The organism is Ferribacterium limneticum (genome assembly GCF_020510625.1).
Taxonomy (GTDB): domain Bacteria; phylum Pseudomonadota; class Gammaproteobacteria; order Burkholderiales; family Rhodocyclaceae; genus Azonexus; species Azonexus limneticus_A.
Window position 1 is genome coordinate 4,070,869 of sequence record NZ_CP075191.1, and the last position, 57,158, is coordinate 4,128,026.

Below are 57,158 nucleotides of genomic sequence, written 5' to 3' on the forward strand. Positions count from 1 at the left end.
CATCGGGCGGGCCATGCTGATGTCGCACGCGACGCTTGAGGTCTCGCACCTGACCCTGGCGCCGCGGATGGTCGACAAGGAAATCGAGCGCTTCGACAAGGCGGTCAATGCCGTCAAGGAAGAGCTGATCCTGATGAAGGAGAACACTGAGCACGCCCCGGCCGAGCTCAATGCCTTCATCGACATCCACACCATGTTCCTCGAAGACCCGGAACTGGCCGTCAAACCGCGCGACATCATCCGCGAGCGCCGCTGCAACGCCGAATGGGCGCTGGTCCAGCAGATGGAGCAGCTGGTCGGGCAATTCGAACAGTTCGACGACCCCTACCTGCGCGAGCGGAAATTCGATGTCGTGCAGGTCGTCGAGCGCGTCGTCAAGGAACTGCTTGGTCACCGCAGCCGCAACGCCCTGAAAACGGCCAAGCGCTCCAAGGAAGAGGCGCTGATCGTCGTCGCCCACGACCTGTCGCCGGCCGACACCATCGCCTTCAAGGAACACCGCTTCGCCGCCTTCATTACCGATGTCGGCGGCGCCACCTCGCACACCTCCATCCTCGCCCGTTCCATGGCGATCCCGGCCGTGCTCGGCCTGGAAAACGCCCGCGGCCTGATCCGCGACGGCGAGCAGCTGATCGTCGATGGCCTGCGCGGCGTCGTCATCGTCAATCCCGATCAGCGGGTGCTCGACGAATACCAGCTGCGCAAGGAACAGATCGAGCTTGAGAAAACCAAGCTCAAGCGCCTTAAAACCGCCAAATCGGAAACGATCGATGGCGTTTCAGTGCAGCTGTTTGCCAATATCGAACTGCCGAATGACGTCCCGGTCGCGCTGGAGTCCGGCGCCGAGGGCATCGGCCTGTTCCGTACCGAATTCCTCTTCCTCGACCGCGGCGACATGCCGGACGAGCAGGAGCAGTACGAAGCCTATAAAAAAGTGGTCAAGGGCATGGCCGGGCGACCGGTCACCATCCGTACCTTCGACCTTGGCGCCGACAAGGATCTGCGCCCGGACAACTCGGCCGGCGACCGGGTCAAGACCAACCCGGCCCTGGGCCGGCGGGCCATTCGCCTGTCGCTGGCCGAGCCGCGGATGTTCCAGATCCAGCTGCGGGCCATCCTGCGCGCCTCGAAGCACGGCCCGATCAAGCTGCTGATCCCGATGCTGGCGCACGCCCATGAAATCGACCAGACGCTGGCCGCCCTCGAACAGGCCAAATCCAGCCTGCGCGGCGAAAAAGCCGCCTTCGACGAGAACATCGAAGTCGGCGGCATGATCGAGATTCCCGCCGCCGCACTGGCCATCGGCCTCTTCCTGCGCCGGCTCGATTTCCTGTCGATCGGTACCAACGACCTGATCCAGTACACGCTGGCCATCGACCGTTCCGACGAACAGGTGGCCGGCCTCTACGACCCGCTGCACCCGGCCGTGCTGATGCTGATCGCCCATACGCTGGCTAGCGCCGAGAAAGTCGGCATTCCGGTTTCCGTCTGCGGCGAAATGGCCGGCGACCCGGACCTCACCCGCCTGCTGCTCGGCATGGGCCTGCGCATTTTCTCGATGCATCCGTCGCAGATCCTGAAGGTAAAGAACCGCGTGCTGAAGGCCGAGGTCAACGAACTCGCCCCCAACGTCCGCAAGATGCTGCGCCTCGATGAGCCGACCAAGCTGCGCGAAGCACTGGAGAAGCTGAATAGCTGATTCCCCGCTCGCGGCGGGGGAGCGGCTGAGCGCTTGATTCCGGCCGGATCAAAGGCCGGGCGGCCAGTCAGCGGATGGCGGTCGCCGCCTCCAGTGCCGCCGTGGCCGTCAGCCGCTCGCCGACCAGCCCGGCCCGACGCCTGAGTTCAGCCAGCACCTGGCTCGAAGTGGTGTGCGAGGCAGCCAGTTGCTCACGCCGATCGCGCTCCTCGATCAAGGCCAAAGCCTGCTGGCGCCAGGCGACCAGCTTCGGTTCATGCTCATGGTGCAGGTGGTGTCTGCGATGCAGGGTGAACCAGCGATGGGCTTCCGCCTCATCCGGCGCAACCCCCTGACCGATCTGGTACATCAGGCCAATCTGGAGCTGCGACACCTTGTCGCCCTGCTCAGCCGCCTGCCGGTACCACTGCATGGCCGTTGTGTAGTCCAGCCGTACGCCATCGCCATGCTGATGGATCACCGCCAGGTTGTACGCCGCATCGACATTTCCCTTGGCGGCCAAATCCTTCCAGATCGAGACAGCCCGGCTCGTTTCACCGCCCCTGTGCAGCATGGCCGCCTGACGCAGCTCATCATCGGGGCTTCCCGCCAGCGCAGAAAGACTGCCCAGCGAAAAACACATGGCAAGACAAAATTGGCATATCAGACGGGGCATGGCGACTCTCCAAAAATAAGCTTTCCGCCCTCGATGGCCGTCATGGGACAAATCTGCCTGCAGCTCAAACGATGCGGAATCGGCAAAATCCTATGCCCACACCCCCTACTTTGGAACTAGACAAATTGTCGCGCGGCAATTTGTCGCATTCCGCAAATAGGCCAATCCCCGGAAAATCAGGACCCGCTTAAATACCAATAATTCAGGGAGAGTTTCATGGGGTACCGCATCCGCCCGTTGGCCGCTGCAATGGCTGTCGCGTTTTCGACCATTTCCTGGCAACAGGCCCAAGCGCAAACGACCCTCAACGAGGTCGTGGTAAGTGCTGGAAAAATCCGTGACGCAGCCACGCCGCAGCAAATCGGCGCTGCCGAGATTGCCGCCCAACACGCCATTACCCGCGATACCGCAGCCTTGTTGCGCGACGTTCCCGGTGTCAGCCTCTATGGTGCCGGTGGTGTTTCCAGCCTACCCGTCATCCACGGCCTGGCTGATGACCGCCTGCGCATTACCGTCGACGGCATGGACTTCATCGCCTCCTGCCCCAACCACATGAACCCGCCGCTCTCCTACCTGGATCCGACCAACGTCGCCAAGATCAAAGTCTTCGCAGGCATTGCACCGGTCAGCGTCGGCGGTGACAGTATCGGCGGCGCCATCGTTGCCGAGACGGCTACCCCGCAATTCGCTGCGCCGGGCCAGGGAACGCTGGCCAAGGGTGAGGTCGGCGCCTTCTTCCAAAGCAACAACAAGGCTCAGGGCGGCAACCTTTCAGCCACCCTGGCTACTGAAAACATCAGCGTCAGCTACACCGGCGCCATGACCAAGGCTGAAAATTACACGGCTGGCGGCGATTTCAAGACTTGGACAACGACCGGCCGCATTGGGCATACGCTGGCCCTCGACGAAGTCGGCTCGACGGCTTACGAAAGCCGTACCCACACCCTCGGCTTTGCCGTACGTGGCGGCAATCATCTGGTCGAGGCCAAATTCGGCTATCAGGACGTCCCCTATCAGCTCTACCCCAACCAACGGATGGACATGTTGGACAACGAGCAGAAACGCATCAACCTGCACTACCTTGGCCAGTACGACTGGGGCATGTTCGATATCCGCGCCTACCATGAGACCGTCGATCACTTCATGGATTTCGGGGCAGACAAGCGGTATTGGTACAGCGGCATGTCGGGCGGATCGAACTCACTCAACGGCACCCCCTGCTCACCGATCACGGGTGGCATGGGAGGCTGTGCCGCAGGCATGCCGATGTACTCAAGCAGCAAAACGACGGGCGTCAACCTGAAGGCCGATGTTGACCTGGGCACCAACGACCTGCTGCGCATCGGTGCGCTTTACCAGCATTACACGCTCAACGACTGGTGGCCGGCCTCCGGTGGCGGCATGTACCCGAACACCTTCGACAACATCAAGGATGGCAAACGTGACCGCCTGGGTATTTTTGCCGAATGGGAACGCCGTATTGGCAAGCAATGGACAACCTTGCTCGGCGCACGTTACGAACGGGTTGAAAGTGATGCAGGTGACATTCAAGGCTACAGCAGCAGCTACGCTACCGATGCTAACGCCTTCAACAATCGTGACCACAAGCGTACCGACAACAATGTCGACCTGAGCGCCCTCGCCCGGTATACGGCGAACAACATGTCCGACATCGAGTTCGGCCTGGCCCGCAAGGTGCGTTCGCCCAACCTGTACGAGCGCTACACCTGGTCGACCTCGACCATGGCCGCGTTGATGAACAACTTCGTCGGCGATGGCAATGGCTACGTCGGCAACATGGACCTGAAGCCGGAAAAGGCCTACACCGCCTCCCTCACCTTCGACTGGCATGCTGCAGACCGAAACTGGGAATTGAAAGCGACACCGTTTTACACCCATGTTGACGATTTTATTGATGCCACCCGTCTGACTGCATTCGCAAACACCAACAACCAGTTTGTCGTTCTCAAATACGCCAACCAGTCTGCCCGCCTCTACGGCCTCGACCTCTCCGGTCGCATGCCGCTGGCCAAGACCAGCATGGGTGAATTCGGCCTGCGCGGTTTGATGAACTACACCAAGGGTGAAAACCGTGACACGGGCGGCAACCTGTACAACATCATGCCGCTCAACGGCAAGGTGGCACTGACCCACCAGTACGGCAGCTGGAGCAATGCGCTGGAACTGGTTGGCGTCACTGGCAAGAACGACACCTCCTCGGTCCGTAACGAAGTCCACACCGCCGGCTACAGCCTTACCCATCTGCGCACCAGCTACACGTGGAAAAACGTGCGTGTCGACTTCGGCATCGAAAACCTGTTCGACCGCTTCTACTACCTGCCGCTGGGCGGTGCCTATACCGGCCAAGGCACAACGATGAGCGCTACCGGAACTTATTCGCCGGCCTATGGCATCGTCGTCCCCGGTATGGGCCGTTCGATCTATGCGGGCGTGAACGTCAAGTTCTAAACCGCACCTCGCTCCCCGTACAACCCCGGCCCGGTGCCGGGGTTTTTCCATGCCAAGTGAGGGCAACGCCATGCGCAATCATCCGAATCCCCGCGAGCCGTCGCTTTACGACGCCACCCCTGGTACTCAGCTCTATGCAGTGGGCAGCAAGGGAAAAGCCTGGCGACTCTGCACCGGCTTGGTTCGTTTCGACACCATCGCCAGCGACGGCAATGCCACCTTCGCCAGCCTGGCCATCGCCGGCGACATTCTCGGTTGCGAAACCCTGCTCTTCGGCTGCTATACCTTCCGCGCCACCGCGCTGACCCATTGCCGCCTGACGCCATGGCCGGAGGGTGCCACAGCCATCGACAGCACATCGCTGCTTGCCTCGCTGGCCAATGCCCAGCAGCGCGCTGCCGACCTGGTGGCGCTGCGCGGCGGACAGGCAGCCAACCGCGTTCTCAGCCTGATTCGTCTGCTCTCGGACGGCGCCGGGCGGGTCGTCCTGCCCACCCGCCAGGACATCGCCGATATCACCGACCTGCGCTTCGAAACGATCTCGCGCATCATCAAGGTGCTGGAACGCACCAAGGTACTGACGCCCGTCCGGATCGAGGGGGTTCATGCCACGCGCAGTTTCCAGACCAATCTGGTGCTTGCCGCCTAGACCTAGCCGTCAGAAGCGAAGACCGGTCGCTTTCTCGACCACTTCGGTCGAGACCACGCCAGACAGTTTTTCCTTCCGCCCCGCACCATCGAACAGAAAGGTGCGCGGCAACTCGCCGCCCCAAGCGGGATCAATGGCGTAGGCAATCGCTTCCGGATTGTCATTACCGTAAGCGTAGCGCGGCCCGGCCAGCGCGTAGCGGCTGAGCATCGGCCAGAGTTGAGCGGTTTCCGGCTCAGCCGCCACGGTAATCACGCGCAGCTTTTTGTTGCTTTTGACCAAGCGGGAAAACAACTTCAGATTTGCCTTGCAGTAATTGCAGTCGGATGACCACAAGGTGACGACGGTCGGCTGCTTGTGGCTATCGGCGCTGAGCAGGCGCTGCGCTGCGACACGGTCGAGCGGCACGAAATCGGCGGCAGCCAGCGGCCCCGCCGCGATCAGGAAAACAAGAGGGAGTAAGCGGCGAATCATGGCAGCGGGAAGAGGCGGAAACCTTCTTTTTCAGTTCGCCAGAAGACGAAGAGCTTGTCGTGCCGACGGATGACCCGTGCCTGATCCGAGGCCGCATCGGTTGCCGCCAGGGCAATTTCAGTGAAGCTCTTGCCGCTATCGGATGAAACCTGGGCACGCAATTGCGTCCGCTCGCCGTCGAATTCCTTCCAGGCAATGGCCAGCTTGCCCCCCGCTGCAGCCATGTCGGCATGCGCTGCACGGGCGCCGCCAACCTGCCGCTGGCCTTCGACTCGAACTTCGGCGCCGGGAACCAATTGACCGTAGAAGACGCGGCCGGCGCCATCTTTCTGATTGAACCAGACCGCGTGGCGCATGCCCTGCTCATCGACCACCAAAGAAGGGCCATGATGCGGGCAGCCATCGACCTTCCAGCGATCGAAAGTAGCCCGCTGCACGCTTTCCACCTGGCCATCCGGCTTCAGTCGGGCCAGCGCATGATCGCGCTCGTTCGGTTCGAAGACGTGGCGCCACATGAAGAGCGGCGCACCATCGCGGTCGAGCGCACTGGTCACCCGGCAGCATTCGCAGGAGTGGTCAGCCAGTTTGTATTCGGGCTGGAAACTGCGGCCGCCGTCGGTCGACAACGCGGCGTATATCGCCGCCCCCCGATAAGGTTTTTTGCCGGATTTGGCGGCCTCGAGGTCGCGCTTGTCGATCCAGGCCAGGATCACCTTGTTGTCCGGCGTTGTGAGCAGGGACTCGAAACGGTGGGTGATTTCGGCTGGATCCTTGTGCACCGTGAGCGGGGCGGAAAAACGCTGCCCATCGTCGGCGCGGGCCAGCCGGATGGCGCCGCTGTAGGGCTTGCCGAGCGGGCGGGTCCAGGCCACCAGCAAGCCGCCATCAGCCGCGAAGGCTATTTTCGGACGGTTTTCACCATCGGCAGAAATTTGCTCGGGTTGTGCGTTAACCGCCGTTGGTGCCGACCAGGTCTTGCCGTCGTCATTACTGCGGTAAAGCATGACGTGCTCGCCCTGTTTGGTTGCAACCAGCAGGCTGCCGTCAGGGGCAAAAGCCGCCGAGGCGCCCAGTTCCTGCTTGGCCGCCTTGGCCATGCCGGGCATGGCGTCGGCCGCCGAAGCTCCCGGTGCGACGAGCGCGAGCATCAGTGCACCGCTGACCGCGGCGAGTAGCTTAGTAGTCAACACGAATCTCGCCATGGAAAGTACGTTGCGGGTAGGGGTGGAAAGCGTAGTACTTCTCGTTGGTCAGGTTATCGACCCCGAAGGCGGCAGTCATCCCCTTGGCAAAGCGGTAGGACAACTTGGCATCGAAGGTCGAGAAGGAACTGTTCCCACCATAGGTATCCGGCCATTGATCGGAGTTGTCGGCATTGTTGTATTGCTTGCCGCTGTACTTGTAGCCGAGCGAGCCGCTCACCTGGTCATTAAAGCGATAGACCGCCAGCAGGGAAGCGCGCCAGTCCGGCACCCGAATCACCCATTTGCCAACACTGGCCGGATTGAGTTGGTTCTCCAGCACTTTGGAACGGGCATAGGTCAGGCTGGCCGTCAGATCGAGGCCACGCATCACTTCCGGCGCCACATAGGCGACTTCTGCCCCGCGCACGCGCAGCTTGTCGATATTCTGGTTGCGCGTTACCAAGCTGTAGTCGGTAAAGCTATAGAGGGCATCGCGCACGATTTCCTCGAACAGCGAGAGGCGCAGAACGCCGCCACCGACCGCGCCTTCGGCCGTCAAATCCTTGGCGAAGATTTTTTCCGGTTTCAGGTTGGGGTCGCTGATACGGAAGGCTCCCGTCGTTTCATTCTTCTCGGTCTGATAGAGCTCGGTTACCGTCGGGAAGCGATAGGCCTTGCCCAAAGAGGCACGCAAATTCCAGTCCGCCGTCGCTTGCCAGGCGAGACTGAGTTTCGGCGACGTACCGCTGGCCTCGCGGTCGCTGAAACTGTTGTTGCCCAGAGTCGTCGTGTAAATCAGGCCTTGTGTCGCCTCCCATTGCTCATGGCGCACGCCGGCAGTCAAACTCCACTTGGGCGCCAGTTTCCACTCGTCCTGAATGAACAACGCCTGGGTCTTCGTGCGGCCATGATTACGGTTGGTCAGCGCCGTCTTGCTGCTTTCGTTAACCCAACTGGTCGAGTTGTATTTTTCGTAGTCGTAGTTGTAGGCGTCATGATGCAGGCCAGCCGTCACCGTGTGCCCAGCCTTGCCGCCGCTCGGCTTCCAGATCAGGCGCAGGTCGGCATTGTTCCAACCGGTACCATCAGAAAAGGCAACGCTACCGCCGGTCGCTGTGGGACTGGAGGCGGCACGGGCAATATCGGTTGGGGTTTCGTAGAGTGAAAAAGCGCTTTCCAGTCGCCAATCGTCAGCCAGCCTGCTATCGAAAGTCAGGCCGTAAAGCCGGTTGACCGTCTCGCTATTGCCCGGTGCGAAGGTCGATGCGGCCACCGTATAACGCTGGCCGTTCACCAGAATGGCACTGGTGCCGGTAGCTGAAGTAACCGTTTGCCCGGCCGCATTCTTCAGGTAGCTCTCCGCCCGGGTCGTCGAGTCGTTGCGCCATTCCCCAAACGTGAAGGCCAGCCGGCTTTCCGGCCCGAAGTCGTAAGCCAGGCGAATTTTCCCGACATCCTGCACGGTGTGGTCGATGCTGGTGGCGCCGACGATGACGCGCTGTACGCCGGAAGGATCCTTGTCGACGGTATAACCCGAGTAAGGCACGCTACCTGCGCCGCTAGTCGCCCGCGTGGCGGTGGCAAAGCTCATCGGCTGGGCACGACTGTCGAGGTGATTGGCCATCAGCGAAACCGTCAGGCCGCCAACGCGGAAACCACCGCTGGCTTGCTCCTGATGGCCATAGGCCGTCATGTCGGTACCGTAAAGCTTGTAGGGCTGGGAAAATGCTTGGACTCGCGCGTGCGCCTCGACATTCTCCGGCCGCCGCGTCGTCATCAGGATGGTGGCTCCGGCCGAATTGCCGGGAAGCAGGGCAGAAAACGGCCCGTAGAGCACGTTGACCGTGTCGATTTCTTCGCTGCCGACCAGGTTCCAGCGCGCCGGATAGGCATAGCTGTTGCCGAGCAGATTGGAGAGCAGCAGGCCGTCGGCGTAGACCAGCGAGCGGGCGCTCTGCACCGTGCCGGTGGTGCGTGCGGCGATGATCGCGTTGCGGTCGCCGATATAGCGCTTGCGAATCTGCAGGCTGGGCAGGTATTTGACGATGTCTTCGGTGTTGACGACGTTCATGTTGCGCGCCTGCTCGCCACTTACTTCGGCTTGCGGCGATGGATTCTGGACGACCGTGGCTGGGCGGCTGTGGCGAACTGTCATTTCAGCCAGTTCCTTGGCGTTGTCGTCAGTGGCATCGGCGGCCAGCAAGGTGCCGGAAGAAAGCAGTGAGGCAATCGCCAGAGTCAGCGGTTTGAGGCGTAGGAGATTCATTTTTCTTCGCTCGATCAGGGATTCGGTTGAGTCAGGAAAGCAATCTTCACAATGCTGGCGCGCTGGGCAGCGGCCATCACATCGGCGACTTTTTCGTACGCCACCTTGCGGTCGGCACGCAGGTGCAGTTCCGGCTGGCGGGCACTGGCGGCGGCGAAGCGGGCATCGAGCGTAGCCCGGTCGAGCGCCTCGCCGTTCCAGAAAATCTTGCCGTCGATGTCGATGGCAAGCTGGATCACTTCCGGCTTGTCATCGAGCTTGGTGGCGCTGACTTGCGGCAGGTCGATCGGCACCGCCTGATGAAAGAGCGGGGCGGTGATGATGAAGATGACCAGCAGCACGAGCATCACGTCGACCAGCGGCGTCGTGTTGATTTCGGCCATCGGCTGGGTGACGCCAGCCTCCTCGAAGCTTCCGAAAGCCATGATCAGGCCTGCCGGCCGGCGCGGGCGGCGCCGATGTCGACCAGATTGACGTTGCCGCCAACGCGCACGCCGGTCGTCAGGTAGGCGTGCAGGTCATGGGCGAAGCCGTCGAGTTGCACGGCAACCAGCCGGTTGGCGCGGGTAAAGGCGTTGTAGGCGAGCACGGCGGGAATGGCCACAAACAAGCCGGCCGCCGTCATGATCAGCGCCTCGCCAACCGGGCCGGCGACCTTGTCGAGCACGACCTGCGTCGCCCCGGAAAGCCCGACCAGCGCGTGGTAGATGCCCCAGACGGTGCCGAACAGCCCGATGAAGGGCGCGGTCGAACCGACGGAAGCAAGAAACGTCAGGCCTCTTTCGATCCGGGCCTGGGTATTGACGATGTGCGAGCGCATCGAGCGGGTGACGAATTCGCTGGCATTGACGCCGGCCCCGATGCCGCGGGCGGCGTTCTGCTGGTGCGCCTGCGCGGCGTGAGCGCCGGTCAGGGCCAGGCCGGCGAAGATGCCGGATGGGTCGTCGCGACGCAGGGTTTCCAGCGCCTCGGGCAGGGAGTTGGCGCCCCAGAAACCGGCCAGCGCCTTCTCCTGCGACCGCGAAGCGCGCCAGGTCGACAACATCTTGGAGAGAATGACCGACCAAGAAGCCAGCGACAGGATGGCCAGAATAGCGGCGGTGATGTGGGTGACCAGGTCGCCCTGGCTCCAGAAGTGGGCGAGGCCCATTTGCGAATGCATGCTTTTCCTTTCCTACTCAAGCGCAAAGGTGATCGGCACGACCACCGAAGAATCAACCGGCTCGTCGCCGCGCCGCGCCGGCACGAAGCGCCAGCGGGTCACGGCTTCGACGGCCGCTGCATCGAGCCGCGGGAAGCCGCTCGATTTTGAAATCGCCACATCGAGCGCCGTCCCCTGCGCGCTGACACGGACTTTCAGCAAGACCTTGCCCTCCTCGCTCATGCGTCGGGAAAGCGCCGGGTAAACCGGCTTCGGGTTGTGCAGGTAATCGGCATCGAAACGGGCGGCCACCACGGCCACTGGAGCCGGTGCTGGCGGCGCCACGACCGGCTGGGGTGGCGGTGCCGGCGGCTGCGGCGCGACGGTGAAACTGCTCGTCGCTGCCGGGCTGGCCACGGCAAGAACGGGTTGCGGCTGAATGACCGGCGGCTTGCGAACCGGCACCGGCTTGGGTAGCGGCGGTAGTGGCTTGGCCGGCTCTTTCTTTTCTTCGATCATCGGCAGCAGGCGCGCACTGATGCTCGAAGGCAACTCAATCAACTCATTTCTGACCGAAACGTACAGCATGGCGTAGGCCAGAAGGACATGGAGCAAAACGACGATAGCCGCATTGACGACACGCTCGCCGGCCGATGGCGCTCTTTCCCGGCAATCCAGCGGTGGCAAAACAAGCGCAGTCACGACGCGTTCTTGATCCATGTTAAAAATACATTGAGAAACAGAAACTTAACGAGGGGCGAATTCTAAGCACTCCGCCCCGGGAGGCCGATGTGGCAAATTGTCACAGGCCCCGCGGATATAATGCGCAGATGACTGCCGGTCTCCGCCCCTCCCTGCCCCCCCCATCGGAATGGCGGCATAGCGGTCGTTACTTCCTGATCGCCATCGCCTTACACCTCGCAGCCCTCGGTTACCCGCTGACCCTGGCCCTCGACAGGCCCGAAGCCAGGCCGCTGAGTCCCCTCATGGCCAAGCTGGTGGAAAACGTATCCGCGCCTCAGTTGACGCCGCCGGCAATGCCGCAAAAGCCGACCGAACAACGAACGCCGCGCCGGGAAAAATCGGTGTCGCAACCGCGTCCGCTCCTCGCGATGCCAGCCCAGCAAGCAAGCGCCCCGTCGGCCTTCACGGTGCCTGAACCGCTCGTGGCCTCTCCGGCCACGCCACCCGCGCCACCCAGCAGCGCACCGCAAATCGCTGTCATCACCAGCGCTCGCTTCGATGCCGCCTACCTGCACAATCCACACCCCGAGTACCCGCCGCTTTCCCGCCGTCTTGGCGAAGAAGGCAAGGTGCTGCTCAAGGTGCGGGTAACGCCGGAAGGCCGACCGGCCGCGGTCGACCTCGAAAAAAGCAGCAATTTCGACCGACTGGACGAGGCCGCCCGGCAAGCCGTGGCCCGCTGGCGCTTCATCCCGGCCAAGCGCGGCGACGAGCCAATTGAGGCCTCGGTCATCGTGCCCATCGTGTTCAGGCTGGATAGTTAGGGAGACGCTGAAATATTCGTCATCCCCGCGGCCTCGACACACCCGGGACTCCGCTTCGCGGCGGGCGAAGCGGGGATCCAGTTCGTTGATTTTTCTGGGTTCCCGCCTACGCACCCCGAGGGTACTTCTGCGCCGCAAAGCAAGTCCCCTGGTGGGACGGGGCGCGGGAATGTCATTTCCGAATAAATCAGCAGCTACTTAGGGAATGTTCTTGGCCGTTATCCGGTCATCGGATTATCCGAGCTGAGCGGAATCCGGAATTGACGACGGGGACCGAAGTCCCCGCCGGCTATCTTTGGTAACAAGGCTCTAGCAGCCCCGGCTAACCGTTTTTAGGCGGCAATAGCGAATTGCTCATCATTGGCAATTATGGATTTGCTTCATTAACGTCGATCGCCTGACGAGTTGCCTGCGCACCTTTGCCCGCCCTGTCGAAACCAGTACACCCCCATCCAAAAACACTCAGCGGAATGTCCTTGGGTGGAGGTGAGGGGAATCGAACCCCTGTCCAGAACGCCTCCAGATTGCCGGAATTACAACCATGCTTCCATTATGAGGGCGATGGTCCGTGCTTTCAAGAGGCTTGATATTTCTAGACTTTTACCAAGTAGTGCAACCGCGAAGCTCTGCGAGTCCCTTCGAGTAGCAATGCGCTTCGTTTGGGACTGTTACAGGTGTTTGGGACACCTGCTTGGGATCAAGCCTAGCATTCTTGGGGCTGATGTATAAGACTCACCCCAATAGCAGGAAAAAAATTTCTCGCAGTGGGCATCCATGCGGTCGGTTCTACCTAAGGTTACCCACCTGAATATGGAATATAAATTTCTGAGTTGAAACCGGATTTAGTTGAAGGCGAAGCGATACAGTATGAAGCCTCCGTATCCAATTGCAGCCACTATTATTGACGCTAAGGTTTTTACTGGTGCAATAGAAAGAACTGAAACCGCTGTAGATGCTGGTGGTCTTTCTGCACCCCATGATGACTTAACAATTTGCCCAGAAAGAATGTAAGGTAGCCAATATTGTCGAATATGGTTTAGGGAGAAAAAGTCACTGTGTCCAAGTTTGTGAAAACGGTCTTGGACATTGTAGGTTTTGAATCCGAATGTTCCACTAGAGCCAAATCCCCAAGTTGATACTTTTGCAGCTACAGGCCACAAATCGTCTGTACCTACATCATTAAGCACGGAAGGTGGTATTTTGGGCAACAAATCCCAACGGTATTCATCGTTGATTATCGATCCACATAACAATAGACGATTGATTATTATGTCAGGTTGTTCTGCAAGGATACGTGAAACTATATATGTCCCAAAGCTATGAGCAACTACCGCAATCTTTGCCGTTCTATTCGCGGCAACAATGCCGCGAATTTCTCGTAGAACTCGCTCAATGGGTTTGTTTCGAAAGTAAAACGGAAACCAAAATCTGATTGCATCAAAATATCCATAGCCTACTGGGAATACTTTAATGTTGCTGGTTTGACTAAGCTCTTGTGCAACTCGCTCTTGCCATGCAGCGTTTGTTCTAATCCCATGAATTAGGATAACGATCTGGTTTTGCGACGTGTTACTTTGCCCAAGCGTGAAGGCCAGTACAACTAGCGTTTCAACTTTCTCGCGTTCGAAGGGATCATTAATCAGAGCAAGTTGGGCTTTGAGATATTCCAATTGGCTCTGTGCTGGCAAAGACAGAACTTGATTAAGTAGATTGTCAGTATTTATAAAATCGCTCATTGCATTGATGAGTCTTTTATTTTGTAGTAGAGGCGAATATTTTCAGAACTAACAATCACATCAATATCACGACGCCAGTCATGTATTGACGATGGGATTGCCTGAATACTTTCAAAGTCTCCTATTCCTCCACGAGACTCTGATTCAACACGGAAAATTCTTACCAGAACCCCTGTCTCGACTAGTCTATTTATGATGGCAGAGAATCCCAACATAGATGATGGGATAGCTATATCAAACAGGCGTGTGAGGCTAAATACTAGTTGTTGTGAATTTTTAGAACGAGATTTACTATCCAAGAAGCCTTCAAGCCTTTGGATCGTCCCGGATTCCTCAGGGAACTCAGGTGTTAAGTAATCTAAGTTGATCGAGGACATACTGATAATCGGCGGGGCTGCAGTGTGCCGGCACCGCAAACTCATTCAACTCCCCAGATAGTAATACGTGAATTTCTTTAGACGGGCCGGGTATTACGTTTTTGAACCAAATGTTTGAGCTGTCGCAATAAGCATCGTGGTCGAGAAAGGCTTCTAAACTCTTGACCACGCCGTCATCTGACAGCAAATCACAATTCTCAGTTCCTGTTGCTGCACGTATCGTGTTCCCGTTGTCATTTACCAGAGTGTGATCGCTAAACCGAATTATTCTTGATAAGGTGGCTCGGTCAGTCCATAACTTATTTTTAGCGCGCAAAAGACTAATCGGAGTGAAATGAGACTCGGACAATAGGAAGTCAATCCGCCGCCACATTAATACTAGGTCACTCGCATAACGAGTGCTATTTGAATGTGATCCCAAACGAATTTCTAATAGTCCATTCCGATGTAGGCGGACTACATTTACAGATCGCTCCCGAATCTCTTCATAATTTCTAGAAATTTGATTGCCAAATCGAGTTTCCTCAACAAACCGCTGTGAAACTCTTGTTTCAATAATCTTTATGATCAGTTCTGTATCGATTCCAGCAGTTATCCAACGTACATCCGCTATTGTTGGTTCGCTTGGTTGGTCTAACACTCTTGGCGTGGTTAATAAATCTTGTAGATTTTGACGTGCTAAAGCACTTGTGACGCGTGACCTTTCCATCAGTGTGGCAGCGGTATCTTTGCTGCAATGAAATAGGAATACGTGCTGGCGCCCGCATTCTTCTGCAGACCTTAGCAATTCAATTAACTCTTGTTCAGAAACCGAATGTGACGCAATTGCCGGCAGAAGCCGTTTGTTCCTCATATCATCCCAGCTTGATGCGGAATGCGTGAGCTTTTTAACCTTTAGGAATTCAGTTACAACACCTAGACTTGTCGTTTCTTCTAGAAGTTGGAGAATTGAGCCTAAACGACTGATCTGATTATTCTGCGCTGACAAGATTACGGTCTCCAACGTAGCTGAATTCTGGGCAGCAAGGTACCTTGCTGCCCCGCGAATTATATGCCTCAAACCTATCCTTTACACATGCGCTTGGAATTTATTGACGCTTGCGAGGGTAGCTCGGTGTTCTCTTGCATCTGGATTAGTGTCTTCTCAAGGGTGCGCTTGAAGTATTGTTTTTATGTAGGTCTGATAAGGCATCCCAAATTGCGCAGCCTTGCCCCGTAGCAGATCGAGCAAGTATTTCGGTAGTCGTATCGTAATTTTCTGCGACGGGCTGCTGGCCGGGTCTTCCTTTTTCCGGCGTGATGGCTGCTGACTTGCCTTCTCTGCCACCAGTTTCTGTGCTGCCTTCTGTACGAGGACGAGCATTGCTTCCTCTTCAGGGCTAAGTGCTGGCATTTCCGGCATGGTTGTATCCAGCCAACTTGGGTCGTCCAGATAGTCCGTGCCAAACGGGTTCAGTGTGTCCATACGTTTTTCGCTCACATCAAATTTTAATCACTGGATCAGGTTGAATATCCTGATCCCTTATATGTCTGCCGGGTTTCCGCTCAGATCAGGGAGAGATGAGCGGCTAGGCTGATTGAGATCGTTGATGAGAGATTGAAGCTCGATATGGGAGGTGATACCGCAAAGTACCTTGATGGGGTCTGCGAGATGGTGAGCGATAGGCGAGTAAGAAGTATTTAGAGAGCGATTTTGCGAGGTGCAGATTGATTGGGCTTCCGGCGTAGTCTCTGGAAGTTGATTTCCCCAGCAATGGCGCTGGTTTTCGGGATGTTGAAGGGATGCCATTCCGGGCTGGTTTTCCAGCAAACATTGCGACTCAAGACGGTCCGGATTTCCGCAAGCGAAGGTGTTCTTGTCCCTTGCCTTTCCACGGCCGGTTGGCGCCTGCCAGCGTTTGGTTAGCGTCCGCAGCCGGACCCGTGCAACGTTGTTCAGCGGGCCGGCAGTTGTTCCACGCTTGTTCTTGCGAGTGCCACCGCCTTTACGGTTAATAGCGGCAAGGTTGCCATCAATGTCCATAATATTGCCGAGACATATCTGGCGTTCTGCCATCAGACGCTCAAGCTCAGTTTGCGGATCATCAAACTGGCGAAAGCGGAAGTAGTTGCTCAGGCTGGCAAAATCAAATCCGGCAAGGTCATCAAGCGTCCGCACTGGGCTGGCGTTACCTTGTAACCGTATCTCAATCCGTGCCCGGTGCTCATTTTCTGGAAGGTCTTGCTTGTTGTCTTTACTCTTCAAATAACCATGCTGGAAGCGGTCGCCATTACCGTTACCGATGCCAATCTGAAAGCCATCCGCGAGCGCGTAAATCAGTTCCCGTTGTGACCCGATAGCCCGTGTTTCCCCTTTCCGCCGATAGACGCGAGGATGGTCGGGTGAGACCAGATTGATACCTTTCAGGAAGTGCGCAGTCATTTCGGCAAGTTCGTCGGGAGAGGTACCTTCCTCGGCATAGGCATCAAGCGCAACTTCAATACCAAGCACCGCGATTGCATAGGATGGGTCGAGACGATCCCGGATGGTGGCAAGTGCTGCAGTGATCGCAGCGAAGCGTTCCGGTGCTTGGATACGGATGGCAAAGCGCGTGGTTGTGGTGTTTTTGACCCGTTCATCATATTTTTCGCCGGTCTGCGGATTGATGCCGTGTGCGTGCGAAAACGTGCCCGCTGCCTTGAGATGCTTGCCCTGCGTAGCTTTCAGGGTATGGACTTCTAGTTCCACCCAATCGACGACGGCAAGAAAACGGAAGCGGCTATAGTCCATGTGCATTTTCGATGTTACCGCCTCGTGGTCTCTGCCCGCTGGCGGCTTTGTTTTTGTTAGTCACCCATGACTGACAATTCAAGACGACCGGGAAAAGTGCGAACATTTCCCGGTGATCCTGTTACATGCCTTCGGTAACTATCGTCTGGCCGGTATAGTCATTGACCAGCACAAACGATGCACCCGCTGCATTGGTGCCAATATGGGTCACTGCATGGCCGGTGTCGTAGCTATGCTCAATCATCGCAGCTTCGAGATAGTCGGCGGTCTGCTGCATCGTCAGTGTCTTCATGGGTGCTTCTCCTGGAAAATGAAGGGGCGGAACCGCCGCCCCGGTCGGGTTAGTAATCGTGATCTTTATTCGTCTGCTGCCTGCACAAGCATCAGGGACGGCCATCCCTTCATGCAGTTCTCGATCCACAGGCATGGCTGATCGGCTTCGTCCCGACCGGCATGAACCTTGAACCCCCCAAAATCTTCCGTGCCCCATACCTCGCCGAGACGCATGAACTCAGAAATTTCCTGATCGTCCTGTATGGCTGAATAACGCAACAAGGGGTGATGGTCGGCAATGCTGTGGAGCGAAACACGTTGCGCGTTGATCGTTTCAGCCAGAAGGCCGCTCATGACCGTTTCCCTGATTGACGCGGTGACGTTCTCGTCAGCAGGCGTCTGTTCAATCACGCCAGCGCACCATTGCTGCCACGACTGCCCGGCATTGCCAGCCAGCCACTCAACCGCTTGCCACGTCGGAGCATCCAGCTTAATGCCCGTCCTTCCACCTCCAGCAAGGGGAACCATCTTTTGAACTGTAGGCATCGCGTAACCTTCAAATTTCGACAAGCAGACTATACAACCAATTAGAATCATTTGCAAACTATAAGATTCGTCGCTATACTGTGTCGCATCTAAACGGTCATTTAGCTGCGACACAGCAAGGGAAAAACATGAAGCCAGTCGTCATTTACCGCCGCGTATCAACCAGCGAACAGGGGAGGAGCGGCTTGGGTCTGGAAGGTCAGGCCGCGACGCTGGCCCGCTTCTGCGAGTCCGAAGGTTTCGAGGTTGCTGCCGAGTTTCAGGATGTTGCCAGCGGCAAGCTGCCGGTTGAAGCCCGCCCCGGTCTTGCATGCGCACTGGAGAAGGCACGTAAGCTGCGCTGCCCGGTGATCGTAGCCAAGCTGGATCGCCTGTCCCGTGACGTAGCGTTTATCTCTGGCCTGATGGCACGTGGCGTGCCCTTCATCGTCGCGGAGCTTGGCGTCGATACCGACCCGTTTATCCTGCACCTGTTCGCGGCCCTGAGTGAGAAAGAGCGCCGCATGATCGGAGAACGGACAAAAGCTGCACTACGGGTCAAAAAAGAAGCCGGGGCATTGCTCGGCAACCGGACGAACCTTGCCGATGCACGCGTCAAGGCTGGCGAAGCCAAGACAGCCTCAGCCCGTGCTTTCGCTGATCGTGTTCGCCCTGAGATTGAGAGGATGCAGGCCGGTGGCGAGAGCTTGAATAAGATCGCCGCCCGCCTTAACGCAATGAGCGTTCCGACTTCTCGCAACGGCGCATGGACGGCAAAAGCAGTAAGCCGGGTGCTTACGGCCTAATCTTGCCAGCCTGACACACGCCCATTGTCGGTATATACAAACTCGTCATATTTTCCATAGACATGCTGGATATGCCTTCCCCAGCTTCCCGTAGTTCTGTTTTCGACAATTGGACGCCCCAAAGATGCGTATAAAGCGCACGTGGTCATGCCCATACGAAGCGTCCGACGCTCGATAACTGCATCGTCAAAATGTAGCCGTCTAGATTTCGCTTGTTTCTTCAGAATTAAAAGTAGCTCGCCATCGGCATACCCTTCAGCAACCAAATATCTCGGCATGCCTCCCCTGACGACTTCGCCATAGGTCACGCAAAATTCATCAGCAGTCAGATTTTTTAACGTTCCCAAGTCTTCAGCGCGGCGCTGGGTATTCTTTTTAGCCACGAGTGCTGAGTAGCTAGCTTCAAATTCTGCATATTCTTTCTGCCGAGCCACTTCATCCGCACTTTGATTGTCGCAAAGTTGCCTGGGGTTAGCTTCTTGGCTATTCAAGCCACACTCTGAGGCAGCTTCAACTGGATTTAGCGTAACGAGAATCGCGATTAGAAAGCATGGCAAAAACCCTTCTCTAACTCCCATCACCCCTCCAAATGTCACGATTAGTGCGTGGCCGTTAAGGATACACTGACTCACAGTTCGAGGGGTGACGACAGCATCCCTCAGATCACGATTCGGACAGCGAGTGCGGCAGCTACGGAAGGTAACCGGGCTTTCGCAGGAGGCGTTCGCCGACAAGTGTGGTTTTGCCCGAAGCTACATGAGCCGCGTCGAGCGAGGTGGTGCAAACCCGTCTCTAGATGCTATCCAGATAATTGCTGATGGTCTCGGGGTTCCTGTGGTTTGCCTGTTCGAGCAGCCGGAAGCGTTTTAAGCCCTGTGGATAACCCCGCTAGTGGGGCAGCCTACCCAAAGGGCCAAAAACATCGCGTAGCGCGTTTCCGAAAGACTGGGTGTGATTAACTACCAGCTTCAGTCGCGGCAATACGGGGCGACATGCCCAGTGATATGAGCGAAGTCCAACGTTGCGACAACTTCCCGCATGATGGCAGGCGAGAAATCCTTGCCATACCTCCCGAACGTCACGCTGTCGTCTTCGTGTCCCACCAGTGCGGCAATTTTTTCCTTTGGGACATCCGCTTGCTTCAGCCGGTCAATTACGGTGTGCCGAAAGCTATGAAAAACTTTGCCATCCTCGCTAATACCGCACTTACGACGGTAACTTTGGAACCACCGCGATATCGTCTGGCCGTATCCATCCCGCTTTAGCTTAAGTTCCGGAAATAGGCGCGTTTCATTGGCAGTGCGTAGCTCATCAACGTATCGCAGCAATCCCAAGCGCACGAGTTCTGCATGGATGGGAATGCTTCGCTTACCAGCCTTGGTTTTCAGACGCTTGCCTTCGCCCTGATCGTTGATACTGATGAGAGGAATTCCATCGCTTTCGCAAAAGTCGGCCAGATGCAGTTGTGCGATTTCGTTCTGTCTCGCCCCGGTGAAAAGTGCTATCAGTGCAGCCCAATACTTGTAAGGTTGCTTAATCCGCTCACGGCAGTAATCCTTCCGATGAAACAGCTTGGTAAGGTCACCATCGGAAAATGCTTGGCGCTCTTCACTCGCCCGCTTGGGGTTCTTGATCGTCATCCCCCCTGCCGGGTTCAACGCGGTGTAACCATATTCGACCGCCCATCGAAACAAGGCCGAAATTCGGGTCAGATTCTTATTGACCGTGTTCGGCGCGGCCGGCTTGTCGCCCAGTGCAATGATTTCATCAATGCTTTTTCCTCGATAACGAGGGCTTTTATTGATATTCGGAGGAAGCCGCTGAATCGTCAGTTTGTAGGCTCGGTGTTGTTCATAGCCATAGCCGGTGATTGGCTGATCACCAACAATGTTCAGCCATTGGGCTAGGATCGCCCGATTCTCTGCGTCCGTCTTGGCTGTCCAACAACCTTCCGCGTTTTGGTTGTCACAATACGCTTCAATGACAGCCGACAATGGATCACCAGTCACAGCAGGTGGTGACACAACCCCTGTCGCTGCCGGCACTACACCAGATGCCTTAATAGCCCGCGCTGTGAAATCGGCCAAATATTCCCGCTCCTGATCGAAGCGGGTTGCTTGAGTATTGATTGCCTCACTGTGCTGGGCAGTCAGGGAAATTCTTTGCGCCCGTTTGGAGAGTGTAATTCCATCACGCTCAATTCCTTCCTCACGATCACTCAATGCAATGATCTTGGGCAATAGGGCAGCCATCCGCACGTCAAAGGCATCAAAAGCAGCAAGCACCTCTTGAGCGAGTACCGTATCGTTAGTTGCCTGCGCGTGCTCTGCCAGCAAGTCCAACTCCCCCCGCGCTGCCTGCAACTCAGCGAATTGATCACGGATCGCATCATGCGCACCGTCGTACTCAAGGGTCGAATCGACAAGGGAATCCAGCTCCTTAGCGAACCTGTCTCGTTCCAGTTGGAGGTCTGCCGCGAAACTAAAACCGGGCAGTTCATTGTCATTCGCGCTCATTCGACGAACCTTGTGGAAATACTCTTGCGTAAAGCTTGCCATTCGGAGGGCAATTCGCTTCGCGTGCTTCTTGTTGGTCGTGCCTACCGATAGGCGGTATTCGTAGGCTGGGAATGATAGCCGTAGCGCCCTCGGTATGACGACTCGGAACCCGAAAACGCCGTGTCGGTTGCGGTGAAGATATGCCGGTAACTTGATGGACATTGCCTGCCCTCCCTTTGGGAGACTCGTTTGGGACACCAAACGAATTGGCACTGCCACAAAAAGAAAAACCCGCTAGGCTTTCAGCGGGTTACGTTACTTGGCATTTCGTCGAGGGGAATCGAACCCCTGTCCAGAACGCCTCCAGATTGCCGGAATTACAACCATGCTCTGGATTATGGGGGCGGGGGGTTGGTTTTTCAAGGGCAGACTTTGTCAGTGCTGGCGAATATCAATGGCTGCACCAGCTGCGGCGGTCGCCGGCGCCAAAAACATTGCGCGCCCGTTCGGTCGAGGCCAGCGTCGACCGCACTTGCCCGGAAGTGCCATCAAACAACACGTTGAAGCGGGCCGGCTCATTCCAGTCGTCGCAATATCGCCACTCCCAGACCAGCTCGTCGCGCGCCTTGAAATAGACGGTCCATGCCGGAACCGGCGGTCCGATAGTGCGAAGAACCTGTTCCTGGGTCATGCCAGAAGTAATGCGGGCGAAATGCTTCATCGTCAGTACGTTTTCACGCGAGTGGAAGCGGCCGTTGGCATCGCCATGCACAAAGAAGGTGTGATAGCCCATGGCCCCGAAGGGGTAGGCCAGGGTTTCGCCGCCATCGGCTTCCTTCCAGCGCAGGGCAGGAATACCCATCGAGTACTCCACATCGATCAGACGAGCATCGACCGGAATTTTCCCGGCACCGTCGTAGTTGGCGCAAGCAGCCAGCAGGCCACAGAGCAGAATACCGACCGACAGGCGAGCAGTCATGGCAAGTGCTTACTCTCGGCCAGCAGCAAGCAGACGCTCGCAATAGCGGGCGATCAGGTCCACCTCCAGATTGACCTTGCTGCCCGGCTTGAGCAGGTGCAGCGTGGTGTTTTCCAGCGTGTGCGGGATCAGGTTGATGGTGAAATCGGTGCCGTTGACGTCGTTGGTCGTCAGGCTGGTGCCGTTGACCACGATTGAACCTTTGCGAGCGATGAACTTGGCGATTTCTTTCGGGGCACGGATTTCGAGCAGGCGGTTGTCGCCGACCGGGTCGAAACACAGCACCTCGCCCACGCCATCGACATGGCCGGAAACCAGATGGCCGCCGATCACGTCGTTCAGGCGCAGCGCCTTTTCCAAATTGACCGGGCCGGGGGCATCAAGGCCAACGGTGCATGACAGGGTTTCCGGCGAGACATCGACCATGAATTGATTGCCGTCACGAGCGACCACGGTCAGGCAGACGCCGTTATGAGCAATCGAATCGCCCAGGGCGACGCCATCCATATTCAGCTTGCCGGCATCGACATGCAGACGGAAACCGACTTCGCGCGGTGTGAGGTGGGTGATGCGGCCGACCGCCGCGATGATTCCTGAAAACATGACAGAGCCCGTTAATAAGCAAAACATTGACTTTATCACGGCCGATTGACCGCTCGGCTTGCATCAAACACCGTTTGGCAATACGTTTTCACCTTTGCGCAATCGATTCACCAGAGGGAGACAAAAGATGAAAAAAACACTGCTGGCTGCACTGCTATCCACGCTTGCCGCCACGGCATTCGCCGACATCAACATCGGCGTCACGCTGTCCGCCACCGGCCCGGCCGCTTCGCTCGGCATCCCGGAAAAGAACACCATCGACCTGCTGCCGAAGACCATCGCCGGCCAGAAGGTGAATTACATCGTCCTTGACGATGCCTCCGACACGACGACTGCCGTCAAGAATGCCAGGAAGCTGATCAGCGAAAGCAATGTCGACCTGATCATCGGCTCGACCACGACGCCGAACTCGCTGGCCATGGTCGATGTGGCGGCCGAGGCTGAAACGCCGATGATCGCCATGGCCGCCTCGGCGCGCATCGTCGAACCGATGGATACCAAGCGAAAGTGGGTGTTCAAGACGCCGCAGAACGACGCCCAGATGTCGACCGCCATCGTCGAGCACATGACCAACAACAACGTGAAGACCGTCGCCTATATCGGCTTCTCGGATGCCTACGGCGAAGGCTGGTGGAACGAGTTTTCCAAGCTGGCCGAGGTGCGCAAGATCAAGCTCGTCGGCAACGAGCGTTTCAACCGCACCGATACCTCGGTCACCGGTCAGGTCCTCAAGATCATGTCGGCCAAACCCGATGCCATCCTGATCGGCGGTGCCGGCACGCCAGCCGCCCTGCCGCAGAAATCGCTGAAGGAAAAGGGCTTCAAGGGCATCATTTACCAGACCCACGGCGTCGCCAACAACGACTTCCTGCGCGTCTGCGGCAAGGATTGCGAAGACACCGTACTGCCGACCGGCCCGGTGCTGGTGGGTGCCCAGCTGCCGGCCGACAACCCGGTCAAGAAATCGGCCATGGAGTATGTCGGCAAGTATGAGGCCGTACATGGCAAGGGTAGTGTCAATGCCTTTGGCGGCTATGCCTGGGATGCCGGCATCCTGCTCGCCAATGCCGCCCCCATCGCCCTGAAGAAGGCCCAGCCGGGCAGCAAGGAATTCCGTGCTGCCTTGCGCGATGCGCTGGAAGCCACCAAGAACGTCGCCGGCGCCCATGGCGTGTTCAACATGAGCGCCAACGATCACCTCGGCCTCGACCAGCGTGCCCGTGTCATGGTCACGATCAAGGACGGCGCCTGGAAGCTCGCCAAGTAGTACGAATCCACTGCAATCCGGCCCAAAAAGGCCGGGTTGCACATGCTAGACTTCGTTTTTTTCGTTTCCGGGATGAAAACATGCTCAAGAAACTGACCCTGGCTGTACTTGCCACTGTCTCTACCGCCGCACTGGCCGACATCAATGTCGGTGTCTCGGTCGCCGCCACCGGCCCGGCCGCTTCGCTCGGCATCCCGGAAAAGAACACTTTCGCCCTACTGCCGACCACCATCGGCGGCCAGAAGGTCAATTACATCATCCTCGACGATGCAACCGACCCGACCGCCGCGACCAAGAACATCAAGAAGCTGATCAGTGAAAACAAGGTCGACGTCGTCGTCGGCTCCTCGACCACGCCGAGTTCGCTGGCCATGATGGATGTCGCCGTCGAGAACGAGACGCCGCTGATCTCCATGGCCGGTTCGGCCATCGTCGTCGAGCCGATGGACGCCAAGCGCCAGTGGGTGTTCAAGACCGCTCAGAACGATGCGCACATGGCCACCGCGCTGGTCCAGCACATGACCGACAAGAACGTCCAGACCGTTGCTTTCGTCGGTTTCGCCGACGCCTATGGCGAAGGCTGGTACAAGGAATTTGCCAAGATTGCCGAGGCCCGCAAGCTGAAGATCGTCGCCAGCGAGCGCTATCAGCGCAACGACACTTCGGTGACCGGCCAGATCCTCAAGATCATTTCGGCCAAGCCGGATGCCATCCTGATCGGTGGCGCCGGCACCCCGGCCGCCCTGCCGCAAAAGGCGTTGAAGGAAAAGGGCTACAAGGGCCTGATCTACCAGACCCACGGCGTGGCCAACAACGATTTCCTCCGCGTCGGAGGCAAGGACGTCGAAGGCGCCTTCCTGCCGGTCGGTCCGATGGTCGTCGCGGCCCAGTTGCCGAACGACAATCCGGTCAAGAAGTCGGCCATGGAGTACGTCACCAAGTACGAAGCCGCCAACGGCAAGGGTAGCGTCAGCTCCTTCGGCGGCCACGCCTGGGATGCCGGCGTACTGCTGCAGAACGCCATCCCGGTCGCGCTGAAGAAGGCCAAGCCGGGCACCGTCGAGTTCCGCCGTGCCCTGCGCGAGGCGCTGGAGAACACCAAGAACGTCGCCGGCGCCCATGGCATCTTCAACCTGACGCCGAACGATCACCAGGGTTTCGACCAGCGCGCCCGCGTCATGGTCACCATCGAAAACAACACCTGGAAGTTGCTCAAGTAACTCCGCATCCCGTCATGCCCGCGTAGGCGGGCATCCAGAATCTGCTCTGGACTCCCGCCTACGACCGTAGGAAGTCCCTGTGGGACGCGGGAGTGACTTTTTAATCTTTCAGTATTTCAGGGTCGCATGGACCTCCAGATTCTCCTTCTTCTCGGCCAGGATGGCATCACCAATGGCGCCATCTATGCCCTGCTCGCCCTCGCGCTGGTCCTCGTTTTCACCGTCACCCGCGTCATCTTCATTCCTCAGGGTGAGTTCGTCGCCTTTGGTGCGCTGACACTGGCTTCGCTGCAGGCCGGCCATATGCCTGGGGTGCTACTAATGCTCATTGCTCTCGGCGCCCTCACTCAAATCGTCGAGGTTATTTCTCGTTCCGGGCAAAATTCAACGATACGAAATACGCTCGTTGGGATAGCAATTGTGCTGTTTATCGTGCCCGCAGCTCTAATCCTTTCTTCGTGGGCAGGCGTTCTTCTGCTGATATTTACTGGCCCCGCGCTCATTATTTTTGCTCTCGTCTTCAGCGCATTGTTCACTACCATAGTTGCAACTCTTATCGATAAAACGCTGTTTAGAGCATTAACCCAACACGCAATATTCACAGTGGCCTATCCGTCGTTGCTATGGGTTAGTCTTCTGCTCTTCCCCCCAAGTCAATTGAGTCTATCGGTTCAAGCGCTCATAGCATTAGCTGTGGTGATACCAATTGGCCCGATGATCTACCGCGTCGCCTTCCAGCCGCTGGCCAGCGCACCAGTACTGGTCTTGCTGATCGTTTCGGTGGCCGTGCACCTGGCACTGATCGGCCTCGGCCTGCTCTTCTTCGGCGCCGAAGGCTGGCGCACGCCGGCCTTTACCGACCTCAGCTTCGAACTGGCCGGCGCCCCGCTGCAGGGGCAAACCATCCTCGTCGTCGTCGCCTCGGCCCTGCTGATCATCGGACTGTATTTCTTCTTCGAGCGCACCATCTACGGCAAGGCCCTGCGGGCGACCGCCATGAACCGCACCGGCGCCCGTTTGATGGGCATTCCGCCGGTCCTCGCCGGCAAGCTCTGCTTCACGCTGGCCGCCGCCATCGGCGCCTTCTCCGGCATCCTGATCGCCCCGATCACTACCATTTACTACGACTCCGGCTTCCTGATCGGCCTCAAGGGCTTCGTCGGCGCCATCATCGGCGGCCTGGCCTCTTACCCGCTGGCCGCACTGGGCGCCATCCTGGTCGGTTTGCTCGAATCCTATTCCTCCTTCTACGCCAGCGCCTTCAAGGAAGTCATCGTCTTCACGCTGATCATCCCGGTGCTGTTATGGCGCTCGCTGACGACGCGCCACGTCGAGGATGACGATGAGCATACCGACGAGGTCAATGCCGAACCACACGACGCCCGGCCCAAGCTGCGCTGGCTGCGACACCTGCCATTCGTCGCCTTTATCGGCCTGCTGCTGATCGCGCCGCGCCTGCTGCCCGAGTTTTCGATCACCCTACTCAACTACATCGGCCTCTACGCCATCGTCGCCGTCGGACTCGTCCTGCTGACCGGCGTCGGCGGCCTGACCTCGTTCGGGCAGGCCGCCTTCGTCGGCCTCGGTGCTTACACGACGGGCCTTCTGAGTACCACCTACGGCGTCTCGCCGTGGCTGACACTGCTCATTGGCCTCGCTATCACCGCTGCGGTTGCCCTCTTTCTCGGTTTCATCACCTTGCGCATGGGCGGCCATTACCTGCCGCTGGGTACTATCGCCTGGGGCATCAGCCTCTACTTCCTGTTCGGCAATATCGAGTTTCTCGGCGGCCACACCGGCATCACCGGCATTCCACCGGTGTCGCTGTTCGGCTGGGAGCTGAAGTCCGGCAATCAGTTCTACTACCTGATCTGGCTGGTCGTGCTGCTCGCCATCGTTGCCATCCGCAACCTGCTCGACTCGCGTGAGGGCAGGGCGATTCGCGCGCTGCGCGGGGGCGTCGTGATGGCCGAGGCGATGGGGGTGAATACCCAGCGCACCAAGATCGTCATTTTCCTGATCGCCGCCCTGCTAGCCAGTACCTCGGGCTGGCTCTACGCCCACCTGCAACGCTTCGTCAATCCGACGCCATTTGCTCTGAACCAGGGTATCGAATACCTGTTCATGGTCGTCGTCGGCGGCATGGGCCACGTCTGGGGCGCGGTGCTGGGTGCCGGCCTGATCACTGTCCTCAAGCAGTGGTTGCAGGACTGGTTGCCGCAGATTCTCGGCCAGAGCGGCAATTTCGAGATCATCGTTTTCGCCATCGCCATCATTGTCGTGTTGCAAAAAGCTCGCGCCGGGCTGTGGCCAGTCATCATTAAACTGTTGCCCAGCCGTAACCGGCAGCGCGCCGTCCCGATAGCGGAAACGCTATCCAAACGTCCGGCGAACGCCACCGGCACAGTCTTGCTGGAAGCCAGCGAAGTCACCAAGCGCTTCGGCGGCCTGGTCGCCAACAACAACATGGACCTCAGCGTGCGCGCCGGCGAAGTGATGGCGCTGATCGGCCCGAACGGCGCCGGCAAAAGCACGATGTTCAACTGCATCTCCGGCGTCGACCCGGCCAGTGAGGGGAAGATCGCCTTCCTTGGCGACTCGACCGTTGACCAGGGATCGCGCGATATCGCTCGCCGCGGCATGAGCCGGACCTTCCAGCACGTCCGACTGCTCGGCCAGATGACGGTGCTCGAAAACGTCGCCATCGGTGCCCATCTGCGTGGCAGCAAGGGCGTTCTCGCCGCGGCACTGCGCCTCGACCGGGCCGAGGAAAACCGTCTGCTCGCCGAAGCGGCGCGGCAGATCGAGCGCGTCGGCCTTGCCGAGCACATGTTCGATGCCGCCGGCAGCCTGGCCCTCGGCCAGCAGCGCATTGTCGAAATCGCCCGCGCCCTGGCCTCCGATCCCTGCCTGCTGCTTCTTGACGAACCGGCGGCCGGCCTGCGCTACAAGGAAAAGCAGGCGCTGGCCGAACTGCTGCGCAAGCTGCGCGCCGAAGGCATGGGCATCCTGCTCGTCGAACACGACATGGACTTCGTCATGGGACTGGCGGATCGGGTCGTTGTCATGGAGTTCGGGGAAAAAATTGCCGAAGGTCTGCCCACGGAAGTCCAGCAGAATCCGAAGGTGCTTGAAGCTTATCTGGGAGGGGTCGAATAATGAGCAAGACCCACCTGCACGACCACGAGGTCATTCTCGACGTCAAAAACCTGCGCGTCGCCTACGGCAAGGTCGAGGCGCTGCACGAGGTCAGCCTGACCATCCGCCGCGGCGAGATCGTCACCGTGATCGGACCGAACGGCGCCGGCAAGACCACCTTGCTTTCAGCGCTGATGGGCCTACTGCCGTCGAATGGCGACATCATCTACATGGGGCAGCCGCAAAAGCATGAGCGCTCGGTTGAGCATCTGGTCCGCCACGACATGACGCTGGTCCCGGAAAAACGTGAGCTGTTCGCTGAAATGAGCGTCGAGGACAACCTGCTGCTCGGCGCCTTCGATCGTTACCGCACCGGCCATCGCGATCAGATGGAAACGATGGACGAGGTCTTCGAACTCTTCCCCCGCCTCGAGGAGCGTCGCGCCCAGCTAGCCGGCACGCTCTCGGGCGGCGAACGCCAGATGCTGGCCATGGGCCGCGCCCTGATGGCCAAGCCCAAGCTGCTGATGCTCGACGAACCCAGCCTCGGTCTGGCGCCGCTGATCATCAAGGAAATCTTCCGTACCATCTCGGCCCTGAAAGAGACCGGCGTGGCAATTCTGCTTGTCGAACAGAATGCCCGCGCGGCGCTACAGGTTTCCGATTACGGCTACGTGCTGGAAACCGGCGAGGTTTCACTGGCCGGACCGAGCGCCGAACTGGCCGCCGACCCGCGCGTGATTGAGGCCTATCTCGGTCTCGGTCAAAAACATTAGGGCGTATTCACTGTGAGCGACGGGCTTCGCCGGTTACGGTGAACGCGCACCTAGGGAAACACTGAAGTATTCGTCATCCCCGCGAAGGCGGGGATCCAGTTCTTTGATTTTTATGGATTCCCGCCTTCGCGGGAATGACATCTTTGAATAGATCAGCGCTTTCCTAGCACATACTCAACGCGGCCCGCGCTCGTCGTCACGACGGCGGCGTGGGTCGTTGTTCTGCCCGCCTCCCGCTGGCTGAGCCTGGGCCGGTGGCTGACGAGGCGGCTCGGCCCGCTGCTGCTGCACTGCCTGGGGCATCGGCTGTGGCGCCGGCGCCCTGACCTCGGGCGGAGGTGCCGGGCGCGGCATCTCCCTCGGTATTTCCGGTTGACGCTGCATTTGCTGCGGCATGCTCTCCCGCTGCATCGGACGTTCCATCCGCTGGAAATCGCCACCCTCGCGGCGCTGTTCCGGCAGACGCATGCCTGATTGCGGCTGACGCGGCTCGCTCCGCACTTCCGGCGGCGGCATCTCGCGACGCATCGGGACTGGGGCTGGCGCAGCCTCAAACGAGCGACCACGCGGCTCGACGCCCGGTGCCGTTTCAGCCGGCCGGCGGAAGACTTCACGACGCGGTTCCGCCGCTGGCTCGCGGCTCACTTCAGGTGCGACCTGGCGGACGTCCGGAGAGGGCATGTCGCGGCGCGTCGGCGCCTGCATGGGCGCGCCCTCGGACAAACGTCCGCGCGGCTCGCCATCGACTCGCCCCTCACCCGGTCGGCGGAAAGTTTCCCGGCGCGATTCGGGCACCAGTTCACGGCTGGCTTCCGGCATGACCTGACGGCTCTCCGGAGATGATGCCTCACGCCGCGTCGGCACCGGGGACGGCGCGCTATCGACTGGCCGGCCACGGTTTTCACCTTCCAGGCGAACCTCTGGCGAGCGGCGCAAAATCTCGGGGCGCGATTCACTGCTTCGGCCGTTGCCACCCTCAGGCATCGGCGACCGGAAGGCCGGGCGATCCGCCGTGCGCGGCATCGGCTCACCGCGTGGCGTTCCGCGCTCCGGCGCATTTGGCCGGGGAGCATCGAAGTCGCGACGCGGCTGCCTGTTCTCAAAACTGCGGCGCTCGCCGTCATGCGGCCTGGCCGCCCCCGGAGCAGGCGCCAGCCACGCCGCATTGGGCGCCCGACTGGCCAGCGGGGCACGCCCCAACTCCTGACGCTGCTGCGGACGAACTTCATGAGCCGTGATCGGCCTTCCTTCGCGCACCAGGTTGGCTGGAACAACCGTCACCGCACGCGGCGAAGCATGGTGGGAAAACGCCTGCTGCGGCCCAGGACGCATGGCCCGTTCAATCACATGGGCATCACGGACATGGCTGACGTTGATCTGTCGGACATACTGGTGGCTATGACGATGGCCCGGCACATAGACTTCGCGCGGCGCCAGCGGGAACCAGCCCACCGCCGGGGCGGCACCAAAGCCGAAGCTGACATTCCAGCCGGGGTTGCCGATCCAGGCGACCAGCGCCGGCGCATAGACCGGGCGGGCCACAAGGCGCCCCGGTACCCAGCCCCAGCGCCCATGAATCATCGCCCAGCGACCGTAATGGAAGGGGGCAAACCCCCAGGGCGCCTGGTCGATCCAGGTCCAGCCCCAAGGCGCCACCCAAGCCCAGCGCCCATAGCGGTAGGGAGCCCAGTCATCGGCCACGGCCCGCGGATACCAGACTACGCCGTAGTCAGGTGCCGATTGCCAGTCGCCATAGGCATCCAGATCCTGATAGCCGGTCATATGGGGCGAGACATGGCGACGAGCCGTACTGGCCAGCGTGGCATTTTCACGGTTGGCCACCCATTGGTCGAAGGCATCCTGCCGCCAGTTTCCATCAAGCCGCTCGCGGCCATCACCCCAGCGACTCGCCTGCTGACCGGCTGCCACCGGGGTCACCCGCCGGCCGTCATCAAAAGTCGCCCGGCCAGCCTGCACGGTCAGTTCCGAGTGATCGTCAAGCACATCGACGCGGTAGCGCCCCGGTGTCTGGAAACGGACATTGCCGTCCGGCGTCACGACCATAACATCATCGACCTGATCCCGGTCAAGCACGGTAACCGCCAAACTGCCTTCATTCAGGCGAACATCAACCTGCCTGTCGTCGACGGTCAAAAACTCAGCCTGACTGTCGTCCGCCAGACGATAGGCGGTCGACCCGATCCAGACTTCAGCCCGGCCTCGCCGTCCGGTTTCCAGAACGGCGCCGCTGCTGATCGGCCAGTTGATCGTCGCCGGCCCGCCCTGGTCGTTGCGGTCGACCCGCAAATTGACCTCATTTTCAAGATGCGCCAATCGGCCGACACGGGCCGGCGGGTCGTTCTGCGCCATGGCGGGCAGCACGATCATGCACAGTGTCGCGGCAATAATTCGATGCATGGATTGCAGCATCATGGACTCCCGGGGAATAGGTCAGGCCCGCGCAATCTGGCGGGCTGACAGCCAATCAACGCTTGATGACGCCAAACGGATGATCGGCGATCAAGGCAAATGGTTTCAAAATGTTGCTGCTCAGGTGGCTTCAGGTGTTGTCGGTCGCAATACCGTACTTCTTGGCCACCGTGACATACAGTTCGCGCGCCGAGGCCACCTTGGCACTCTTCCGGTCCTTGCGCTGGGCTCGCTGCAGATAATCCAGCGCCCGGGCCGCCAGATCGGCATCCCAACCCTTCTTGTCCATCAGCGAATAGATCGCCTTGGCGGCATTGACCAGGAACTGCAGGTTGGGCACCTGCTCGGCCGCCTGGATCAGCAGTTGCACGGCGCCTTCCAGATCGCCGCTGCGCGCTGCCATGACGCCCTTGTTGTTCAGGTCGATGATTTCCTTGCCGACCTGATCGAGCAGGGCCTTGCCGGCATCGGGCTGGCCGGTCTTTTCGAAAACACTGGTGATGTGATCGATCAGGTGCGGGTCTTCGTGGTTTTCAGCCGCCACCTGACGCATGATTTTCGCCGCTTCGCCTTCGTTGCCGGTCGCGTAGCAGGCATGGGCCAGATCGATCGCCAGCCGCTGTGAAACATGCTTGCCCTTGTCGGCCGCCTCGGTACCAATCGAACGCTGTAACTCCAGCGCCTTGTCCACCAATTGCTGCGCCTTGTCACCGGAACCTTCGGCATGCAGGCACAGGCTCTCAGTAACCAAGGCGGCCAGTTCGGCCTGCTTGTCGCCACGCCATTCCCGCTTCATTTCGGTGGCAATCTTGCGCGAAGCCGCTACATCGCCACGCTCGATCAGCACCCGCGACAGATTGGCAAAATCATCCACCGTCCGCAGGCTGGAACCCCGGTTACGCTCGATCACCTTGCCATAAGCCTTCTCGGCGGCGAGCAAATCCTTGTTGCGGGCAGCGACATCACCAACCAGGCGCTGCCGCACTGTGTTGTGCGGCGAGGCATCGGCACCGCGCTGCAGCGACTGCTGGGCTTCCTTCAGGCGCCCCTGCGCTTCATGCACCGAAGCCAGGAAATCGTAGGCCGACAGAAATTCCGGTGCCTCCGAAGTCACCTGTTCGGCCAGTTGCTCGGCCTCATCGAGCGCGCCACGATCGCGCAAGGCCATCGCCAACCCCATCTTGGCCCACGGCACGACTCGCCCTTCAAGCACGCGCCGGAACACTTCTTCGGCTTCGCGGGTACGCCCCAACTGATGCAGCAACTCCCCCTTGAAGCGCAAAGCGTCGTACATATAAACCGGCTGCTGCTGGATAACACGATCGCAGGCGGCAATCGCTTCCTGCAGTGCGCCGCTTTCGATCTGCTCATAAACCTTGCGCAGCACATGCTTCTTGTAGACAGCCTTGACCAAGCGGGCCTGCAACTGCTCGGCGGTGAACGGCTTGATCAGGTAATCGTCCGGTGCCAGTTCGGCCAGCGCCACAACATTGGTGTAGCTGCGTTCGCTGGTGATGATCAGATAGACCGTCGACAAGGGAATCAGGTGGGCATGGCGCAGTTCTTCGAGGAGCTGCTGGCCATCCCGGCCATCATCGAGGACGAAATCCGACAGGATGATGTCGAAGCGATTGCCCTTGACCTGACGAATCACTTCCGCCGAATTGCCTGCCCCATGCACCATGGTCACGCCCAGCGCGCCCAGCATCAGGCGCAACGAATCCCGCGCCGGCGAATGACGGTCGACAATCAAAACCCGTTTCTTGGTCAGCGACTGCTGCAAAACCAGCAGCATCTCTTCGTTGTCGAGTGTGCTGGAACCCTTGGCTTGGCTTGTGCTCATTCATGTCAAGGTACTTCAGTTCATAGGGCAGGGCAAGATGGCGGCAAAAACCTGTGAGATTTCAGCGCCCTGAAGTAAAATCCGCGGTCCGATACCGCGCTGCAACATAGCTATTTCAATGCTCTATCCCACCCGTTTCGATGTCATCGTCGTCGGCGGCGGTCATGCCGGCACCGAGGCTGCGCTTGCCGCGGCGCGGGCGGGTGCGAACACGCTGCTGCTGACCCACAACCTCGACACGCTGGGGGCGATGAGCTGCAATCCATCGATCGGCGGCATCGGCAAGGGCCATCTGGTCCGTGAGGTCGATGCGCTGGGCGGCGCGATGGCAGCGGCCACTGACGAAGCCGGTATCCAGTTCCGCATCCTGAATGCCTCGAAAGGCCCGGCCGTCCGCGCCACCCGCGCCCAGGCCGACCGTGTGCTTTACAAGCAGGCCATCCGCAGCCGACTGGAAAACCAGCCCAATCTGACCATTTTCGCCGAAGCCTGCGACGACCTGATCGTCGAAGGTGACCACGTCGCCGGTGCGGTCACGCAGCTCGGCATTCGCTTCGAAGCAAATGCTGTCGTACTCACTGCCGGCACCTTCCTCAACGGCAAGATTCATGTCGGGCTGGAAAACTACACCGGCGGCCGCATGGGCGATCCACCGTCGGTATCGCTGGCCAGCCGCCTGAAGGAACTGAATCTGCCGCAAGGCCGCTTGAAGACCGGCACGCCGCCACGCCTCGACGGCAAGACCATCGATTTTTCGGTGATGGAAGAACAGCATTCGGACACCCCGATGCCGGTCTTTTCTTTCCTCGGCAACGCCGCCCAGCACCCGCGCCAACTGCCGTGCTGGATCACCGAAACCAACGAGCGCACGCACGACATCATCCGCAGCGGCCTGGACCGTTCGCCGATGTACACCGGCGTCATCGAAGGCGTCGGCCCACGCTACTGCCCGTCTATTGAAGACAAGATCCACCGCTTCGCCGACAAGGACAAGCACAACGTCTTTCTCGAACCGGAAGGCCTGACCACGCACGAGATCTACCCGAACGGCGTGTCCACCAGCCTACCCTTCGACATCCAGCTGGCGCTGGTTCGCTCGATCCGCGGCATGGAAAACTGCCACATCCTGCGCCCCGGCTACGCCATCGAATACGATTTCTACGATCCGCGCGGCCTTAAGGACACGCTGGAAACCAAGGCGATCAACGGCCTGTTCTTCGCCGGCCAGATCAACGGCACGACCGGCTACGAAGAGGCCGCAGCCCAAGGCCTGCTGGCTGGCGTCAACGCCGTGCGCTACGTGCGCGGCGAATCCGGCTGGTGCCCGAAGCGCAACGAAGCCTACCTCGGCGTGCTGGTCGACGACCTGATCACGCGCGGCGTTTCCGACCCCTACCGGATGTTCACCAGCCGCGCCGAATACCGCCTGAGCCTGCGCGAAGACAACGCCGACCTGCGCTTGACCGAGCAGGGTCGCGAACTCGGCCTGGTTGATGACATTCGCTGGGCTGCCTTCTGCCAGAAGCGCGACGCCATTGCCAGCGAGCAGGAGCGCCTGAAATCAACCTGGGTCAATCCCAAGCTGACACCGGCCGAAGATTGCATCCGCGTCCTCGGCAAGCCAATCGAACACGAATACAACCTGTTCGAACTACTGCGCCGCCCCGAGGTGAGCTACGAAGCGCTTGTCACCTTGCCTCTTCAGGGGCAAACGGAAATTCCAGCCAGAATTGAGATGGACCCGGCGGTTGTCGAGCAACTGGAAATCTCCGCCAAGTATCAAGGCTACATCGACCGTCAGGCCGAGGAAGTCGCCAAGTCGGCCAATTATGAAAACACCGTGCTACCCGCTGATCTGGACTATGCCACCGTCGCCGGCCTGTCCAACGAGGTCAAGCAAAAGCTCGCCCAGCACAAGCCACAGACTATCGGTCAGGCCTCTCGCGTTCAGGGCATCACGCCGGCCGCCATTTCGCTGCTGCTGATCCACCTGAAGCGCCACAACCTCAGCCACGCCGCATGAGCCAGAACGCACTCGCAGCAGGCCTCGCCGCCCTTGACATCACGCTGCCAGCCGATGGGCAGCACAAGCTGCTCGCCTTCCGCGACCTGCTGCTCAAGTGGAACAAGACCTACAACCTGACTGCGCTGCGAGATCCGGCTCTGGCCATATCTCACCACCTGCTCGACTCGCTGGCCATCCTGCCGCATGTTGGCACCGGCAATCTGCTCGATGTTGGTAGTGGCGGCGGCCTGCCCGGCATTCCGCTCGCCATCGCCCGACCCGATTTATCCGTCAGCATGGTCGACACCGTGCAGAAGAAAACCACTTTCCTGCAGCAAGCTGTCATCGAACTGGCGCTGAAGAATGTTACGGTGCACCACGCCCGGGTCGAGGAAATGCAGGGGCAATACGCCCAGATCAGCTCGCGCGCCTTCGCCGAAATCGGCCTTTTCATCAGCCTGACCCGCCACCTGCTGGCCCCGAACGGTCGCTGGCTGGCCATGAAAGGGGTACGACCGGACGACGAACTCAAAGCCCTGCCCGCCGACATCATGGTTGAAGCGATCATTCCGCTCACTGTGCCGGGGCTGGATGCCGAACGACATTTGATCATCTTGAAAGCCGGGTCATGAAAGTACTCGCCATAACCAACCAGAAGGGCGGCGTCGGCAAGACGACCACCGCAGTGAATCTGGCGGCGTCGCTGGCTGCTGAAGGCAAGCGTGTCCTGCTGATTGACATGGATCCGCAGGGCAACGCGACGACCGGATCCGGCATCACCAAGAAAGAAGCGCTGCCGACCGTCTATCAACTGCTGATTGGGGCCGCAACCCTGCTCGAAGTCTGCATCAAGACCGACTTCGATTTCGACATCCTGCCCGCCAACCGGGAGTTGGCTGGCGCCGAAGTCGAAATGATCGAGCTCGACCAACGCGAATACCGCCTGAAAAAGGCCTTGGCGCAAAACCACGCCGAATACGATTTCGTGCTAATCGACTGCCCGCCAGCCCTCAACATGCTGACCGTCAACGCCCTGGTCGCCGCCGATTCCGTGCTGATCCCCATGCAGTGCGAGTACTACGCGCTGGAAGGCCTGTCCGACTTGGTCGAAACGCTGCGCAAGGTGCGCCACCACCTCAATTCGCGCCTCGAAATCGAAGGCCTGTTGCGCACCATGTACAACGGCCAAAGCACGCTGACCCAGCAGGTTTCCAGCGAACTCGAAAGCCACTTCGGCGACAAGGTCTACAAGACCATCGTGCCGCGCAATGTCCGCCTGGCCGAAGCGCCGTCCTACGGCAAGCCGGTCATCGCCTTCGACAAGAACTCGAAGGGCGCCCAAGCCTACAGCGCCCTCGCCCAGGAAATCCTCGAAAGGACCGCAGCATGATCAAGATGAAAGGACTCGGCCGCGGCCTCGACGCGCTGCTCTCCGGCAGCGACGCCAAACCCGAAGACGAACTGCGCAACCTACCGGTCGAACGCCTGAAACCCGGCAAGTACCAGCCGCGCACCCACATGGATCAGGACTCGCTGGCCGAACTCGCCGCCTCGATCAAGGCCCAGGGCGTCATGCAGCCGATTCTCGTGCGCGCCGTCAACAACACGCCCGGTGCCGAGCGTTATGAAATCGTCGCCGGCGAACGCCGCTGGCGCGCCTCCCAACTGGCCGGCCTGAGCGAAGTTCCGGTCCTCGTCCGCAGCATTCCGGACGAACAGGCGCTGGCCATGGCGCTCATCGAGAACATCCAGCGCGAGAACCTGAATCCGCTCGAAGAAGCCCAGGGCCTGCAACGCCTGATCGACGAATTCGGCCTGACTCACCAGCAAGCCGCCGATGCCGTTGGCCGCTCCCGCCCCGCTGCCAGCAACCTGTTGCGCCTTTTGCAACTAAGCGCCCCAGTTCAGGAACTACTGATGACCGGCAAACTCGATATGGGCCACGCCCGCGCTCTGTTGCCGCTGACAGGCGCCCAGCAAGTCGCCATTGCGCAACGCATCGTCCAGAAAGGGCTGTCGGTACGAGAAGCCGAACGCCTCGTTCAACAAATTACCAACCCCCCGAAAACATCCAGCGAAAAGCCTGTCGACCGCGACTTGCTCCGTCTTCAGGAAAATCTCGCGGATGGCCTTGGCGCCAACGTCCAGATTCGCACCAACAAAAAAGGGGCCGGCAAAGTCACGATTGAATTCGGTAGCCTGGACCAACTCGACGGCCTGATTTCCCGGCTATCCGTTTAACGAATGTTACTAATCGTAAGCGACTGTCTTTCAGGGAAAACCCTTAATTTGTGCGCCGCGGAAATTGACTCATTTATAAGAGTTGTTTACACTTGCGAGGTTTCTGATCGAGGTATGTCTTGCATCCGCAGGTAAGCTGGATTCTCAGTCGCCAAGCGGCATTGACAATTGTTCTGGGAGTTCTTGCCTGGGCAATCTTCAGTGTAAATGCAGCCATCTCGGTCCTGATCGGGGGATCAATCGGCGTCATTGCAAATCTCGGCTACGTGCTGAGGGCCATGCGAATGAATGCCGGACTTGACCCGGTAAAAGCTTACCGGGCGCAGACAGCGGGCGAGGGGTTCAAGTTTCTACTCACGCTCATTGGCTTCGCCCTTGTGTTCTTGAAGTTCAAGGAAGTGGCAGTTTTACCACTCTTCCTTGGTTACGCATCAACCTTCGTCATCTACTGGATGGCATTGCTGAAGCAACGCTAGACAGACTGGAGAAAACATGAGCGCAGACGGCGGCACACTGACCACCACAGGTTATATCGAACACCACCTTACCAATCTCGCTGTCTGTGCAGACAGCGCCAAGGTAGATGGCGTCTGTTCCGGTTTCTGGACTTTCCACCTCGACACCCTGCTTGTTTCCGGCATCTTGGGACTGGTAGTTTTCGGCCTGATGGCCATGCTGGCAAGCAAAGCCACCTCAGGCATCCCGTCGAGTGGCCAAAACTTTGTTGAAATGGTCGTCGGCCTCGTCGATCAACAGGTTCGTGACACTTTCCATGGCCGTAGCGCCTTGGTTACTCCACTGGCAATCACGATCTTTGTCTGGGTTTTCGTCATGAACGCCATGGACTTGATCCCGGTCGATTTCCTGCCGACCGCCTTGCAAGCTGCTACTGGCAACCATCACCTGCCGTTCAAGTTCGTTCCGACCACCGACCCCAACCTGACCTTCGCGATGTCGCTCACAGTCTTCGCCATCTCGATTTTCATGGGCCTGAAGGTCAAGGGTTTCGGCCACTTCATGCATGAAGTGTTCGCAGTCCCGTTTGGCATCAAGATGGCGCCGATCAACCTGCTATTCCGTATCGTCGAGGAAATCGCCCGACCGATCTCTCTCTCCCTGCGACTCTTCGGCAACATGTACGCCGGTGAGATGGTGTTCATCCTGATCGCCCTGCTCGGCGTGTATCAACTCCCGCTGGCCCTGCCCTGGGAACTGTTCCACATCCTGATTATTACCCTGCAAGCTTTCGTATTCATGATGCTGACCATTGTGTACATGTCGATGGCTGCAGAATCGCACTAAGTCTTACCTGTTTTCTTGTAGTTTTTACTTTTAACCCCGCATTAACCTACCTTACTGAGGAGTAAACATGGAACTCGCAACCGTTCTCTCCAACACCGCTATTGCTGTAGCCATCCTGATCGGCGCCGGCGCTCTCGGTACCGCTATTGGCTTCGGTATTCTCGGCGGCCGCTTCCTGGAAGGCGCTGCACGTCAGCCGGAAATGATCCCCACCCTGCAAGTTAAGATGTTCATCGTCGCCGGTCTGCTCGACGCCGTGACCATGATCGGTGTTGGTATCGCTCTGTTCCTGCTCTTCGCAAACCCGTTCCTGGCTCTGCTGAAGTAATAACCCGCGCCCCTGAAACCCTTATCACCAGGAGGTTAGCGTGAATATCAACGCTACACTGATTGGCCAGGCAATCTGGTTTGCTCTCTTCATCTGGATCACGATGAAGTACGTCTGGCCGCCGCTGCAAAAAGCAATGGCGGACCGTCAGGCACAGATCGCTGAAGGCCTGGCTGCAGCTGAACGCGGCAAGCACGAGCAAGAACTTGCTGCCAAGCGTTCTGCTGATGCGCTGCGTGAAGCCAAAGAGAAATCTGCGGACTTCGTAGCTCAAGCCGAAAAGCGTGCGCAGCAGATCGTCGAAGACGCCAAAGGCACTGCCAAAGTTGAAGCCGACAAGATCGTCGCCGGCGCCAAGGCAGAAATCGAACAGGAAGTCGAACGTGCAAAGCAGCAACTGCGTGAGCGCGTCGCCGAACTGGCCGTTGCCGGTGCTGAAAAGATCCTGCGCAAGGAAATCAATGCGTCTGCGCATGCTGACATGCTCGTCGCTCTGAAACAGGACCTGTAAGCAAATGGCTGAATCCGTCACTATCGCCCGCCCTTACGCCGAAGCCCTGTTCCGCACGGCCAAGGAAAGCGGCAATCTGGCCAAGTGGTCCGAGCAGGTTTCCCTGCTTGGACAGGTGGCTGCCAATCCCGATGTCGCTTCTGCCATCGGTGATCCTAATGTGGCGGCCCCGCAACTGGTCGACCTCTTCCGGTCTGCCTGCGGTACGGCGGTAGATGCGGAGCTGGCGAACTTCATCCAGCTGCTGTCCAACAACGACCGTCTCGGACTGTTGCCGGAAATCGCCGGCTTGTACGAAAGTTACAAGCGCGCCGAGGAAGGCACCAAGCAGGCCGAAATCGTTTCTGCCTTCCCGATCGATGACAATCAGGTGAAAGCCCTGGTTCCGCAACTCGAAGCGGTCTTCAAGACCAAGCTCGAGGCCGCAGTGTCGGTTGACCCGACCCTGATTGGCGGTATCAAGGTAATCGTTGGCGACCAGATGCTGGATGCTTCAGTCCGCGGCAAGCTCGACGCCATGGCTACGGCGCTGAACAACTAGGAGAATTTCATGCAGTTGAATCCTTCCGAAATTTCTGAACTGATCAAGAGCAAGATCCAGAACCTGCAAGGCGCATCGGAAGTGCGCACGCAGGGCACGGTAGTTTCCGTTACTGACGGTATCTGTCGTGTACACGGCCTGCAAGACGTTATGCAGGGCGAAATGCTGGAATTCCCCGGCAACACCTTCGGCATGGCGCTCAACCTCGAGCGTGACTCCGTTGGCGCCGTGGTTCTTGGTGAATACGAACACATTTCCGAAGGCGACGTGGTCAAGACCACCGGTCGCATTCTGGAAGTTCCCGTCGGCCCGGAACTGCTTGGCCGCGTGGTCAACTCCCTCGGTCAGCCGATCGACGGCAAGGGCCCGATCAATGCCAAGCTGACCGACAAGATCGAAAAGGTCGCACCGGGCGTTATTTGGCGTCAGTCCGTTTCCCAGCCGGTGCAAACCGGTCTGAAGTGTGTGGACTCCATGGTTCCGGTCGGTCGTGGCCAGCGCGAGCTGATCATTGGCGACCGCCAGACCGGCAAGACCGCCGTCGCTGTCGATGCCATCATCAACCAGAAGGGCAAGGGCCTGTTCTGCGTTTATGTTGCTATCGGCCAGAAGGCTTCCACCATTGCCAACGTTGTTCGCAAGCTCGAAGAGCATGGCGCAATGGCATACACCATCGTCGTTGCAGCTCCGGCTTCGGAATCTGCCGCACTGCAGTATCTGGCTCCTTACGCTGGCTGCACGATGGGCGAATACTTCCGTGACACCGGCGAAGACGCTCTGATCATTTATGATGACTTGACCAAGCAAGCTTGGGGCTACCGTCAGGTTTCCCTGCTGCTGCGCCGTCCGCCGGGCCGCGAAGCTTATCCGGGCGACGTGTTCTATCTCCACTCCCGTCTGCTCGAACGCGCTGCTCGCGTTTCCGCTGCCTGGGTCGAGAAGCTCAGCAATGGCGCGATCAAGGGCAAGACTGGCTCGCTGACCGCTCTGCCGGTTATCGAAACGCAAGCCGGTGACGTTTCCGCCTTCGTTCCGACCAACGTGATCTCCATCACCGACGGCCAAATCTTCCTGGAAACCGACCTCTTCAACGCCGGTATCCGCCCCGCGATCAACGCCGGTATTTCGGTGTCCCGCGTCGGTGGCGCTGCCCAGACAAAGCTGATCAAGAAGCTCGGCGGCGGCGTCCGTCTGGCCCTCGCCCAGTACCGCGAACTCGCTGCCTTCGCACAGTTTGCTTCTGACCTCGACGAAGCAACCCGCAAGCAGCTGGAGCGTGGCCGTCTGGTCACAGAGCTGATGAAGCAGCCGCAGTACTCGCCGATGAGCATCTCCGAAATGGCCGTCACGCTGTACGCAGCTGACAAGGGCTACTTCGATGATGTCGAAGTCAAGCGTGCTCTGGAATGCGAAAAGGCCATGATCGGTTACCTGAAGACCAACTGTGCCGACCTCATGAAGACCATGGAGTCAACCGCTGATCTGAGCGCCGATTCCGAAAAGGCACTTGCTGCCGGCATCCAGGCTTTCAAGAGCAGTTGGGTCTGATCTAGGAGAACGCCATGCCTAGCGGCAAGGAAATTCGCAACAAGATCAAGAGCGTCGAAAACACGCGCAAGATCACCAAGGCCATGGAAATGGTGGCCGCATCCAAAATGCGCAAGGCGCAGGACCGGATGCGGGCTGCCCGTCCCTATGGCGAGAAGATCCGGCGCGTTGCAGGCAACCTGGCTCATGCTTTGACCGAATACCGTCACCCGTTCCTGGTAAACCGCGAACAGGCCTCTGTTGGCCTGATCCTGATTACCTCGGACAAAGGTCTTTGTGGCGGTCTGAACTCCAACCTTCTTCGCGTCGCAGTGACCAAGATGAAGGAGTTCAATGCTCAGGGCAAAAAGCTGCAGGCTACCTGCATCGGCAACAAGGGCTTTGGTTTCATGCAACGTGCTGGCGCCAAGGTCGTCTCGCACGTAACCGGATTGGGCGACACGCCCCATCTGGAAAAGCTGATCGGGCCGGTCAAGGTTCAACTTGATGCCTACATGAACGGCGAGATCGATGCGCTGTACATTGGCTACACTCGCTTCATCAATACGATGAAGCAGGAGCCGGTGTTCGAGCAGTTGCTTCCGCTGTCCGGCGATACCGTCGGGTCTGCCAAGACCAAGTGGGATTACGTCTACGAGCCCGAAGCCAAGTCAGTCATCGACGACCTATTGATCCGCTATGTCGAAGCATTGATTTATCAGGCTGTGGCAGAAAACATGGCCTCCGAGCAGTCCGCCCGGATGGTTGCCATGAAGTCTGCCTCGGACAACGCCAAGACCGTTATCGGCGACTTGAAGCTGGTTTACAACAAGGCCCGTCAGGCTGCGATTACCAAGGAACTCTCGGAAATCGTCAGCGGCGCCGCCGCGGTGTGACGCGTAGATTTTTATTTTTGGGGATTTGAATATGAGTCAAGGTTCAATCGTTCAGTGCATCGGCGCCGTTGTGGACATCCACTTCCCGCGCGACGCGATGCCGAAGGTCTACGACGCCCTCAAGCTGGATGCTTCCGAAGCAAACGGCATGGCAGAAGACGGCCTGACCTTCGAAGTACAGCAACAGCTGGGTGATGGCGTCGTTCGTACCATCGCCATGGGTTCGTCCGACGGTCTGCGTCGCGGCATGAAGGTGAACAACACTGGCGCCGGCATCTCCGTGCCGGTCGGTATGGGCACCCTGGGCCGCATCATGGACGTTCTCGGTCGCCCGATCGACGAAGCTGGTCCGATCGACTCCAACGAGCTGCGTGAGATTCACCAGATGGCACCGAAGTTCGACGAACTGTCGTCTTCCGTTGATCTGCTCGAAACCGGCATCAAGGTTATCGACCTGATCTGCCCGTTCGCCAAGGGCGGCAAGGTTGGTCTGTTTGGTGGCGCCGGCGTCGGCAAGACCGTCAACATGATGGAACTGATCAACAACATCGCGAAGCAGCACTCCGGCTTGTCCGTGTTTGCTGGCGTGGGCGAGCGTACCCGTGAAGGTAACGACTTCTACCACGAAATGAAGGACTCCAACGTTCTCGACAAGGTCGCGATGGTGTTCGGTCAGATGAACGAGCCGCCGGGTAACCGTCTGCGCGTCGCGCTGACCGGCCTGACCATGGCCGAGCGTTTCCGTGACGACGGTCGCGACATCCTGTTCTTCGTTGACAACATCTACCGCTACACGCTGGCCGGTACCGAAGTGTCCGCACTGCTCGGCCGTATGCCTTCCGCCGTGGGCTACCAGCCGACACTGGCTGAAGAAATGGGCCGTCTGCAAGAGCGTATTACCTCGACCAAGGTTGGCTCGATCACCTCCATCCAGGCCGTTTATGTGCCTGCCGATGACTTGACCGACCCGTCCCCGGCTACCACCTTCCTGCACCTCGACTCCACGGTCGTGCTGTCGCGTGACATCGCCTCGCTGGGTATCTACCCGGCCGTCGATCCGCTCGACTCCACCTCCCGCCAGCTCGATCCGCAGGTTGTGGGCGAAGAGCATTACGCCGTAGCCCGTGCCGTGCAGATGAACCTGCAGCGCTACAAGGAACTGCGTGACATCATCGCGATTCTGGGTATGGACGAACTGTCTCCTGAAGACAAGCTCGCCGTGTCCCGCGCTCGTAAGATTCAGCGCTTCCTGTCGCAGCCGTTCCACGTGGCTGAAGTCTTCACCGGCTCGCCGGGCAAGTTCGTTTCCCTCAAGGACACGATCAAGGGCTTCAAGGGCATTTGTGCCGGCGAATACGATCACCTGCCGGAACAAGCGTTCTACATGGTCGGCGGTATCGAGGAAGTCATCGAGAAGGCCAAGACGCTGTAATAATCAGCGTCTGCAAAGGAGCTAGTAATGGCTATGACTGTTCATTGTGATGTCGTCAGTGCTGAAGAATCTATTTTCTCCGGCCTGGTGGAAATCGCAGTGTTTCCCGGCGAAGCCGGGGAACTCGGCATTCTGCCGCGTCACACGCCGCTGCTGACTCGTATCAAGCCGGGCACCATTCGTTTGAAGGTGCCCGACCAAAGCGAGTTTGAGCTGGTGTATGTGTCCGGTGGCATGCTGGAGGTTCAGCCCGACATGATTACTGTGTTGGCTGATACCGCGATTCGCGCCCACGATCTGGACGAAGCCAAAGCACTGGAAGCCAAGAAGCGTGCCGAAGAAGCTTTGGCCAATCGGAATGCCGAAATGGATTACGCTGCAGCCGAAGCCGAACTGGCCCAAGCTGTTGCCCAGTTGCAAGCAATCCAGCGTTTGCGCAAGCATACGCACTAATCCGGAACGTATCTGGAAAAAAAGGCAGCTTAGGCTGCCTTTTTTATTGTGCTTGAGCTGCCCTGAATTTAGTTGTGACTCTGTTTTGCCTGATATTGAAACCTTTTCGTGAAGAAAAAAGGGAAGGCAGATGGAAATGCGATACTGCAGGGCTATGCACAGGCCATTAAGCTGATTTTCAGCTATTCAAATACCGGCCTAGAGTTTGGAAATTCTCTTTTCAAGGCGAGCGATATCATCTCTGATGCGGTTAACTTCGCTCCCGAAGCTGGTGATATCACGCGGAGGAACAAGCAATGACGAGTCTTCGACTGCGTATTCCTTGAGGTTCTCGGCGAATTTCTGAATGCTGTCCTGGAACCCGTTGAGCAGTGAATGCCCGAGTAAATTCAGGCGACGGGCCGGAATATCGCCAAGAAATTGTGCCAAATCGGCTTCGGCGTTCCAACGCAGATTGCGAAACACGAAGGCAAAAGTCTCTGCGACATCGGCAGATCCAGCAAGCTTGACGGATGAGAACAGCTTCTCCCGGTCAAACATCGCATGTGAAAGTGCGTCGGCGGGCACACTTACCGTAACGTCTGGCGGAATTGAGGTGTCGCTATTGGTCAACAGGCCTCGATCATCAATCGAAAGGCGAATGGTGATTGCGCCAGCTTCGATCAATACGGTTGCCCCCGCGTGCTGGCGCAATCTTTCCTGAGCCCAGCTCTCGCCCTGAATCACATGGTTCAGGCTGTGGAGCACGAGTTGATTGACCGGATTCATCAATCTTAGAGACTAGAACTTGAATCCACGGTGCAAGGCGACAACGCCCAGGGCCAGATTGAAGTACTCGACCTTTTCCAGACCGGCCTTTTCCATCATTGCCTTCAACTCTTCCTGCCCCGGATGGACCCGAATCGATTCAGACAGGTAGCGATAGCTATCTGAATCATTGGTAACGAGTTTTCCGACTTGAGGAATCACCTTGAAGGAATAGAAGTCGTAGAGCGGCGCCAGCGGTTTCCAGATTTGGGAGAATTCCAGGACCAGCAAACGACCACCGGGACGCAACACTCGGTGCATCTCGGCCAGCGCTGCCTCCTTGTGGGTCATGTTGCGCAAGCCGAAGGCCACGGTAACGCAATCAAACCAGTTGTCAGGGAAGGGAAGTTTTTCCGCATCGCATTGCGCGACCGGCAGCATGTGGCCTTTGTCGAGCAGGCGGTCACGGCCACGGGCCAGCATGGCGTTGTTGATGTCGGTCAGCCAGACCTGGCCGCTCTTGCCGACCTTCTTGGAGAAGGCGAGGGAGAGATCACCGGTGCCGCCGGCAACATCAAGCACCCGGGAGCCTTCACGGACACCGCTACGCTGGATGGTGAATGCCTTCCACAAGCGGTGCATGCCACCGGACATCAGGTCATTCATCAGGTCATAGCGACTCGCCACGGAGTCAAATACGTCGGCGACCCGGCGGGCCTTTTCCTGCTCGGCAACGGTTTCGTAGCCGAAATGTGTTTTGTCGTTATTCATGGTTTCAATGATGGTGACCGCAGCCACCACTGGCGGCGGGACGAGAAGAGGTATCGATATCGCGCGACAGTCCCTGGCTTTCGATCTGCTTCAGATATTCCTGCCACAGTTCGTCGTGATGCTTGCCAAGGTTGTAAAGCATGTCCCAAGAATACAGACCGCTATCGTGGCCATCGGAAAATACTAGTCGAAGCGCGTAGGTGCCGACTGGTTCGATTCGTTCAATGCCGACGTTACGCTTGCCGGTCTGCAGCGTTTCCTGCCCCGGGCCATGACCCCGGGCCTCGGCCGACGGGGTATAAACGCGCAGGTATTCGAAGTCGAGCGAATAGGCCACGCCATTTTCGTAAATCAGTTCGAGACGGCGGGATTTCTGATGAAGCTTGATCTCGCTCGGTATCGGCGTATCGCGGTCAATACCAGCCATGGTGTCCTCCGGGGGTAAGGGCGCTAGTTTAGCGCACTCATCCCTTGTCGGGCTCAAGATAGGTCAAAGTACCTGATAGCTGATCCGGTCGAAATCGGTTCCACGCTGCAGCATATGGTTCATGCGTACCTGGAAGGTTTTATTGTCATCGGAATAGACATCAAGGATACGACTTGCCTGATACATCCCCGGCGGCAATACGATCGACCCTTCTTCCTTGATCGCCGGCACAGGTGGCAGCATGAAGGCCCGCACGTAACGCTCATTGTTGCCGCTGGTTTGTGTCGCCATGCGAACACCAATGCCGACCGGCATGCCGGGCAGCGTAGCCACGCCAACGATCAGACCTCCGGCATCCTCTTCCATCAACCAGGTGGCCTGTACCAACAAGAAATGCTCACCGTCGTGCGGGCAAATCACCATCAATTGGCCATGCGATATCTTCATGCCGGCACAGCTTCTGGCCAGGCGGAAGCCATTGGCAGAATGGTTGATGACGGTCCATTCATCCACAGGGAAACTGATCTGTGGCTTGATTGCCAACTTCTGTCCGGGGTCTGCGCGCTCCCCGAAGGTGAACAGCTCATCGCAGGCACCACGCGAATAGGCGGCCGCCGAATCGGGTTGCTCGAAGGCCTGGCTGGTCACGCAAAAATGCATTGCCTCGAAACCGACAGCCACGCGGGCCACCCCTTCTGTCGCGAAACGCCTGAAGCGACGCGGAGAAGCCGACTGCGTCCAGGGCCGTGAAAGGTGATCGAGCAAGGCGATCACATGGGCCGAAGTTTCTTCCCCCAGACCCAGTTGAGACGGCGTTATGCGCTGGCGCAACTGGCTGAGCATGTGGTTGATCTGCAAGCCAAGCCGCGAGGTATCGAGGCGCCTGGTATCTGCTCCCGGCTCATCGGCCACCGTCGAAGGGTGAAGCGGGAAATCCTTCATCAACTCGATGACATAGGGCGGGACTTCAAAGTCATCATTCAGTTTGTGAATGGAAACCAGTGGCGCCCACATGCCCGCCCACCGGCGGATCAGGTTCAGATTGCGGACGCTGTTGCTGTACGGACTGGCAATATCGATCAACAAAAGCGTTGTATAGGCGGCTGCGCAATGCGTCGCCTGCAGATTGCTCTCCAGCACATCCTCGACCGGGGTGTAAGCCACACCCCACTCCTCGGCGCTCTCGTAATAGCCGTGCAGGTCGAGCCATATACCGGGTGGCAGTTCCCGGCGCGCCCGGAAATGTTCAAGAATGACCATGCCTGTGTAATAAAGGCAGCGATGCAGAATGGTCGCGACCAGCGACACATATTGCATGTTTTCAGCATCTGGCTCCTCCAGACGGGCACACAGGGCGTAGGCCTTACCCATCTTGCGCCAGGCGGCAACCACCTGCTGGAAGTAGGATTCTTCTTCATCGGCCAGCGGCAGGGCTTTGTTGTGGTAGCGCCGCGCCATCTCTTCTTCGACGAAGCACATCGGTGCCCGCGCCTGCTCAAGCAGGGCCAGCAACACGCCGGGGTCGGGTGGCGCCATGAGCAGGCCATCGAGAAAACGCATCAACTGACGCTCGGCCACCACCGGGTTGGCCAAGGACAACTGGGAAAGATAGTCCATCCCCGTTCGCAAATCGGGAATGGCCAGCGGCATTTCTGCGGCGGTAGTGTTCATGTTCAGTCCAGCCTTATTAGTTTTTTGCCAGGACACGGCCCAAGAGCAGGGCCATTTCTTCGTTGCTCACCACAGGTCGTTGAACAGCCCCCTCACGGCGCACCGCCCCCCAGACCGGCTCGGGAAAATGCCGGTCATCCCCCCAACGGGGAATGATATGCCAATGAACATGCGGAACGACATTTCCGAAGCTGGCCAGATTGATCTTGTCGGGGGAAAACAACTGACGGACAACCGTTTCGACGGCATAAACGACATGCATCAGCGCATCCCGCGCCGGCAGGTCGAGGTCCGTCATCTCGCGAACGTGTTCGTTCCAGATGACACGGCAAAAGCCGGGGTAATTGGGATCATCAACCCGAATGACTCGGCAATGCTCGGACTGCCAGAGAACAACGCCGCCGGGTTTGGTACAAAGTTCGCAGATCTGACTGCCGATTTCCACGCTATCACGCTCCGGTGAGCCTAAAGGGACTACTCCGGAGTTTAAATACCACGGGCCGCCGCCGCAAACGAAAGAACAAATTCACGGTCGGCGACCCATCGCCGCAGAAATCAGAGCAGGACGCGTTCGATGCCGCCGGTGTTGGCCTTGCCGACGTATTCTGCCATCCAGTTGTCGCCGAGCAGATGCTTGGCCAGTTCGACCACGATGTAATCCGCCTTGGTGCCGGCATCGTCGTCGTAACGGGACAAGCCCTGCAAACAGGCCGGGCAGGAAGTCAGAATCTTGACGTCGCCCTTGAAACCATCGGCGCGAAGTTTCTCCGCACCCTTTTCGATTTCCTGCTGCTTGCGGAACTTCACCTGGGTGGCGATATCCGGCCGCGAGTAGGCAAAGGAGCCGGAATCACCGCAGCAGCGGTCGGTCAGCGGCACGTCCTGGCCCATTAGCGACTTGGTCACCGCCAGTGGCGCGTAAGCCTTCATTGGGGTGTGGCAGGGGTCGTGGTACATGTAGCGCGTGCCCTCAACACCTTCCAGCTTGACGCCTTTTTCCATCAGGTATTCGTGGATGTCGAGCAGGCGGCAACCGGGGAAAATCTTCTCGAACTGGTATTTCTGCAGCTGATCCATGCAGGTGCCGCAGGAGACGATCACCGTCTTGATGTCGAGATAGTTCAGCGTGTTGGCGACGCGGTGGAAGAGCACGCGGTTGTCGGTCGTGATCTTCTGGCCCTTGTCTTCATCGCCGGAAGCATTCTGCGGATAGCCGCAGCACAGGTAGCCCGGCGGCAGCACGGTGGTGGCACCGACTTCGTAGAGCATCGCCTGGGTAGCCAGACCGACCTGCGAGAACAGGCGCTCGGAGCCGCAACCCGGGAAGTAGAAGACGGCATCCGACTCCTCGGTCGTCTTGCGCGGGTTGCGGATGACCGGGATGACCTTGTCGTCCTCGATGTCGAGCAGGGCGCGCGAGGTGCGCTTGGGCAGGTTGCCCGGCATCGGCCGGTTGAGGAAGTGGATGACCTGCGTCTTGACCGATGGGGCACCGATGGTGGCCGACGGGTGGGCGCGGGAATCCTGCACCAGGCCGATGGCTTTGGCTGCCTTGTGGGCGAGACGCTGGGCCTTGAAGCCGAAATCCATCATCACGCCACGCATCAGCTTGATGGTCGCCGGATCCTTGAGATTCAGGTAAGTCATTGCCGCCACGGTGCCGGGGCTGAAGCGCTTCTTGTCCTGCTTGCGCAGGAAGTTGCGCATCGCCACCGAGACATCGCCAAAGTCGATATCGACCGGGCAGGGCTTCAGGCAGCGGTGGCAGACCGTGCAGTGGTCGGCGACATCGTTGAATTCGTCAAAATGCTTCAGCGAAATGCCGCGCCGGGTCTGTTCTTCATAGAGGAAGGCTTCGACCAGCAGCGAGGTCGCCAGAATCTTGTTGCGCGGCGAGTAGAGCAAGTTGGCCCGCGGCACGTGCGTCGAGCAGACCGGCTTGCACTTGCCGCAGCGCAGGCAGTCCTTGACCATGTCCGAAATCTTGCCGATTTCGGATTGCTCCATGATCAGCGACTCGGTGCCGAGCAGGCTGAACGACGGCGTATAGGCATTGCCCATGTCGCCGCCGGGCATCAGCTTGCCCTTGTTGAAGCGGCCTTCCGGATCGACCTTCTGCTTGTAGGCGCGGAAGGGGCCGAGTTCTTCCTCGGTCAGGAATTCCAGCTTGGTGATGCCGATGCCGTGCTCGCCGGAGATGACGCCATCCAGACCACGGGCCAGGTGCATGATGCGCTCGACGGCCTTGTGCGCCGTTTGCAGCATGTCGTAGTTGTCCGAGTTGACCGGGATGTTGGTGTGCACGTTGCCGTCGCCGGCGTGCATGTGCAGTGCCACGAAGACGCGGCCGCGCAGCACTTCCTTGTGGATGGCCTCGATGCGCTCGACGACGGGGCGATAGACGCCGCCATCGAAAATCTTGCTCAGGCGGGCGTGCAGCTCCTGCTTCCACGACGTGCGCACCGAATAATCCTGCAGGCGGTGGAAGAGTTTCGGGTTGGCTGCCTTGTTGGTCAGCTCGCCCGCCACCACGCCGAATTCGGCAAAACTGGCTTCCGCCTCGGCTAACGGCAGGTCGAGGTTTTCGAGCAGCCATTCCCAGCGCCGGCGGACGGCCTCAACATAATCAAGTGCCGCCTGCTGGCGGTCGCCAAGCAGTACAGCTTTGTCGACATTGGCATCGCCTTCGTGCAGCGGCAACTCGCCCTTGAGGAATTGGATCAGCGCATCGCACAGGGCCAGCTTGTTCTGCGTGGACAGTTCAATATTGATGCGCTCGATGCCGTCGCAGTAGTCGCCCATGCGCGGCAGCGGGATGACCACGTCTTCATTGACCTTGAAGGCGTTGGTGTGGCGCGAGATGGCGGCGGTACGCGAACGGTCGAGCCAGAATTTCTTGCGCGTTTCGGCGTCGACGGCGATAAAACCTTCAGCCGAACGCAGGTTGCACATGCGAACGACTTCCGAGGCAGCCGCCATCACGGCCTTTTCGTCGTGGCCGACCAGATCGCCGAGCAGGACCATCTTGGGCCGACCGTGGCGCTTGGCCTTGGTCGCGTAGCCGACGGCCTTCACATAGCGCTCGTCGAGGTGCTCAAGACCAGCCAGTTGCACGCCGGAAGCCAGCCCGGCGCCGCCCGGCTTGAAGTAATCGGTGATTTCGACGATGGCCGGCACGGCTTCGCGCACCTGACCGAAGAATTCGAGACAGACGGTGCGCGAGACCGGCGGCATCTTGTGCAGCACCCAGCGGGCGGCGACGATAATGCCGTCAGTGCCTTCTTTCTGGACGCCGGGAATGCCACCGAGGAACTTGTCGGTCACGTCCTTGCCCAGGCCGATCTTGCGACAGGCAGCGCCCGGCATGGTCAGGATTTCTTCGCCGAGCAGTTTCTTGCCGCTCGGGTCAAAACGCTTGACGCGGAATTCGACGTTTTCCTGCTCGTGAATCTTGCCGTAGTTGTGATTGACCCGTTCGACTTCCAGCCAGTTGCCATCCGGATCGACCATCTTCCACCAGGCCAGGTTGTCCAGCGCGGTGCCCCACAGCACAGCCTTCTTGCCGCCGGCGTTCATGGCGATGTTGCCGCCGATGCAGGAGGCGGAGGCCGAAGTCGGGTCGACGGCAAAGACGCGGCCAGCCAGCGAGGCGGCTTCCGACACGCGGTCGGTGACGACGCCGGCACCGGTGCGGATCGTGGCATACGGCGTTTCATGGCCAGCCAGCACCAGTTCCTCGACCGGACCGATATCGATCAGTTTTTCGGTATTGATCACCGCGGCGTAAGGGGTCAGCGGCACGGCGCCGCCGGTGTAGCCAGTACCACCGCCACGGGCGATGATGGTCAGGCCGGCATCGATACAGCCGCGCACCAGATGGCCAATTTCCTCTTCGGTGTCCGGATAGAGGACGACGAAGGGGTATTCGACACGCCAGTCAGTCGCGTCGGTCACGTGCGAAACGCGGGCCAGGCCGTCGAAAGCGATGTTGTCCTTGCGCGTGTGCTTGCCGAGATACTTCAACACCTTGCGGCGCAGGTCGATGGTTTCACCGAAGCGGGTTTCGAAGCGATTGACCGCTTCCTGAGCGGCTTCGACCAGGCGCTTGACCTTGGCCGAACGCTCCGGATCCTCGGTCTCGCTCTCGGCGCGGCGCTTTTCGACTTCCTTCAGACGATGGCGCAGGGCGGTGATCAGCGCTTCGCGGCGATCACGATTGTCGAGCAGGTCGTCTTCCAGGTACGGGTTGCGCTGTACCACCCAGATATCGCCCAGTACCTCGTAAAGCATGCGCGCCGAACGGCCGGTAACGCGCTCGGAGCGGAGCTCATCGAGCACCGCCCAATTGTCGGCGCCGAGCAGGCGAATGACGATCTCGCGATCGGAAAACGAGGTGTAGTTGTACGGGATTTCGCGCAGGCGGGCAGTCATGGAAGCAACCGGGGTCCGTCAAAAAGTAGATTTTAGCGTATTGCGGCGCAAGACGCGGGACAGGTAGACCGGCACACGCATCGAGGGTTCAGTTTGGCAAGGCGCTTTGGGCCACCAGCCAGTAGCGGGCAAACTTGCCTGCCGCCATGAACAGACAGCACGGCAACCAGTGCAGGCGCAGCCAGCCAGCCGCGATACACAGCGCGTCGCCGATGATCGGCGCCCAGGCCAGCAGCAGGGCGGGGCTGCCCCAGCGTTCCAGTTTGTCGCGCTGCGGCAGGTTTTCGAGCTTTTGCCAGCGCGGCAAAAATCGGCCGCACCACCAAGAGACCATGCCGCCCCCGGTGTTGCCGAGCGTGGCGAGGGCCAGCGCCGGGCCGACTTCAGCCGGATGGATTTGCAGAAAACCCCACAACAGCGCCTCCGAGCCGCCGGGCAGCACCGTGGCCGAGAGAAAACTGGCGGCCAGCAGGCCCCAAAGCCCGCTTTCCGCCGTGACGTTTAGCCACTCCACCCGTAGAATCTCCCTTTTGCTTATTAACCTGTCAATCAAATTTGTCACTCTCGCGCAAGCGGGAGTCCATGACGATCTGGATTCCCGCTTTCGCGGGAATGACCGTGGCTCGCAGAATTGATTGCTACCTGAAAATGAGTTGCGCGCAATGCACCCGGATTATCTCGAAAAAGTTCTCAATGCACAGGTTTACGACGTGGCCGTCGAAACGCCGCTCGACCTGGCCAGCAACCTTTCCGCCCGGGTCGGCAACAAGATCATTCTGAAGCGCGAGGACATGCAGCCGGTGTTCTCCTTCAAGCTGCGCGGCGCCTATAACAAGATTGCCAGCCTTTCGGCGGAGAAGCTAAAGCGCGGCGTCATCTGCGCCTCGGCCGGCAACCACGCCCAGGGCGTCGCATTATCGGCCAGCAAGCTCGGCTGTCGGGCCGTCATCGTCATGCCGACCTCGACGCCTGGCATCAAGATCAATGCCGTCAAGGCCCGTGGCGGCGAAGTCGTCCTGCACGGTGACTCCTTCGATGCCGCCTACGCCCACGCCGTCGAGCTGGAAAAATCCGAGAAGCTGACCTTCGTCCATCCCTTCGACGATCCCGAAGTGATCGCCGGGCAGGGCACCGTCGCGATGGAAATCCTGCGCCAGCATTCGCGCCACAACGGGCCGATCACCGCCATTTTCTGTGCCATCGGCGGCGGCGGACTGGCCGCTGGCGTGGCCGCCTACATCAAGCGCCTGCGTCCGGAAATCAAGGTGATCGGCGTTGAAACCTTCGACGCCGATGCGATGAAGCAATCGCTGGCCGCCGGTAAGCGCGTTCGCCTCGATCAAGTCGGTCTGTTCTCGGACGGTACTGCCGTCAAGCTGGTCGGCGAAGAAACCTTCCGGCTGTGCAAGGAATACCTGGACGAGGTCATCCTGGTCGATACCGATGCCATCTGCGCCGCGATCAAGGATGTGTTCGAGGACACCCGCTCGATTCTCGAACCAGCCGGGGCACTCGCCGTCGCTGGCGCCAAGGAATACGCCCGTCAGCACAAGCTGAAGGACAAGAACCTGATCGCCATCACCTCCGGCGCCAACATGAATTTCGACCGCCTGCGCTTCGTTGCCGAGCGGGCCGAATTCGGCGAACAACGTGAAGCGGTCTTCGCTGTCACGCTGCCCGAGAAGCCCGGTGCCTACAAGAAATTCCTTGGGCTGATCGGCCACCGCAACGTGACCGAATTCAACTACCGCTTCCACACGGCCAGCGAAGCCCACGTCTTCGTTGGCGTTCAGGTGGCCGACCGCAAGGAATCTCTCAAGCTGGTCGACAGCCTGCAAAAGCACGGCTACCCGACGCTGGATCTGACCGACGACGAAATGGCCAAGAACCATATCCGTCACATGGTCGGCGGCCACGCCCCGGCGGTTTGCGAAAAGGGCATGCGCGAGCTGCTCTACCGCTTCGAATTCCCCGAAAAGCCGGGCGCCTTGATGAACTTCCTGACCCAGATGAGCGCTGGCTGGAACATCAGCCTCTTCCACTACCGCAACCACGGCGCCGACTATGGCCGCGTGCTGGTCGGCATGCAGGTGCCACCGGACGATATGGGGAAATTCGAGGAATTCCTGACCAATCTCGGCTACGCGCACTGGGACGAGAGCCAGAACCCGGCTTACAAGCTGTTTTTGGGGTAAACGCCTGATCCAATAGATTTGTAGTAGACTTTTCGCGTCTACTACAAATCAAGGTTGGCGATGTCTCCTCAAAGCCCGGTCAGCCAAACGCTCTACGCGCAACTGCTCGAAGAAGCATCGGTTTTCAACGCCACCATCTTCGAGCAAGGTATTGCCGGCAGCCCTTATCTGAACCACGCCAACGGCTATGCCTACTGGTACTGGCAGGTGACCGCCCCCGACGGCAAGCTCAAGCGCCTTTCCCTCGGCCGGGACACCCCGGAAACCCAGGCACTGGTCGAACGCCTCAAGACGCGCAAAGCCGAGGCCAGCGAAGCCATTACCGCCCTGCGCGCAACGACCCGCGCCTTTGTCGCCAGTGGCGGCATGAGCATGGAGTCGGCGCACTTCCGCGTCATGGAACACTTGGCCCAGGCCGGCCTCTTTCGCAAGGGCCTCGTGCTCGTCGGCTCGCATGCCTTTACTGCCCTCGGCAACCTGCTCGGCCTGCGCTGGGGCAGCCAGCTCAAAACCAGCGACATGGATTTCGCCCGCGCCCAGGGCATCAGCCTCGCTCTGCCCGGAAACGCCGAAGCCATCGACGTTCTCGCCAGCGCCAAAGAACTCGACCCGACTTTCTTCGCCGTACCCCAACTTGACCACCGCCAGCCGTCGACGGCCATCATCAGCCGCAAGACCCGGATCAAGCTCGACTTCCTGACCACGCACGCCGGCTCGGAAGCCGATTCGCCGTACTATTTTGCTGATCTCGGCATCGCCGCCACGCCCCTGCGCTTCATGGACTACCTGCTCGGCGGCCTCAACCGTCGCGGCCTGGTCATTGGCACCTACGCCTTCCCAATCAACCTGCCCGACCCCGCCCGTTTTGCCATCCACAAGCTCATCATCGCCCAGCTACGAAGCGGCGAGGGCGATGCCAAAAGGCAGAAAGACATTCGACAAGCCGACGAACTGCTCGCCGGCATGATTGAAATTGGTCTGGCGCATGAAATTGAAGAAGCTCTTGGCGCGCTCACTGCGGCCGGCTACCCCGGCGCCCTGGCGCTCATCCGGCGCTCGGCCGAACAAAGCCGGCTCGCTTGTGACTGGCTGCATCAGCAACTGGACAAAATGGCGCCGTAAAACCCGAAAAATCACCCAAAATCAAAACCTCGTCGGCGCCGCTTTCACCCCAGCCAGGCCTGCACCACCCACAACGCCGCCATCCCTACCGCGATCGTCGCCAGCACGCTGCACGTCAAACGGGCGACCAGCAAGGCCACCAGTGCTGCCCACAGGCGCGGGTTGTCCGGCGAGGCATTCAGGCTGCCGCCGATCATGAAAATCTCCGGCGCGATCAGGGCACCGAGGATGGCGGGCGGCACGTAGCGCAAGACTGCTTCGATGCGCGGATCGTCCGGCAGATGGTGGCCGAAGGCGATGAACGACAGCCGGATCAGGAAAGTGACCAGCCCGCAGGCAGCCATGGTCAGCAGCAAAACCGTCGTGCTCATGGTTTTTTCCTGTCGAAACGGCACATGAACAAACCGAACGCGATGCCCACCCCGGCTGCAACCAGCAGGCCCAGCTTGTGCGGCAAGGCCAGCGCCGGGAGCACCACGGCAGCAGCCGCCAGCGCCGCCCACGCATCGCTGCGCCGATGCACCGACAGCACCAGCAACGCTATGAACGTCAGCGCAATGGAAAAATCCAGCGACCAGCTTTCCGGAATTGCCGTCCCTAGCAGCACCCCGGCCAGCGTGGACAACTGCCAGCCGGCCCACAGCGTGAAGCCGGTGCCGAGCAGAAAGAAATGCCGATGCGCCGTCGCCGGGCCGTCGCGCAGGCGGCCAATTGCTGCGGCAAATGCCTCGTCGGTCAGCAGATAAGCCAGCAGTAATTTCCAGCGCCAGGGCAGGGCGCGCAAATAATCCGCCATCGCCGCGCTGTAGAGCAGGTGGCGCAGATTGACCACGCCCACCGTTGTCACCATCACCGGTGGCGGCGTACCCCCGCCCCACAACTGGGCGAACACTACCTGCGACGAGCCGGCAAAAATCAGCGGCGAACTCAACACCACCGCCCACCCCGGCAAACCTGCCGCCAGCCCAAGTACGCCAAAAATCAGTCCGAACGGCACCACACCGAGTAACAAGGGCAACTCGGCGCGCACACCGCCAAGAAATTCGTCGCGGGGAGAATGAACAGGCATGGGATAAGGCAGGGGAGACCAGCGAAGGCCCTATGCTAATCCATCGATGCCGACGCGTTCGGCCAAAGCCACGAGAAGCGGATCGGACAAGGATAGGACGAGTAATCGCCCACGCCAAACCGGCCAGCCGTTTCGGATTGGGCCAACTTTCCCCTTTTGGCCATTCAAAACCCGCCAATTTCCAGCCAAATTACCCTATAAAT

At 59.2% G+C, this 57,158-nt stretch carries 54 protein-coding genes, 1 other RNA gene and 2 pseudogenes (1 of these 57 running past the window's edge); 26 read left to right on the top strand and 31 right to left on the bottom strand.

Features of this window, described 5'->3' with window-relative positions; all coding sequences use genetic code 11:
* Positions 1-1,699, top strand: the 3' portion of a protein-coding gene (gene ptsP / locus KI617_RS19575; protein ID WP_226449220.1) for a phosphoenolpyruvate--protein phosphotransferase. 44 nt of this gene lie to the left of the window's left edge; the window shows 1,699 of its 1,743 coding nt (coding positions 45-1,743); the start codon falls outside the window, past its left edge; the stop codon is at positions 1,697-1,699.
* Between the two features lie 67 nt (positions 1,700-1,766).
* On the opposite strand, the gene KI617_RS19580 is transcribed toward ptsP, so the two are convergent.
* Positions 1,767-2,354, bottom strand: coding sequence for a tetratricopeptide repeat protein (locus KI617_RS19580; RefSeq protein ID WP_226449222.1), 588 nt, complete (start codon positions 2,352-2,354; stop codon positions 1,767-1,769).
* A 216-nt stretch (positions 2,355-2,570) separates the two neighbouring features.
* Here KI617_RS19580 and KI617_RS19585 point away from each other — a divergent pair, with 216 nt between their 5' ends.
* Together KI617_RS19585 and KI617_RS19590 are read left to right on the top strand one after the other, a co-directional pair.
* Positions 2,571-4,823, top strand: a complete 2,253-nt coding sequence (locus KI617_RS19585) for a TonB-dependent receptor plug domain-containing protein (RefSeq protein WP_226449224.1) — start codon at positions 2,571-2,573, stop codon at positions 4,821-4,823.
* A gap of 49 nt (positions 4,824-4,872) precedes the next feature.
* Positions 4,873-5,472, top strand: a complete 600-nt coding sequence (locus KI617_RS19590) for a Crp/Fnr family transcriptional regulator (protein WP_226449226.1) — start codon at positions 4,873-4,875, stop codon at positions 5,470-5,472.
* A gap of 9 nt (positions 5,473-5,481) precedes the next feature.
* On the opposite strand, the gene KI617_RS19595 is transcribed toward KI617_RS19590, so the two are convergent.
* The 6 genes from KI617_RS19595 to KI617_RS19620 are packed head-to-tail and all read right to left on the bottom strand — an operon-like array spanning position 5,482 to position 11,257.
* The gene (locus KI617_RS19595) at positions 5,482-5,946 is read right to left on the bottom strand and encodes a TlpA family protein disulfide reductase (protein ID WP_226449228.1); all 465 of its coding nucleotides are present in this window, start codon (positions 5,944-5,946) and stop codon (positions 5,482-5,484) included.
* On the bottom strand, positions 5,943-7,136 hold the full coding sequence (locus tag KI617_RS19600) for an exo-alpha-sialidase (protein ID WP_226449229.1): 1,194 nt from the start codon (positions 7,134-7,136) through the stop codon (positions 5,943-5,945). The genes KI617_RS19595 and KI617_RS19600 overlap by 4 nt, the downstream gene beginning before the upstream one ends.
* Positions 7,123-9,396, bottom strand: coding sequence for a TonB-dependent receptor (locus KI617_RS19605; protein WP_226449230.1), 2,274 nt, complete (start codon positions 9,394-9,396; stop codon positions 7,123-7,125). The genes KI617_RS19600 and KI617_RS19605 overlap by 14 nt, the downstream gene beginning before the upstream one ends.
* Before the next feature lie 14 nt (positions 9,397-9,410).
* Positions 9,411-9,821 carry an ExbD/TolR family protein gene (locus KI617_RS19610; protein ID WP_226449231.1) on the bottom strand — a complete coding sequence of 137 codons (411 nt, stop codon included), beginning with the start codon at positions 9,819-9,821 and terminating at the stop codon, positions 9,411-9,413.
* A gap of 2 nt (positions 9,822-9,823) precedes the next feature.
* A complete protein-coding gene (locus KI617_RS20430; RefSeq protein ID WP_319004130.1) occupies positions 9,824-10,558 on the bottom strand; it encodes a MotA/TolQ/ExbB proton channel family protein in 735 nt (244 codons plus the stop codon).
* 12 nt (positions 10,559-10,570) lie between these two features.
* On the bottom strand, positions 10,571-11,257 hold the full coding sequence (locus KI617_RS19620; protein ID WP_226449232.1) for an energy transducer TonB: 687 nt from the start codon (positions 11,255-11,257) through the stop codon (positions 10,571-10,573).
* A gap of 110 nt (positions 11,258-11,367) precedes the next feature.
* On the opposite strand from KI617_RS19620, the gene KI617_RS19625 reads away from it, so the two are divergent.
* The gene (locus KI617_RS19625; protein WP_226449233.1) at positions 11,368-12,045 is read left to right on the top strand and encodes an energy transducer TonB; all 678 of its coding nucleotides are present in this window, start codon (positions 11,368-11,370) and stop codon (positions 12,043-12,045) included.
* Between the two features lie 261 nt (positions 12,046-12,306).
* Here the strand turns inward: KI617_RS19625 and ssrA are convergent.
* From ssrA to KI617_RS19665, 8 genes are all read right to left on the bottom strand, one after another.
* Positions 12,307-12,637, bottom strand: a transfer-messenger RNA (tmRNA) gene (gene ssrA, locus KI617_RS19630).
* A gap of 250 nt (positions 12,638-12,887) precedes the next feature.
* Positions 12,888-13,781, bottom strand: coding sequence for an alpha/beta hydrolase (locus tag KI617_RS19635; protein WP_226449234.1), 894 nt, complete (start codon positions 13,779-13,781; stop codon positions 12,888-12,890).
* Positions 13,778-14,158: a hypothetical protein gene (locus KI617_RS19640; protein WP_226449235.1), complete on the bottom strand. Its 381-nt coding sequence runs from the start codon at positions 14,156-14,158 to the stop codon at positions 13,778-13,780. Before KI617_RS19640 ends, KI617_RS19635 begins: the two co-directional genes overlap by 4 nt.
* Entirely contained in the window at positions 14,124-15,146 is a 1,023-nt protein-coding gene (locus KI617_RS19645) for a hypothetical protein (RefSeq protein WP_226449236.1), read from the bottom strand. Before KI617_RS19645 ends, KI617_RS19640 begins: the two co-directional genes overlap by 35 nt.
* A 156-nt stretch (positions 15,147-15,302) precedes the next feature.
* Complete coding sequence (locus KI617_RS19650) at positions 15,303-15,623, bottom strand: CopG family antitoxin (protein WP_226449237.1); 321 nt, start codon at positions 15,621-15,623, stop codon at positions 15,303-15,305.
* Between the two features lie 57 nt (positions 15,624-15,680).
* Complete coding sequence (locus KI617_RS19655; RefSeq protein WP_226449238.1) at positions 15,681-16,928, bottom strand: hypothetical protein; 1,248 nt, start codon at positions 16,926-16,928, stop codon at positions 15,681-15,683.
* Between the two features lie 121 nt (positions 16,929-17,049).
* Positions 17,050-17,220, bottom strand: coding sequence for a hypothetical protein (locus tag KI617_RS19660; protein ID WP_226449240.1), 171 nt, complete (start codon positions 17,218-17,220; stop codon positions 17,050-17,052).
* A gap of 65 nt (positions 17,221-17,285) precedes the next feature.
* The gene (locus tag KI617_RS19665; RefSeq protein WP_226449242.1) at positions 17,286-17,771 is read right to left on the bottom strand and encodes a hypothetical protein; all 486 of its coding nucleotides are present in this window, start codon (positions 17,769-17,771) and stop codon (positions 17,286-17,288) included.
* Between the two features lie 104 nt (positions 17,772-17,875).
* On the opposite strand from KI617_RS19665, the gene KI617_RS19670 reads away from it, so the two are divergent.
* Positions 17,876-18,532, top strand: coding sequence for a recombinase family protein (locus KI617_RS19670; protein ID WP_226449244.1), 657 nt, complete (start codon positions 17,876-17,878; stop codon positions 18,530-18,532).
* On the opposite strand, the gene KI617_RS19675 is transcribed toward KI617_RS19670, so the two are convergent.
* Positions 18,529-19,110, bottom strand: coding sequence for a hypothetical protein (locus tag KI617_RS19675; RefSeq protein WP_226449246.1), 582 nt, complete (start codon positions 19,108-19,110; stop codon positions 18,529-18,531). The genes KI617_RS19670 and KI617_RS19675 overlap by 4 nt on opposite strands.
* Before the next feature lie 103 nt (positions 19,111-19,213).
* On the opposite strand from KI617_RS19675, the gene KI617_RS19680 reads away from it, so the two are divergent.
* Positions 19,214-19,402 carry a helix-turn-helix domain-containing protein gene (locus KI617_RS19680; RefSeq protein ID WP_226449247.1) on the top strand — a complete coding sequence of 63 codons (189 nt, stop codon included), beginning with the start codon at positions 19,214-19,216 and terminating at the stop codon, positions 19,400-19,402.
* Positions 19,403-19,500: 98 nt separating this feature from the next.
* Here KI617_RS19680 and KI617_RS19685 read toward each other — a convergent pair whose 3' ends face one another.
* The 4 genes and pseudogenes from KI617_RS19685 to KI617_RS19695 form a co-directional block, all read right to left on the bottom strand.
* Positions 19,501-21,048, bottom strand: coding sequence for a site-specific integrase (locus tag KI617_RS19685; RefSeq protein ID WP_226449249.1), 1,548 nt, complete (start codon positions 21,046-21,048; stop codon positions 19,501-19,503).
* Positions 21,049-21,108: 60 nt separating this feature from the next.
* A pseudogene (locus tag KI617_RS20585) lies at positions 21,109-21,252 on the bottom strand (hypothetical protein); the annotation flags it as partial.
* A gap of 229 nt (positions 21,253-21,481) precedes the next feature.
* Positions 21,482-22,009, bottom strand: a complete 528-nt coding sequence (locus tag KI617_RS19690; protein ID WP_226449251.1) for a hypothetical protein — start codon at positions 22,007-22,009, stop codon at positions 21,482-21,484.
* A 9-nt stretch (positions 22,010-22,018) separates the two neighbouring features.
* Positions 22,019-22,612: a riboflavin synthase gene (locus KI617_RS19695; protein ID WP_226449253.1), complete on the bottom strand. Its 594-nt coding sequence runs from the start codon at positions 22,610-22,612 to the stop codon at positions 22,019-22,021.
* Positions 22,613-22,739: 127 nt separating this feature from the next.
* Between KI617_RS19695 and KI617_RS19700 the strand changes: the two genes are divergently transcribed.
* The 5 genes and pseudogenes from KI617_RS19700 to KI617_RS19720 all read left to right on the top strand — a co-directional run bounded on the left by KI617_RS19700 (position 22,740) and on the right by KI617_RS19720 (position 29,013).
* The gene (locus KI617_RS19700) at positions 22,740-23,879 is read left to right on the top strand and encodes an ABC transporter substrate-binding protein (RefSeq protein WP_226449255.1); all 1,140 of its coding nucleotides are present in this window, start codon (positions 22,740-22,742) and stop codon (positions 23,877-23,879) included.
* Between the two features lie 80 nt (positions 23,880-23,959).
* The gene (locus tag KI617_RS19705) at positions 23,960-25,099 is read left to right on the top strand and encodes an ABC transporter substrate-binding protein (protein WP_226449256.1); all 1,140 of its coding nucleotides are present in this window, start codon (positions 23,960-23,962) and stop codon (positions 25,097-25,099) included.
* A gap of 126 nt (positions 25,100-25,225) precedes the next feature.
* Positions 25,226-26,443 (top strand): annotated as a pseudogene (locus KI617_RS19710) (branched-chain amino acid ABC transporter permease); the annotation flags it as partial.
* Between the two features lie 57 nt (positions 26,444-26,500).
* Positions 26,501-28,258, top strand: coding sequence for a branched-chain amino acid ABC transporter ATP-binding protein/permease (locus tag KI617_RS19715; protein WP_226451918.1), 1,758 nt, complete (start codon positions 26,501-26,503; stop codon positions 28,256-28,258).
* On the top strand, positions 28,258-29,013 hold the full coding sequence (locus tag KI617_RS19720; protein ID WP_226449258.1) for an ABC transporter ATP-binding protein: 756 nt from the start codon (positions 28,258-28,260) through the stop codon (positions 29,011-29,013). The genes KI617_RS19715 and KI617_RS19720 overlap by 1 nt, the downstream gene beginning before the upstream one ends.
* A gap of 174 nt (positions 29,014-29,187) precedes the next feature.
* Here the strand turns inward: KI617_RS19720 and KI617_RS19725 are convergent, their stop codons facing one another.
* Positions 29,188-31,446 carry a DUF6600 domain-containing protein gene (locus KI617_RS19725; protein WP_226449260.1) on the bottom strand — a complete coding sequence of 753 codons (2,259 nt, stop codon included), beginning with the start codon at positions 31,444-31,446 and terminating at the stop codon, positions 29,188-29,190.
* A gap of 127 nt (positions 31,447-31,573) precedes the next feature.
* Positions 31,574-33,286, bottom strand: a complete 1,713-nt coding sequence (locus tag KI617_RS19730) for a tetratricopeptide repeat protein (RefSeq protein WP_226449262.1) — start codon at positions 33,284-33,286, stop codon at positions 31,574-31,576.
* A gap of 118 nt (positions 33,287-33,404) precedes the next feature.
* On the opposite strand from KI617_RS19730, the gene mnmG reads away from it, so the two are divergent.
* The 13 genes from mnmG (at position 33,405) to KI617_RS19795 (ending at position 44,522) form a co-directional block, all read left to right on the top strand.
* The gene (mnmG, locus tag KI617_RS19735) at positions 33,405-35,309 is read left to right on the top strand and encodes a tRNA uridine-5-carboxymethylaminomethyl(34) synthesis enzyme MnmG (protein ID WP_226449264.1); all 1,905 of its coding nucleotides are present in this window, start codon (positions 33,405-33,407) and stop codon (positions 35,307-35,309) included.
* Positions 35,306-35,923, top strand: a complete 618-nt coding sequence (rsmG, locus tag KI617_RS19740) for a 16S rRNA (guanine(527)-N(7))-methyltransferase RsmG (protein ID WP_226449265.1) — start codon at positions 35,306-35,308, stop codon at positions 35,921-35,923. Before mnmG ends, rsmG begins: the two co-directional genes overlap by 4 nt.
* Positions 35,920-36,681 carry a ParA family protein gene (locus KI617_RS19745; RefSeq protein ID WP_226449267.1) on the top strand — a complete coding sequence of 254 codons (762 nt, stop codon included), beginning with the start codon at positions 35,920-35,922 and terminating at the stop codon, positions 36,679-36,681. The genes rsmG and KI617_RS19745 overlap by 4 nt, the downstream gene beginning before the upstream one ends.
* On the top strand, positions 36,678-37,532 hold the full coding sequence (locus KI617_RS19750) for a ParB/RepB/Spo0J family partition protein (RefSeq protein ID WP_226449269.1): 855 nt from the start codon (positions 36,678-36,680) through the stop codon (positions 37,530-37,532). The genes KI617_RS19745 and KI617_RS19750 overlap by 4 nt, the downstream gene beginning before the upstream one ends.
* A gap of 119 nt (positions 37,533-37,651) precedes the next feature.
* A complete protein-coding gene (locus tag KI617_RS19755; RefSeq protein ID WP_226449271.1) occupies positions 37,652-38,008 on the top strand; it encodes an ATP synthase subunit I in 357 nt (118 codons plus the stop codon).
* A gap of 16 nt (positions 38,009-38,024) precedes the next feature.
* Entirely contained in the window at positions 38,025-38,834 is an 810-nt protein-coding gene (gene atpB / locus KI617_RS19760; RefSeq protein WP_226449273.1) for a F0F1 ATP synthase subunit A, read from the top strand.
* A gap of 67 nt (positions 38,835-38,901) precedes the next feature.
* Complete coding sequence (gene atpE, locus KI617_RS19765; protein ID WP_117610057.1) at positions 38,902-39,162, top strand: F0F1 ATP synthase subunit C; 261 nt, start codon at positions 38,902-38,904, stop codon at positions 39,160-39,162.
* A 40-nt stretch (positions 39,163-39,202) separates the two neighbouring features.
* Positions 39,203-39,673, top strand: a complete 471-nt coding sequence (locus KI617_RS19770) for a F0F1 ATP synthase subunit B (protein WP_226449274.1) — start codon at positions 39,203-39,205, stop codon at positions 39,671-39,673.
* 4 nt (positions 39,674-39,677) lie between these two features.
* Positions 39,678-40,214: a F0F1 ATP synthase subunit delta gene (locus KI617_RS19775; protein WP_226449276.1), complete on the top strand. Its 537-nt coding sequence runs from the start codon at positions 39,678-39,680 to the stop codon at positions 40,212-40,214.
* Positions 40,215-40,223: 9 nt separating this feature from the next.
* Positions 40,224-41,762, top strand: coding sequence for a F0F1 ATP synthase subunit alpha (gene atpA, locus KI617_RS19780; RefSeq protein ID WP_226449278.1), 1,539 nt, complete (start codon positions 40,224-40,226; stop codon positions 41,760-41,762).
* A 14-nt stretch (positions 41,763-41,776) separates the two neighbouring features.
* Entirely contained in the window at positions 41,777-42,637 is an 861-nt protein-coding gene (gene atpG / locus KI617_RS19785) for a F0F1 ATP synthase subunit gamma (RefSeq protein ID WP_226449280.1), read from the top strand.
* 31 nt (positions 42,638-42,668) lie between these two features.
* On the top strand, positions 42,669-44,069 hold the full coding sequence (atpD, locus tag KI617_RS19790; protein WP_226449282.1) for a F0F1 ATP synthase subunit beta: 1,401 nt from the start codon (positions 42,669-42,671) through the stop codon (positions 44,067-44,069).
* Between the two features lie 27 nt (positions 44,070-44,096).
* On the top strand, positions 44,097-44,522 hold the full coding sequence (locus KI617_RS19795; protein WP_011289835.1) for a F0F1 ATP synthase subunit epsilon: 426 nt from the start codon (positions 44,097-44,099) through the stop codon (positions 44,520-44,522).
* Positions 44,523-44,720: 198 nt separating this feature from the next.
* Here the strand turns inward: KI617_RS19795 and KI617_RS19800 are convergent, their stop codons facing one another.
* From KI617_RS19800 to KI617_RS19830, 7 genes are all read right to left on the bottom strand, one after another.
* On the bottom strand, positions 44,721-45,290 hold the full coding sequence (locus KI617_RS19800; RefSeq protein ID WP_226449284.1) for a ubiquinone biosynthesis accessory factor UbiJ: 570 nt from the start codon (positions 45,288-45,290) through the stop codon (positions 44,721-44,723).
* 12 nt (positions 45,291-45,302) lie between these two features.
* Positions 45,303-46,040 carry a bifunctional demethylmenaquinone methyltransferase/2-methoxy-6-polyprenyl-1,4-benzoquinol methylase UbiE gene (ubiE, locus tag KI617_RS19805; protein WP_319004131.1) on the bottom strand — a complete coding sequence of 246 codons (738 nt, stop codon included), beginning with the start codon at positions 46,038-46,040 and terminating at the stop codon, positions 45,303-45,305.
* A gap of 4 nt (positions 46,041-46,044) precedes the next feature.
* The gene (locus tag KI617_RS19810) at positions 46,045-46,467 is read right to left on the bottom strand and encodes a gamma-butyrobetaine hydroxylase-like domain-containing protein (protein ID WP_226449286.1); all 423 of its coding nucleotides are present in this window, start codon (positions 46,465-46,467) and stop codon (positions 46,045-46,047) included.
* A gap of 63 nt (positions 46,468-46,530) precedes the next feature.
* Positions 46,531-48,138 (bottom strand): hypothetical protein, encoded by a 1,608-nt coding sequence (locus KI617_RS19815; protein ID WP_226449288.1) that lies wholly within the window; start codon positions 48,136-48,138, stop codon positions 46,531-46,533.
* Between the two features lie 16 nt (positions 48,139-48,154).
* Entirely contained in the window at positions 48,155-48,583 is a 429-nt protein-coding gene (locus tag KI617_RS19820) for an HIT family protein (RefSeq protein WP_226449290.1), read from the bottom strand.
* Between the two features lie 110 nt (positions 48,584-48,693).
* Positions 48,694-52,569, bottom strand: coding sequence for a DUF3683 domain-containing protein (locus tag KI617_RS19825; RefSeq protein WP_226449292.1), 3,876 nt, complete (start codon positions 52,567-52,569; stop codon positions 48,694-48,696).
* Between the two features lie 88 nt (positions 52,570-52,657).
* On the bottom strand, positions 52,658-53,083 hold the full coding sequence (locus KI617_RS19830; protein WP_226449293.1) for a YqaA family protein: 426 nt from the start codon (positions 53,081-53,083) through the stop codon (positions 52,658-52,660).
* A gap of 148 nt (positions 53,084-53,231) precedes the next feature.
* Here KI617_RS19830 and ilvA point away from each other — a divergent pair, with 148 nt between their 5' ends.
* Both ilvA and KI617_RS19840 read left to right on the top strand, forming a co-directional pair.
* A complete protein-coding gene (ilvA, locus tag KI617_RS19835) occupies positions 53,232-54,764 on the top strand; it encodes a threonine ammonia-lyase, biosynthetic (protein ID WP_226449295.1) in 1,533 nt (510 codons plus the stop codon).
* Positions 54,765-54,824: 60 nt separating this feature from the next.
* Positions 54,825-55,886 carry a GSU2403 family nucleotidyltransferase fold protein gene (locus tag KI617_RS19840; protein WP_226449297.1) on the top strand — a complete coding sequence of 354 codons (1,062 nt, stop codon included), beginning with the start codon at positions 54,825-54,827 and terminating at the stop codon, positions 55,884-55,886.
* A 44-nt stretch (positions 55,887-55,930) separates the two neighbouring features.
* Here the strand turns inward: KI617_RS19840 and KI617_RS19845 are convergent, their stop codons facing one another.
* Both KI617_RS19845 and KI617_RS19850 read right to left on the bottom strand, forming a co-directional pair.
* Entirely contained in the window at positions 55,931-56,257 is a 327-nt protein-coding gene (locus tag KI617_RS19845) for an AzlD domain-containing protein (RefSeq protein WP_226449299.1), read from the bottom strand.
* Positions 56,254-56,955, bottom strand: coding sequence for an AzlC family ABC transporter permease (locus KI617_RS19850; RefSeq protein WP_226449301.1), 702 nt, complete (start codon positions 56,953-56,955; stop codon positions 56,254-56,256). Before KI617_RS19850 ends, KI617_RS19845 begins: the two co-directional genes overlap by 4 nt.
* Positions 56,956-57,158: the final 203 nt, after the last annotated feature.

Bases quoted from the DNA above. Each gene is read 5' to 3' on its own strand.
- KI617_RS19580 (WP_226449222.1), bottom strand. From the start codon at position 2,354: ATGCCCCGTCTGATATGCCAATTTTGTCTTGCCATGTGTTTTTCGCTG.
- KI617_RS19585 (WP_226449224.1), top strand. From the start codon at position 2,571: ATGGGGTACCGCATCCGCCCGTTGGCCGCTGCAATGGCTGTCGCGTTT.
- KI617_RS19590 (WP_226449226.1), top strand. From the start codon at position 4,873: ATGCCAAGTGAGGGCAACGCCATGCGCAATCATCCGAATCCCCGCGAG.
- KI617_RS19595 (WP_226449228.1), bottom strand. From the start codon at position 5,946: ATGATTCGCCGCTTACTCCCTCTTGTTTTCCTGATCGCGGCGGGGCCG.
- KI617_RS19605 (WP_226449230.1), bottom strand. From the start codon at position 9,396: ATGAATCTCCTACGCCTCAAACCGCTGACTCTGGCGATTGCCTCACTG.
- KI617_RS19610 (WP_226449231.1), bottom strand. From the start codon at position 9,821: ATGGCTTTCGGAAGCTTCGAGGAGGCTGGCGTCACCCAGCCGATGGCC.
- KI617_RS20430 (WP_319004130.1), bottom strand. From the start codon at position 10,558: ATGCATTCGCAAATGGGCCTCGCCCACTTCTGGAGCCAGGGCGACCTG.
- KI617_RS19620 (WP_226449232.1), bottom strand. From the start codon at position 11,257: ATGGATCAAGAACGCGTCGTGACTGCGCTTGTTTTGCCACCGCTGGAT.
- KI617_RS19625 (WP_226449233.1), top strand. From the start codon at position 11,368: ATGACTGCCGGTCTCCGCCCCTCCCTGCCCCCCCCATCGGAATGGCGG.
- KI617_RS19635 (WP_226449234.1), bottom strand. From the start codon at position 13,781: ATGAGCGATTTTATAAATACTGACAATCTACTTAATCAAGTTCTGTCT.
- KI617_RS19640 (WP_226449235.1), bottom strand. From the start codon at position 14,158: ATGTCCTCGATCAACTTAGATTACTTAACACCTGAGTTCCCTGAGGAA.
- KI617_RS19650 (WP_226449237.1), bottom strand. From the start codon at position 15,623: ATGGACACACTGAACCCGTTTGGCACGGACTATCTGGACGACCCAAGT.
- KI617_RS19655 (WP_226449238.1), bottom strand. From the start codon at position 16,928: ATGGACTATAGCCGCTTCCGTTTTCTTGCCGTCGTCGATTGGGTGGAA.
- KI617_RS19660 (WP_226449240.1), bottom strand. From the start codon at position 17,220: ATGAAGACACTGACGATGCAGCAGACCGCCGACTATCTCGAAGCTGCG.
- KI617_RS19670 (WP_226449244.1), top strand. From the start codon at position 17,876: ATGAAGCCAGTCGTCATTTACCGCCGCGTATCAACCAGCGAACAGGGG.
- KI617_RS19675 (WP_226449246.1), bottom strand. From the start codon at position 19,110: ATGGGAGTTAGAGAAGGGTTTTTGCCATGCTTTCTAATCGCGATTCTC.
- KI617_RS19685 (WP_226449249.1), bottom strand. From the start codon at position 21,048: ATGAGCGCGAATGACAATGAACTGCCCGGTTTTAGTTTCGCGGCAGAC.
- KI617_RS19690 (WP_226449251.1), bottom strand. From the start codon at position 22,009: ATGACTGCTCGCCTGTCGGTCGGTATTCTGCTCTGTGGCCTGCTGGCT.
- KI617_RS19695 (WP_226449253.1), bottom strand. From the start codon at position 22,612: ATGTTTTCAGGAATCATCGCGGCGGTCGGCCGCATCACCCACCTCACA.
- KI617_RS19700 (WP_226449255.1), top strand. From the start codon at position 22,740: ATGAAAAAAACACTGCTGGCTGCACTGCTATCCACGCTTGCCGCCACG.
- KI617_RS19705 (WP_226449256.1), top strand. From the start codon at position 23,960: ATGCTCAAGAAACTGACCCTGGCTGTACTTGCCACTGTCTCTACCGCC.
- KI617_RS19720 (WP_226449258.1), top strand. From the start codon at position 28,258: ATGAGCAAGACCCACCTGCACGACCACGAGGTCATTCTCGACGTCAAA.
- KI617_RS19725 (WP_226449260.1), bottom strand. From the start codon at position 31,446: ATGATGCTGCAATCCATGCATCGAATTATTGCCGCGACACTGTGCATG.
- KI617_RS19730 (WP_226449262.1), bottom strand. From the start codon at position 33,286: ATGAGCACAAGCCAAGCCAAGGGTTCCAGCACACTCGACAACGAAGAG.
- mnmG (WP_226449264.1), top strand. From the start codon at position 33,405: ATGCTCTATCCCACCCGTTTCGATGTCATCGTCGTCGGCGGCGGTCAT.
- rsmG (WP_226449265.1), top strand. From the start codon at position 35,306: ATGAGCCAGAACGCACTCGCAGCAGGCCTCGCCGCCCTTGACATCACG.
- KI617_RS19745 (WP_226449267.1), top strand. From the start codon at position 35,920: ATGAAAGTACTCGCCATAACCAACCAGAAGGGCGGCGTCGGCAAGACG.
- KI617_RS19750 (WP_226449269.1), top strand. From the start codon at position 36,678: ATGATCAAGATGAAAGGACTCGGCCGCGGCCTCGACGCGCTGCTCTCC.
- atpB (WP_226449273.1), top strand. From the start codon at position 38,025: ATGAGCGCAGACGGCGGCACACTGACCACCACAGGTTATATCGAACAC.
- atpE (WP_117610057.1), top strand. From the start codon at position 38,902: ATGGAACTCGCAACCGTTCTCTCCAACACCGCTATTGCTGTAGCCATC.
- KI617_RS19775 (WP_226449276.1), top strand. From the start codon at position 39,678: ATGGCTGAATCCGTCACTATCGCCCGCCCTTACGCCGAAGCCCTGTTC.
- atpA (WP_226449278.1), top strand. From the start codon at position 40,224: ATGCAGTTGAATCCTTCCGAAATTTCTGAACTGATCAAGAGCAAGATC.
- atpG (WP_226449280.1), top strand. From the start codon at position 41,777: ATGCCTAGCGGCAAGGAAATTCGCAACAAGATCAAGAGCGTCGAAAAC.
- atpD (WP_226449282.1), top strand. From the start codon at position 42,669: ATGAGTCAAGGTTCAATCGTTCAGTGCATCGGCGCCGTTGTGGACATC.
- KI617_RS19795 (WP_011289835.1), top strand. From the start codon at position 44,097: ATGGCTATGACTGTTCATTGTGATGTCGTCAGTGCTGAAGAATCTATT.
- KI617_RS19800 (WP_226449284.1), bottom strand. From the start codon at position 45,290: ATGAATCCGGTCAATCAACTCGTGCTCCACAGCCTGAACCATGTGATT.
- ubiE (WP_319004131.1), bottom strand. From the start codon at position 46,040: ATGAATAACGACAAAACACATTTCGGCTACGAAACCGTTGCCGAGCAG.
- KI617_RS19810 (WP_226449286.1), bottom strand. From the start codon at position 46,467: ATGGCTGGTATTGACCGCGATACGCCGATACCGAGCGAGATCAAGCTT.
- KI617_RS19815 (WP_226449288.1), bottom strand. From the start codon at position 48,138: ATGAACACTACCGCCGCAGAAATGCCGCTGGCCATTCCCGATTTGCGA.
- KI617_RS19825 (WP_226449292.1), bottom strand. From the start codon at position 52,569: ATGACTGCCCGCCTGCGCGAAATCCCGTACAACTACACCTCGTTTTCC.
- ilvA (WP_226449295.1), top strand. From the start codon at position 53,232: ATGCACCCGGATTATCTCGAAAAAGTTCTCAATGCACAGGTTTACGAC.
- KI617_RS19840 (WP_226449297.1), top strand. From the start codon at position 54,825: ATGTCTCCTCAAAGCCCGGTCAGCCAAACGCTCTACGCGCAACTGCTC.
- KI617_RS19845 (WP_226449299.1), bottom strand. From the start codon at position 56,257: ATGAGCACGACGGTTTTGCTGCTGACCATGGCTGCCTGCGGGCTGGTC.
- KI617_RS19850 (WP_226449301.1), bottom strand. From the start codon at position 56,955: ATGCCTGTTCATTCTCCCCGCGACGAATTTCTTGGCGGTGTGCGCGCC.